Consider the following 57,671-nt stretch of genomic DNA (forward strand, 5'->3'; position numbering starts at 1 on the left):
CGGCGAACACCGGCGACGATTCCAGCAACTCCCGCCCCATGCCCAGCCACTGCGAACCCTGACCGGGAAACACCAGCACCGTCCGCCCGGGCGAAGCCACCGCACCACTCACCACAGCGGCAGCCGACTCCCCGCGAGCCAGCGCGCCCAGCCCGGTCACCGCCTCGTCACGGGAACCGGCGACGACCACGGCCCGCTCGGACAGCAGCGCCCGCCGGGAGGCGAGCGCGCCCGCGACCTCCACCAGCGACGCATCCGTGTCACCGACGAACACCGCAAGCCGCTCCGCCTGCCCCGCCAGAGCACCCCCCGAGGCCGCCGACACCACCAGCGGCAGCACACCGTCGTACGTCTCGGTGGGGGTGACGGGCTCGTCGGGCACCTGTTCCAGGATCACGTGCGCGTTGGTGCCGCTCACGCCGAACGAGGACACGCCGGCCCGGCGGGGACGGTCGGCCTCGGGCCAGTCCCGGGCCTCGGTGAGGAGTTCCACCGCGCCCACCGACCAGTCGACCTGGGAGGAGGGGGCGTCGACGTGCAGCGTGGCCGGCAGGATGCCGTGCCGCAGCGCCTGCACCATCTTGATGACCCCGGCGACTCCGGCGGCGGCCTGCGTGTGCCCGATGTTGGACTTCAACGAGCCGAGCCAGAGCGGTCGTTCGCGGTCCTGACCGTAGGTGGCGAGCAGAGCCTGCGCCTCGATCGGGTCGCCGAGAGTCGTACCCGTGCCGTGGCCCTCGACCGCGTCGACGTCGGCCGGGGTCAGGCCCGCGTCGGCCAGTGCCCTGCGGATCACCCGCTGCTGGGACGGGCCGCTCGGAGCGGTGAGACCGTTGGAGGCGCCGTCCTGGTTGACCGCGCTGCCCCGGACCACCGCGAGCACCCGGTGCCCGTTGCGGCGGGCCTCCGACAGCCGTTCCAGGACGAGGACGCCGGCGCCCTCGGCCCAGCCGGTGCCGTCGGCGGCCTCCGCGTACGACTTGCAGCGACCGTCGGCGGCCAGGGCGCGCTGCCGGGAGAACTCCACGAAGGTGCCTGGCGTCGCCATGACGGTGGCGCCGCCGGCCAGGGCCACGGAGCATTCCCCGCGGCGCAGGGCCTGGGCGGCCAGGTGCAGGGCGACCAGGGAGGAGGAGCAGGCGGTGTCCACGGTGACGGCGGGGCCTTCGAGGCCGAACACGTAGGCGACCCGGCCGGAGGCCACGCTGGTCGCGGTGCCGGTGGTGACGAAGCCTTCGAGTTCCGCGGGTACTTCGCCGCCGGTGCCGTACTGCTGGCCCATCACCCCGGCGAACACGCCGACATCGGTGCCTTTGAGGGAGGTCGGGTCGACGCCGGCCCGTTCCAGTGCCTCCCAGGAGGTCTCCAGCAGGAGCCGCTGCTGCGGGTCCATGGCCAGCGCCTCGCGCGGCGAGATGCCGAAGAAGCCGGCGTCGAACCGGCCGGCGTCCGGCAGGAATCCGCCCCGGTCGACGTAGGAGGTGCCCGTTCTGTGCGGGTCCTGGTCGAAGAGGCCGTCCAGGTCCCAGCCCCGGTCGGTCGGGAATCCGGAGACGGCGTCCCGGCCCTCCGTGAGCAACTGCCACAGCTGGTCAGGGGTGTCGACGCCGCCGGGCAGCCGGCAGGCCATGCCGACGATGGCGATGGGCTCCTGGGGGTCGGTGGCGCCGGCGGGCCGCTCCCGTCGTGCCCGGGTGTCGTCCAGGCCGAGGACCGCGCCGTGGAGGTGGGCCGCCAGGTCGCGCGGGGTCGGGTGGTCGAAGGTCACGGTGGTGGGCAGCCGTAGCCCGGTGTGCTCGGTGAGCCGGTCGCGCAGGGCGACGACGGTCACCGAGGTCAGGCCGAGGTCGCGGAAGGCGCGGTCGGCGGGGAGCGGGGCCGTGCCCGGTCCGTTCATGACCGCGGCGGCCTGTTCCCGGACCAGTTGTTCGAGGTGGGACAGCTGGGCGCGGTCGTCCAGGCCGGCCAGGCGGGTGCGCAGGGCCGCGGTGACCGCCGGGTCGGGCCGTACCTGCCGGGCCGGCGGTCGGGTCAGTGCGCGGAGGATCGCGGGCGCGGGCCGGGGCGGGTCGGGCAGGGCGGGGCGGGGCGCGAGGAGGGCGGGGGCCCGTCCGGCCAGCAGTACGTCGAACGCGGCCAGCAGGTCGACGGGTCGGCCCGTTCCGTCCTCGGTGTCCCGGGAGCCGGTCCAGGCCAGGGTGGAGGCGGTGGCGCCCCGCGCCCGGCGGGCGTGTGCGACCGCCTCGGTACGGGCGTGGCGGACGGCCCGGTCCAGGTCGCCGGGCGCGCCCAGGGTGGCGGAGCCGTCGGTTACGGTGACGAACTCGGCTCCGTCGTCGGCGAGTTCGTCGAGGGCGTGGGCGAGGTGGGGATCGCCGGTGGTGTGCACCACCGCGGTGATCGGGTGCCGGATGTCGGCCAGGGCGTGGTGCGGGCCGGGGCCGTCGGCGGTGACGCTGGTGGTGTGGGTGCCGGCGGGCCAGGCGTTCGGGTCGGTGCCGTCGGTGGTGCCGGGTGCGTGGACGAGCAGCAGGTGGCCGGCCCCGTGGACGTCGGCGAGGTGGTGGGCCAGCGCGGCGCCGAGGGGGGTGTCCGTGCCGGTGACGACGACGGTGCCGGGGCGGGTGAGCGCCGGGGCGGGCCGCGGCCGGTCGTCCAGGGGGGCGGGCAGCAGCCGGGGTACCAGTAACTGGTCTCGCCGAAGCGCGAGTTGGGTTTCGCCGGTGGCGAGGGCGGTGAGCAGCGTGTCCGCGTCCGGGCCGTCGGTGCCGAGGTCGATGACGGTCACCTGCGGGTGTCCGTCCGCCTGGAGGGACCGTACGGCGGCCCACAGCGCGGCGCCCGCGGGGTCGGGCGCGGTGTCGCCTGCGGGCGTGGCTCCCCGGGTGAGGACCACGAGCGGTGCGGGGGCGGCACCGCTGGTGACGTGTTCGGTGAGGACGCGCGCCGAAGTTTCCGGGTCGGCGGTGGCGGCCGGCGGCAGCAGGACGGTCAGCGGCGAATCGCTGCGCGCCGCCGACGCCAGGTCGGGGTGGAGGTCGGCGTGGACGCCCGCCGTGCGCAGGGCGGCGGCGAGTTTGGTGGTGTCCTCGCCGGCCAGGGCGCACGCGGCCGGGCGGGCGGCGGCGGGCCCGGTGGGCGCGGGGATCCAGGCGGAGGTCACCAGGGCGTCGTGGTGGCCGTCGGCGGTGTGCCGCGGCCAGTACGGCTGTGCGGCGAGCAGCCTGCGGACGATCTTCCCGGAGGCGGTGCGCGGGATGGCGGTGGTCTCCTGGATCCGCTCGGGGATCTTGTGGGCGGAAAGCCGGGTGCGGCAGTGTTCGAGGAGGGCGGCCGTGTCCAGACCGGCCGGACCGGGGACCACCCAGGCGACGGGGACCTCGCCCAGGGTGTCGTGGGCGGCGCCGGCGACTCCGGCGTCGGCGACTCCGGGGGCGCCGCGCAGGACCGATTCGACCTCGTCGGGGTGGATGTTCTCGCCGCCGCGGATGATCAGGTCCTTGAGCCGGCCGCAGACGGTGAAGTAACCGGCCGCGTCCCGGCGGGCCAGGTCGCCGGTGCGGAACCAGCCGTCGCGCAGGGCGGCACGGGTCGCCTCGGGGCTGTTGTGGTAGCCCACCATGACGTTGGGGCCGCTGACCCAGACCTCGCCCTCCTGTCCGGTGGGCACGTCCTGTCCGGTACGGGGGTCGACGACGCGGACGTCGACGCCCGGGACCGGCAGCCCGCACGAGCCTTCGACACGGGCGCCGTCCGGCGGGTTCATGGTGATCGCGCCGCAGGTCTCGGTGCTGCCGTAGGCGTCCACCAGCGGGACGCCGAAGGTCTCCTCGAAGGAGCGGCGCAGCTCGGAGCCGGTGACGGCGCCGCCGACGAGGCCGATGCGCAGGTCGGGCAGGGACAGGCCGGTGTGCCGGGCGGTGGCGACGAGGTGGTGGTAGGTGGTGGGGACCCCGGCGAGCAGGGTGGCCTTCTCCTCGCGGAGCAGGTCCAGTACGTCGTCGGCGGAACTGCCGTCCGTGATGCGGGCGGTGGCGCCGACGGCGGTCACGGACAGCACGCAGGCGATGTGGGACAGGCTGTGGAAGAGCGGCAGCGGCCACAGCACCCGGTCGTCCGGGGTGAGGCCCGGCAGGGGCACGTAGCTGGCGGCGACCGACCACAGGCAGTTGCGCTGGGTGGACAACACGCCCTTGGGGCGCCCGGTGGTGCCGGACGTGTAGAACATCCAGGCCACCTCGTCCAGACCGAGGTCGTCGGGGGCGGGCGTGCCCGGGTCGGTGACCGCCAGCTCGTCGTAGGCGTGGGTGCCGGGTGGCACGGACGCGGTCCCGGCCACCAGGACGGTGGTACGGGGGGCGGCGGACGCCACCGCCTGGAGAAACGTCACTGCACTGCCCGCCCCGGCGAGGGCGAACACCGCGCCGCTGTCGGCGAGGAGGTACTCCAGCTCGGCGGGCGCGGACCGGGGGTTCACGGGGACGCCGACGCCGCCGGCGCGCACGACCGCGAGATAGCCCTCCACCATGGCGACGGTGTTGCCGAGGCAGAGCGCCACCCGGTCACCGCGCCGCAGACCGAGGCGGACGAGATGTCCGGCGAGCCGCCGGGTACGCGCCTCCAGCTCGCCGTAGGTGACGGAGCGCCGGTCGTCTGCGAAGGCGACCTTCTCCGGAGTGCGGGAAGCGTGCTGTCGGAGCGTGACCGCAAGCGGTGTGACCAGGTCGGGACGCACGCCTCGGACTCCTTCCACAGGGCGGCAGCGGGTACCGGGAGCAGCAGGACGGGAGCGGTTGCCGGACACGGCGGAGGCGGCTGTGCGGCATCGGACAGCCGGCCGTCGTCCGGAACGACGGAAGCAGAACATCCCTGCGCCGCGCTGGTGCGCGCGGCGGTCAGGCGCCCGGAGGAGCGGGGGCGGCCGGCCCCGCGCGACACTGCGCGGGGCGCCGCCGCGCCGCCTGAGGTGGTCGGAGCGGTGGTGCTACCAGGGGGTGCGGGGTGCTACCAGGTGACGGGCAGGCTCTTCAGCCCGAAGACGGATCCGCGCAGGCTCAGCGGGATCTCCTCGGCCGGTGTGGCCGCCCGCAGGTCCGGGAAGGCCTCCAGCAGCGCGCGCAGGCCGGTGCGCAGTTCGAGGCGGGCCAGGTTCTGGCCGACGCACTGGTGGATGCCGTGGCCGAACGCCAGGTGTCCGGCGGTGTCGCGGTCGAGGTCGAGCTGTGCGGGGCAGCCGTACTTCGCCGGGTCGCGGTTGGCGGCCGGCAGGGACACCGTGACGGTCTCCCCCTTCTTCACGGTCCGGCCGTCCAGCTCGACGTCCTCCAGCGCGGTACGGAAGATCTCGTACTGGTTGACGGTCACATAGCGGAGGATCTCCTCCACCGCCGCGTCGACCCGGGTGAGGTCGGCGCGCAGGGCGGCGAGTTGCTCGGGGTGGTGCAGCAGCGCCAGCACGCCGACGCTGAGCGCGCTCTCCGTCGTCTCGTAGCCCGCGAAGAGCAACAGGGCGACCATGTTGCCCAGTTCCTCGTCGGACAGCTCGCCTGCGGCCAGGAGCCGGCTGATGATGTCGTCGCCGGGTTCCTTGCGCTTGCGCTCGACGGTCTCCCCGATGAGCGCGCCGACCTGCTGGTAGGCGGCCATCGCCTCCTCGGCGTCACCGTCCGGGTCGTGCGTGATGGCGGGCACGTCCTGGTACCGGTCCCGCTCCTCGTACGGCAGGCCGACCAGCTCGGACAGGACCCGCAGGACGAACGGCTTGGCGAAGGTGGCGAGCAGGTCGGCGGGGGCGCCGTGCTCGCGCACCGCCTCGATCTGCTCGGCGGCCACGGCCTCGACGCGGGGGGCGAGTTCGGCGATGCTCCGGACGGTGAACTCCCGCGCCAGCATGCGGCGGAAGCGGGTGTGGTCCGGCGGGTCCATGTGGATGAACATGCCGGGCAGCGCCGGGAACTGCGGTACGGGAGCACCGTACTTGGTGACCGGGAAGTGGCCGATCTCCAGGCTGTGGCTGAAGCGGGGGTCGCTGAGGACCTCCCGGACCAGCCGGTGGCTGGTGGCGATCCAGCCGATGTGACCGTCGGGGTAGGCCATCCGCGCGAGCGGGCGTTCCTCCCGGAGCGTGTCGAAGATCGCGGGCGGGTCGAAGTGATGGGTGCGTGACCAGACTTCTTCGTAGGAGAGCATCTCGCTCATGAAGCACCTTCCCCACAGTGTGTGCGAACGTACCTGCCCGCGGAGAACCGCGCCCCCCACGGGTGCGCCCGCCCGCGAAAACGGTGGTGCCGAAGGTCAGAGGGCCAGCTTGCGCAGGGTCTCGCGGGCGTCCGCCAGGGACTTCTCGCCCAGCGGCTTCAGCTGCGCCATGGCGGGCACGATCGCCGCGAAGGTGAGTTCGGCGTGCACGAACTTCAGGTGGTCGGCGAGGCCGATGGCGCTGAGCACGGCCCGCAGGTACGGCTCCTGGTAGTCCCAGCCCTCACGCGGGGTGCCGGGGGCGTAGGAGCCGCCGCGCGCGGTGACGGCGATGACGTTCTTGCCGCTCAGCGCGCCGGACTCGGCACCCGGGAGAATCATGTGGGCCGGGCTGACCAGCCGGTCGATCCAGGCCTTGATCGACGACGGGATCGTGTAGTTGTACATCGGGATGCCGAGCACGATCGTGGTCGCCTCGCGGACCTCGGAGACGAGCGCCTCGGTGAGCGCCTGCTCCTCGGGGCTGACGCCGTGCAGGTCGCCGGTCGGGTCGAAGAGCCACTCCCGCACCTCGTGCGTGATGTGCGGGACCGGCTCGGCGCCGAGGTCGCGGTAGGTGTAACCGGCGTCGGGGTGGTTCTGCCGCCACTGGGTGGCGAACTCGGCGGTGAGCTGCCGCGTCACGGACTCGCCGGAGCGGATGCTCGCGTCGATGTGCAGAAGATGGGTCATGACATGACTCCTGGCCACTCGTACGGCTGTTCCGGCAACCCGTCCGGTCCCTTCCGGCCGGCAATCGCCGGCGGACGGCACACCACGGTGAGGAGCGGTGCCTCCCTCGACGGGAGGCTACGGGCAGAGACCACCGCGGCGGCATCCCCCAGGTTGGTAGGGCGGGGGCGGTGGTCCCGGCGCGGGGCTGCCACCTGCGACGAGGGCCCCGCGCCGATGGGTGGCTACACGGCCTGCCGGGCCATGGGCGGCCGGATCTTGAAGCCGGGCTCGGACTCCCGCGGGGAGTCCGCGCGTTCCTCCACCAGGATCCGGTTCCAGGAGCGGGCCAGTTCGACGCGGGAGGTCACGTCGAGCTTGCGGAAGATCTTCTTCAGGTGGAACGCCACCGTGTGGGGAGAGATGTACAGCTGGCTGCCGACGCGCCCGTTGGTCAGGCCCTGGCTGACGAGTTCGGCCACCGCGAACTCGGTGTCCGTGAGCCGGCTGACCCGGGTCCGGCTGCGGGTCGGCCGGCCGCACTGGCCGTCGAGTTCCCGGATCCGGCTCTGCACGCGGGACAGGTCCCTGGACGCGCCGGCCCCCAGGTAGGCGTCGGCCGCGCGCCGGAGCAGGTCGACCGCCCGGTCGCGCTCCGAGACGCGCGCGGAACGTATGCGGCTCGCGTCCTCCAGCGCGGACGCCCGGGCCCACGGGTCCAGGTGCCGTTCCGAGGCCGCCTCCAGGGCGTCCGCGTTCCGCTCGTACAGCGCGGAGGCATGCTCGGCCGCCGCCTGTACGCTGCGGAAGCTCCGGTTGGCGCGGGCGAGTTGGCTCATGTGGCGCGCGGTCCCCTCGGCGAGGTCGTCGTCGCCGAGGCGCTGCCCGGCCCGGACCAGCCAGGAGGCCGCCGCCGGCTGGGACACCAGCAGATCGCCGGCGAGCACGTCGTCGTGGGCGATGCCCTTCAGCAGATGGGCCACGCTCTGGAGGCCGTTGCGGGCCTCCAGAGCCTGGGCGGCGGCCCACACGCACTGGCCCGGCATCAGGTTCTCCTGCCCGAGCAGCCCCGCGTCCCGCAGGTAGTTGGCGTACAGCAGACCCGTCGTCAGGTCCAGGGAGCGCACCGAGCACACGGCCATGACCACGTGCCCCCGCGGCGGGAGACCACGGCTCCCGGCCTGCCCGGCCAGCCGGAGTCCCGCCTCGGCCGCTGCCGCCGCCTCGGCGGGCCTGCCCGCGGCGAGGTGGATCTCCGCCTGGCACAGGTGCAGCGCCGCCTGCACCTCCGGCCGGTGCGGTGCGTGGGGGGCGGACGTGGCCGAGGCGACGAGACGGCCGGCCGGCCGCAGGCCGCGGACTCGTGTCAGCAGCGTGGCGTACCAGATGCGGGCCTCCAGCGCGGTGCCGCGACCGGCCCGTTCCCCCGGGGCCGGTTGCGACGCCGCGGCTGCTAACTCCATGCTTTTGCCAAGCCGTCCGTCAAGCCAGAACAGCGCGGATTGTGCAATAGAGCGGCCCGGTTCGGAAGATGATTCCAGAAGAATTTGTTCGGAGATGACTGAATATCGCGGGGGCACTACAAACCTCTGACTCGTGATCGGGTGGCGTTCTGATCTCGTGGGGGTGTCGCTCTGACCCGTTGGCCGCTTCTTCGGGGCCGCTCGGAGGTGGTGCCCTGTCCCCCGCCGTGGCTCTCCGGGGACCTGCCCGGAAGAGCGGAAAGGTGTCCTGCGTCTGCTCGTGTCCGCCGTCCAGCACGATTTCGCACCTCACAGCTGCCTTGTCCGCCGACGGCCCGCACGCACGATCCGTGCGGCGCGCCCTTCTCCGACTCGACCGGGGCGCCTCAGCGCCCCGTCCGCCGTGCTGCGCGAAGGGACGGTCTGCGCGCTCCGCCCTGCCGGAGCGGCTGCTGCGTGACACGGCCCGGTTTGATGAAGAACATCAAGTAACCCCCCTGGCCTGTGCGTCAGCCGCCCGTGTTGCCTACACACATGGTGAACCGCAGTTCGCGCCCGAACCTCACATGACCGGCGAGAAATACCGCCCTCGCCATCCGTTCATGGATCTCTTCGCACAACCATACGTATTTATGCGGTGAAGCACCACGAATCGCTGTGACGCTGCCGTTAACGCTCGCCGACGACCCGCCGGGCGCAGACGTGATCACGACCACCGTTCACCATTCCCCCACACAAGCCCCACCCCCGTCCCTGCGGCAAGGCGGCTCGCCGCCCGCGCCCCCGAGGAGAAGCCCTGCCCCTGTCGGCGTCCGCGTGAACGTGACCAATGCCACGGAGAGGGGGGCCGTCGATCCGGAGGCACGACCGTCGGGGTTCGGCCACCGTGGCCGGACGGTGGTGTCAGGGCGGGGGTGCCTGGACGCCCGGCCGGAACTTCGGCACCCGGACCGTGATCTTCGTACCGGCTCCCACACCCGTCTCGATGACGAGTCCGTGGTCGTCGCCGTACACCTGGCGCAGCCTGCGGTCCACGTTGCTCAGGCCGATGCCGGTGGACGCCCCGCCCGTGCCGCGCAGGATCCCGCGCAGCCGATCCGGTTCCATGCCGACGCCGTTGTCCTCGACGACGACCCGGGCCTCGGTGCCCTCGTCCTCGGCGGTGATCGTCACCCTGCTGCGCTCCACGGAGTCCTCCAGGCCGTGCTTGAGGGCGTTCTCGACCAGGGGTTGCAGACACAGGAACGGGAGCGTCACGGGCAGCACCTCGGGAGCGATGCGCAGGGTGACCTGGAGGCGGTGGCCGAACCGGGCGCGGGCCAGCTCCAGGTACTGCTCGATGGAGCGCAGTTCCTCGGCGAGGGTGGTGAAGTCGCCGTCGCGACGGAACGAGTAGCGGGTGAACTCGGCGAACTCCTGCAGCAGTTCGCGGGCGCGGTCGGGGTCGGTGCGGACGAAGGAGGCGATGCTCGCGAGGGAGTTGTACACGAAGTGCGGGGAGATCTGTGCGCGCAGCGCCCGCACCTCGGCCTCGTGCGCACTGGAGCGGGCCCGGTCGAGGCCGGCGAGGTCGAGTTCCACGGAGAGCCGGCGGGCCGCCTCCTCCGCGGCCCGGACCAGCGTGGCGGACTCCGCGCCCGCGAACACGGCGAGCGTGCCGGCGGCCACCCCGCCGGCAGTGAGCGGTGCCAGGGCGGCCCAGCGCACGGGGCAGCCCTCGTCGGCGCAGGACAGGGCGAAGGCACGGGGGCGCGGGGCGGGAGCCAGCCGGGCCGCGAGCTGGTCGCGGTGGTGCTCGGCGGCGCCGTCCCAGACGAGGACCCGGGTGTCGTCGGCGAGGGCGAGGGCCGGGGCGCCGAGCAGGGGGCGCAGCCGGCGGGCCGTCCTGCGGGCCGTTTCCGGGGTCAGTCCGGCGCGCAGCGGTGCCGCGGCGAGCGCGGCGGAGTGCAGGGCGTGCGCGAGGGCCCGCGTCCCGTCGGTGCCGGCCGCGTGCTCCAGCTGCCGGCGCGCCGCGCCGTGCCCCAGGGCGGCCCCCAGCACGAACAGCGCGAGCCCGGCGAGAACGAGGACCGTGGTGACGAGCACGGTCATGAGCGGTACGGCTGGAGACGATCCGGCGGGCGGACGGACACGGGACTCCTCGGTCGGGGTGGGGGCGGTCAGGGGTGGGCGGGGGGGGGTTCGGGAAGGTGGAGGCGGGCCATCGTGGCGGTCGTGCCGGGTGGCACCCGGTCGCGGGTGGCCAGGGACGTCAGCACCATGGCCGCGAACCCCACGGGCACGGACCACACGGCGGGCCAGGCCAGCAGGGTGTGCAGCCAGCCCGAACGGGCGCCGCCCGCGATGGTCACCGAGACGGCGGTGAGCGCCGAGCCGCCGCCGAGCAGGAGCCCGGCGATCGCGCCCGGCGGGGTCAGGCCGCGCCACCAGATGCCGAGCACGAGCAGCGGGCAGAACGAGGAGGCGGACACGGCGAAGGCGAGCCCGACCGCGTCGGCCACCGGCAGGTCGCTGACCACGGCACCCGCGGCGGTGGGCACCGCGATCGCGGGCAGGGCGGCGAGCCGGAAGTGGCGTACGCCCAGGGCGGGCAGCACGTCCTGGGCGAGCACGCCGGCCACCGACATGGTGAGCCCGGAGGCGGTGGACAGGAAGGCCGCGCAGGCGCCGCCGGCGACGAGGGCTCCGAGCAGGTCACCGGCGACCCCGCCGATCAGCCGCTGCGGCAGCACGAGGACCGCGGCGTCCGTGTCGCCCGTGAGCAGCAGGTCGGGCGCGTACAGCCGGCCCAGCATGCCGTACAGGGGCACCAGCAGGTAGAAGGCGCCGAGCAGGCCGAGCACGATCACGGTGGTGCGGCGGGCGGCACGGCCGTCGGGGTTGGTGTAGAAGCGGACGACGACGTGCGGCAGCCCCATCGTGCCGAGAAAGGTGGCCAGAATCAGCCCGTAGGTGGCGTACAGGCTGTGCTGTTCGCGGTCCGAGGAGAGCGGTCTCGCCCAGCTGGACGGGGCGGTACGGCCGGACGCGCGGTCCGGCAGCGGGACCTGGGCGCCGGCCGGGAAGCGCAGGGTGGTGTCCGCGCCGATCCGGTGCCGGCCCTCGGCGAGGATGACCGAACCGCCGTGTACGGTACGGCCGTCGACGGACCCGTGGACGGTCACGTGGACCGGTGCGCGGGCGGTGAGGGTGACCGGCTGGTCCAGGCGCACCTCGGTCGAACGGTGGAGGACGGGCCGGTCGTCCCAGGAGGGAGCCGGGGCGTGGTCGGCGCGCCAGGCGAGCAGCAGGAAGGCCACGGGCACCAGCAGGGCGGTGAGTTTCAGCCAGTACTGGAAGGCCTGGACGAAGGTGATGCTGCGCATCCCGCCGGCGGCCACCGCCGCGGTCACCACGGCCGCGACGATCAGGCCGCCGAACCAGCCGGGCACGCCGGTGAGCAGCCGCAGGGTCAGCCCGGCCCCGCGCAGCTGGGGCAGCAGATACAGCCAGCCGATGCCGACGACCAGCCCGCCCGCGATCCGGCGGACCGCCCGGGACTCCAGCCGGGCCTCGGCGAAGTCCGGCAGGGTGTAGGCCCCGGAGCGGCGCAGCGGGGCGGCGACGAAGGCCAGCAGCACCAGGAACCCGGCGGTGTAGCCGATGGGGAACCACAGCATGTCGACGCCCTGGGCGAGGACGAGCCCGGCGACGCCGAGGAAGGAGGCGGCGGAAAGGTACTCGCCGCTGACCGCACAGGCGTTGAGCCGGGGGGCGACGGTGCGTGAGGCGACGTAGAAGTCGGAGGTGGTGCGGGAGACGCGCAGGCCCAGCGCGCCGACGAGGACCGTGGCCAGGACCACGGCCGTCACGCCCGCGATGCCGTACGTCCGGTTCACCGGCCGGCCCCGGTGTGTGGTCGGCGCATGGTCAGGGGCGCTCCGCGGGGGCGGCCGTGCCGGTCTCGTTGCGCTCGGCCCGGCGGACGTACCAGGCACCGATGCCCAGCAGCGCCGGGTACGGCGCCACGCCGAGCAGGAGCCAGAGGGCGGGCGGGACGCGGGGCGCGGTGCCGGTGAACGGCAGGACCCGCAGGAGGACGGGGAGCAGGCCGAGCGGGGCCGCGAGCAGGGCCGTCGCGGTGACGGCGGCCCGCATCTGACGCCGCATCAGGGCTTGGACGGCGGCGTCTCCGTCCGGGTGGGCGGGGCCGGGGGCGGGCACGGGGGCCGGGGGCGGTGCGGTGCGGCCGCCGCCGGGCGTGTGCGGCCGTCCGGTGACCACTTCTCTGCGAGGGACGGACTCCGTACCCATCACGCACTCCCCGACGCCACGGTGATCACTTTGTGTGTGCGGCGAGTGTACGCAGGGCGCCACCGTCGGGACACCCGGCGGACGGGATTCCCCACGGCCCGGCGCTCCGGGCGCGGCGCCCGGACCGCCGACGCCGTGGGCTCAGCGGGACCGGGCCGCCGCGCGCAGGGCCAGCAGGTCGCGCAGTTCGCGGGCGTTGCGGCGGCTCACCGCGAGGATACGGTCGCCGACCCGGACGCTCAGGTTGCCGCCGTCCAGACGGAGTTCCTCGATCCGGCCGAGCGCGACGAGACGACTGCGGTGGATCCGTACGAAGCCGCGTGCGCGCCACTGTTCCTCCAGCGTGGACAGCGGTATCCGTACCAGGTGGCTGCCGTCGCGGGTGTGCAGCCGGGCGTAGTCGCCCTGTGCCTCGGCGTAGGTGATGTCGGCGACGGACACGAACCGGGTCACCCCGCCCAGTTCCACCGGGATCTGGTCGCCGAGGGCGGGCGTGGGCGGCGGGAGGACGGCGGGCCGGGGCCCCTGCCCGGCCCGGACCAGTTCGGCGACCCGCCGCACGGCCTCGGCGAAGCGCTCCTTGCGCAGCGGCTTGAGCAGGTAGTCGACGGCCTTGAGGTCGAAGGCGCGGACCGCGAAGTCCTCGTGGGCGGTGACGAAGACGATCAGCGGCGGCGTGACGAATCCGCCGAGCAGACGCGCCAGATCGAGGCCGTTCAGGCCCGGCATGCTGACATCGAGGAACACGACGTCGAAGGTGTCCGCGCCGTCCGGCCCCTCCCCCATGGCCCGGCTGAGGCGGCGCAGCGCCTCGGTGGCCGCGGGCGCGGGCACGACCGTGCCGACCCGCGGGTCCTGCCCCAGCAGGTACAGCAGTTCCTCGAGCGCGGGTTGCTCGTCGTCCACCGCCAGGACGCGCAGGGGTACGTCGCTCACGTGCATGTCCGGCAGCTCCTGTCGCCCTCGACCGCTCCTTGCAGGGAATGGTGGTCCCGTCGGGCCCCGGCGTCGAGATCGCGTACGGCGGTGGGTGCGGACCGGAGGTGTTCCGGGGCCGACGCTGCCCGGGTCGGCGGGTGTGTCCGGTCCCTCCCCCGGCCATGATTGCCTTGGCGGCGGAACGGACCGGCACGCACGGAGGAGACCCGGTGGCACACCTGACACCCGAGGAGTGGGACGCCCACTACGCGAGCGGCGGCCGGTTCCGGCCGCTGGGCGACGCCGAGCGGCGGCTGCTCGCCGGACAGGTCCCGGCGCCCGCGGGCGGGCTGGCCCTGGACGTGGGCTGCGGGCTCGGCGAACTCGCCCGCCACCTGGCCGGGTCGGGGTACCGGGTGGACGCGGTCGACCTGTCCGCCACCGCGCTCGCCGAGGCCCGGCGCACGGACGGGCCGGAGGTGGCGTACCTACGGCTGGACGTCGAACGCGACGACCTGGACCAGCTCCCCCACCCTGCCTACGACCTGATCACCGTCCGGCTCGGCTGGGCGTTCGTCCGCGACCGTACCCGGGTGCTGAACCGGCTGCGGGAGCGGCTGCGTCCCGGCGGCGCGCTGTGCGTGATCACGCCGGTCGCGGACGCCGTACCGGAGGGCGAGCGGGCCGTCGCCCTGGACGAGGGGGAGATCGGACTGCTCCGCGCGGGCTGGGAGTCGGCCGGGCGTCACGACGCCGATGGCCTGGCCCTGCTCGTGCTGCGCGGCCCCGCCCCCGGCCCGCTGGTGTGCGCCGCCAAGGGGCGCCCCGTCCCGCACGCCCTGACCGGGGCCGGTGTCGTGGTCACCGATCCGGCGGGGCGGGTGCTGCTGGGCTGGTCGGTGCGGGGCGTCTGGGAGCTGCCCGGCGGCAAGAACGACCCGGGTGAGGACTTCGCCGCCGCCGGGGTGCGGGAGCTGGCGGAGGAGACGTCACTGCGGGCCGACCCGGCCGGCGCCCGGGTACGGGCCGTCCTGCTGGACTCCGTCGACGGCATACCCCGGCTGACGGCCGCCGTCCAGGTCACCGCGTTCTCCGGCGAACCGGTCGTCACCGAACCGCACCTGATCCACCGCTGGGAGTGGCACGAGGTCGCCGACCTGCCCGCCCTGTCCCGACCGCTGTTCACGCCGAGCGCCCACGTCCTGGACACCATGTGGCCGGACCTCCTGCCGGACCTGCCCCCCGTGCACCGCTACCCGGTCGCCGAGGGCTGACGGACCCGGCCGGGCCGGGTCAGGCCTCGGACAGCAGGCTGGTGAGGACGCGGTCCGGGGTGAGGGGGAGTTCGCGGAAGCGGATGCCGGTGGCGTGGTGGACGGCGTTGCCGAGGGCGGCGGCGGTGCCGACGATGCCGATCTCGCCGATGCCCTTGCTGCCCATCGGATTGAGGTGGGGATCGTCCTCGTCGATCCAGTCCGCCTCGACGGCGGGGACGTCGGCGTGGGCGGGCACGTGGTAGGAGGCGAGGTCGGTCTCGGGGAAGTCACCGAACGCGGGGTCCAGGGTGCTGCCCTCGGTGAGCGCCATGCCGAGGCCCATGACCATGGCGCCGGTGAACTGGGAGCGCGCGGTGCGGGCGTTGAGGATCCGGCCGGCGGCGAAGACGCCCAGCAGCCGGCGGACCCGGACCTCGCCGGTGACGGTGTCGACGGCGACCTCGGCGAAGTGGGCGCCGAACGCGTGCCGCGCGTAGGGACTGTCGGCGTCGGCGAGGCCGGTGGTGTCGGCGCGGACGGTCAGGCCGTCGGGGGGCAGCGGGCCGGGGTGCGCGGCGAGCCGGGTGCACGCCTCGTGCACGGCCCAGCCCCAGGAGGCGGTGCCGGAGGAGCCGCCGGCCAGCGGGGCCGGCGGCAGGTCGCTGCGGCCGACCTCGGTACGCACCCGCTCCAGGGGGACGCCGAGGGCGTCGGCGGCGATCTGGGCGAGGACGGTACGGGCGCCGGTGCCGATGTCGGCCGCGTTGATCCGGACGGTGAACGTGCCGTCGGGCAGGGCCTGGACGGAGGCCGCGGACGGGGACACCATCACGGGGTAGGTGGCGGCGGCCACGCCGGTACCCAGGAGCAGGGGGCCTTCACGGCGGACGCCGGGGCGTGGGTCGCGGCCGGCCCAGCCGAAGCGGCGGGCGCCCTCGCGCAGGCACTGCACGAGGCTCCGGCTGCTGAACGGCTTGCCGCTGCCGGGTTCGCGGTCGGGTTCGTTGCGGACGCGCAGCTCCACCGGGTCCACGCCGACCGCGTCGGCGAGTTCGTCCAGTGCGGATTCCAGGGCGTACATGCCGGGGGCCTCGCCGGGCGCCCGCATCCAGGACGGGCTGGGCACGTCCAGGGGGACGACGCGGTGGGCGCTGCGCAGGGCGGGGGTGGCGTACATGGTGCGGGAGACGACTCCGGCGTACTCCACGAACTCCTTCACGTGCGAGGTGTAGGTGGTCACCTCGTGCAGCAGTGCGGTGAGGCGGCCGTCCGCGTCCGCTCCCAGCCGGATCCGCTGCCGGGTGGGGGCGCGGTGGCCGGTGGTGGTGGGCAGGTGACGGCGGTGGCAGGCCAGGGTGACGGGCCGGCCGGTGTGCCGGGCGGCCATCGCGGCGAGGACGACGTCCGGGCGCGGGGTGCCCTTGGAGCCGAAGCCGCCGCCGACGTGCTCGGCGACGACGGTGATCCGCTCCTCGGACAGCTCGAACAGCTGGGCGAGCACGGAACGGACGGCCGTACCGCCCTGGCTGGAGGTGTACACGGTGAGCCGGTCGCCGTCCCAGTGGGCGGTGCTGGTGTGCGGTTCCATGGGGTGGTTGTGCAGCGGCGGCACCCGGTAGGTGACGTCGACGCGTACGTCGGCGGCGGCGAAGGCCCCCTCCGGGTCGCCGTGCTCCAGGCTGCCCGGCTGTCCGCCGGCCTCCTCGGGCGCGTACGCGTCCCGGTGGCCCTCGTTCAGGTCCACGTCGTGGGGCCGGGTGTCGTAGCTGACGCGGACCGCGCGGGCGGCGGCACGGGCCGTCTCCAGGGTCTCGGCGACGACCAGGGCCACGCACCAGCCCCGGTGCGGTACGGCGGCGTCCTGGAGGACGGCGAGGGTGGCGTCCTCGGGTTCGGCGAGGCGCGGGGCGTCGCCCGGGGTGAGGACGGCGAGGACGCCGGGCAGGGCGAGGGCGACGGAGGTGTCGACGCCGGTGACCCGGCCGCACGCCACCGCGGCCGGCACGGGCCAGGCGTGGGCGCGGCCGGGCAGGGCGTACTCGGCGGCGTAGCGGGCGGTGCCGGTGACCTTCTGGCGTCCTTCCCGGCGCTCGGCGGGGGCGCCCAGGGCGCTGCCGGTCATGGTTCCTCCTGTGGCGGCTCAGGCCGTTGCGGCTGCCGGGGCGAGACGGTGCAGGACGTCGAGGGCCAGGTTGCGGGCGAGGGGCACCTTGTAGGCGTTGTCCCGCAGCGGCTCGGCGTGCGCGAGTTCGAGTGCCACGGCCCCTTCGAACGCGGCCGGGGTGGCGGGGGCGCCCAGCAGGGCCAGTTCGGTGTGCCGGGCCCGCCAGGGCCGGTGGGCGAGCCCGCCGAAGGCGACGCCGGCCTGGTCCACGACCCCGTCCACGACCTTCAGGACGACGGCCACGGAGGCGAGGGCGAACGCGTACGACGCCCGGTCCCGGGCCTTGCGGTAGGCGGAGGGGACACCGGCCGTGGCGGACGGCAGGACCACCCCGGTGATCAGTTCGCCGGGACGGATCCAGGTATCCCGTTCGGGGTGCTCACCGGGCAGCCGGTAGAGGTCGGCCACGGCGAGACGCCGGGGGCCGTCGGCGCCGTACAGCTCGACCTGGGCGTCCAGCGCGGCCAGGGCGACGGCCATGTCGGAGGGGTGGGTGGCGATGCAGTGCTCGGAGTGGCCGAGGACCGCGTGGTCGCGGTGGACGCCGTCCCGGGCGCCGCAGCCGCTGCCCGGCTCCCGTTTGTTGCAGGGTTTGTCCAGGTCCTGGAAGTAGGGGCAGCGGGTGCGCTGGAGCAGGTTGCCGCCGGTGGTGGCGGCGTTGCGCAGCTGTGCGGAAGCGCCCGCCAGCAGTGCCTGGGACAGGACCGGGTAGCGGTCGCGGACGCGTGGGTCGGCGGCCAGGTCGCTGTTGCGTACGGTGGCGCCGACGCGCAGGGAGCCGTCGGGCAGCTCCTCCACGGCGTCCAGCGGCAGCCGGCCGATGTCGATGAGGAGGGCGGGCCGCTCGACGCCCAGTTTCAGCAGGTCGACCAGGTTGGTGCCGCCGGCGAGGTAGCGGGCGCCCGGGTGGGCGGCGTACGCCTCGACGGCCTCCTGGAGGCCGGCGGGCCTGAGGTATCCGAAGCCGGTCACTCGATCACGTCCTCGATCGCCTCGACGATGCGCGGGTAGGCGCCGCAGCGGCACAGGTTGCCGCTCATCCGCTCGCGGATCTCGGGCCGGTCCAGCGGTACGGGCCGCCCGGCGGGGGCCGCCGGGTCGGTGACGTGGGAGGGGTGGCCGGCCGCGGCCTCGGCGAGCATGCCCACGGCGGAGCAGAGCTGGCCGGGGGTGCAGTAGCCGCACTGGAAGGCGTCGCGGTCCAGGAAGGCCCGCTGGAGCGGGTGCGGCGTCTCGCCGTCACCGCCGAGGCCCTCGACGGTGGTGACCTCACGGCCGTCGAGGGCGACGGCGAGCAGCAGACAGCTGTTGAGGCGGCGCCCGTCCACCAGCACGGTGCAGGCACCGCACTGGCCCTGGTCGCAGCCCTTCTTGGACCCGGTGAGATCCAGGTCCTCGCGCAACACGTCCAGCAGGACGCGCCGGTGGTCGACGAGCACGGTGTGCGGTTTGCCGTTGACCCGGAGGGTCACCTCGGAGTGGTGGCCGGGCTCCTGTGCGCTGGTCATGAGGGGGCTGACCTTCCGGACGGGCGGTGGTGCCGTCCAGACCGCGTATCCAGGCCCGGGCGGCTCACACCTGTCAGCTGTCGGCCGCGCCGGATCCGGCCGCCTCGTCGGTGCCGTCCGCGGTGTCGCCGGGCGGGCGGCGCGCCGGCCCGCGCGTCGGTTCCGAAGTCCGAGAGGCGCGGCACGGTCGTGCTCGCCACCGCGGTGCTCCCCCGCCCGGCGTCCTGTGTTCGAGCGGGTGCGGTGAGGCGGACGCTCTCCTGGCGCAGCCGCCCCCGCACGTCCGGCCAGTCCGGTCCCGGCCTCGGAGAGGGTGGGGTCTGCCTCCGGTCCGGGCCTGTCGGCGGGTACTCGACCCGATCACGGCTTCCGCGTCCGGTTCCGCTCACGCCCCGGGGAGGGGCCGGGTACCCGTGGGCCGTGGCCGCTCAGACCGTCGGTACGGTCGCGTCCCGCCGGGCGAACTGGGTGCGGTGCAGTTCCGCGTACCGGCCGCCCGCCGCCAGCAGTTCCTCGTGCGTGCCGCGTTCGGCGATCCGGCCGGACTCCACGACCAGGATCTGGTCGGCGGCCCGCACGGTGGACAGGCGGTGCGCGATGACGACGGCGGTGCGGCCCTCCAGGGCCTCGGTGAGCGCCTCCTGGACGGCCGCCTCGGAGGTGTTGTCCAGGTGGGCGGTGGCCTCGTCCAGGATGACCACGCGCTGGCGGGCCAGCAGCAGCCGGGCGATGGTCATGCGCTGGCGTTCGCCACCGGAGAGCCGGTAGCCGCGCTCGCCGACGACCGTGTCCAGGCCGTCGGGCAGGGACCGTACGACGTCGGCGAGGCGGGCGCGGCCGAGGGCGTCCCACAGGTCGTCGTCCGTGGCGTCGGGCCGGGCCAGCAGCAGATTGGCGCGGACCGTGTCGTGGAAGAGGTGACCGTCCTGGGTGACCATGCCGAGGGTGGCCCGCAGCGACGCGGCGGTCACGTCACGGACGTCGGTCCCGCCGATGCGGACCGCGCCCGCGTCCACGTCGTACAGGCGCGGCAGGAGCTGCGCGATGGTCGACTTGCCGGCGCCGGAGGAGCCGACGAGGGCGACGGTCTGGCCGGGTTCGGCGCGGAAGGAGATGCCGTGCAGGACCTCGGCTCCGCCCCGGGTGTCTAGGGCGGCGACCTCCTCCAGGGAGGCGAGGGAGACCTGTTCGGCGGACGGGTAGGCGAAGCGGACGTCCTCGAACTCGACGGCGACCGGGCCGTCGGGGACCTCGCGGGCGTCGGGCTTCTCCTCGATGAGCGGCTTCAGGTCCAGCACCTCGAAGACCCGCTCGAAGCTGACCAGCGCGCTCATCACCTCGACCCGGGCCCCGGCGAGCGCGGTCAGCGGGGCGTACAGACGGGTCAGCAGCAGGGCGAGGGAGACCACCGCGCCGGGCTCCAGGGTGCCGCGCAGCGCGAACCAGCCGCCCAGGCCGTAGACGAGGGCCAGGGCGAGGGCCGAGACCAGGGTGAGGGAGGTGATGAAGACCGACTGGGCCGTGGCCGTGCGCACGCCGATGTCACGGACCTCGCGGGCGCGGGCCGCGAACTCGGCGGACTCCTCCTCCGGGCGGCCGAACAGCTTGACCAGGGTGGCGCCGGGGGCGGAGAACCGTTCGGTCATCCGGGTGCCCATGGCCGCGTTCAGCGTGGCCGCCTCCCGCTGCATGCGGGCCATCCGGCGGCCCATGCGGCGGGCGGGCAGCACGAACACCGGGAGCAGCACCAGCGCGAGCAGGGTGATCTGCCAGGACAGGGTGAGCATCACAGCGAGCGTGAGCAGCAGGGTGACCAGGTTGCTGACCACGCCGGAGAGGGTGTTGGCGAACGCCCGCTGGGCACCGATCACGTCGTTGTTGAGACGGCTGACCAGCGCGCCCGTACGGGTGCGTGTGAAGAACGCGACGGGCATGCGCTGCACATGATCGAACACGGCCGTGCGGAGGTCGAGGATGAGTCCCTCCCCGAGCGTCGCCGACAGGCGCCGGCCGAGGATGCCGAGCCCCGCCTCGGCGAGGGCGACGAGGCCGATGAGCAGGGAGAGCCGGACCACGGTGCGGGAGTCGTGCCCCGCCACGATCGCGTCGACGACGCGGCCGGCGAGCACCGGGGTCGCCACGGCGAGCAGGGCCGTCACCACCCCCAGGAGCACGAACCGGACGATGCCGGCGCGGTGGGGGCGGGCGAAGGCGGCGATGCGGCGCAGCGTGGCGCGCGCGAGGGGGCGACGCTCGGACTGCGCGTTCATCACGCTGTGCAGCTGCGTCCAGGCGGTGGTTTCCATGCTCATGGAAGAGAACGTAGAACCTCAAGCATCGTCGAGGTCAAGGGCCACGCTCTTCCACTCCCGCCGACGCCCCCTGTCCCGCACCCTCCCGGCGGGGCGCGCCGCCGCCGGCTGCGCGCCGCGGGCGTCGGCCACCCGCGTCCCGCGTCCTTGCCGCGGCTGTGCGTGGCGGCCGTCGCGACGTGCCTGACCTGGGCGGCAGCAGCGGTCACCCGGCAGGGGCGGCGGTGCCGGGGGCGTCGACGCCCGGGGCGCCGGTGCGCCTGAGGGACCATCGACGGCAAGCTACCGGGAGGTCACCGTCCCCGCCTGCGCAGGGGGCCCGAGAAGGAGGTTGCCGTATGCCGGTGCGGATCGAACGGCAGGAGTACGTCACCACGGTCGTCCTCTCCCGGCCGGAGGCCCGCAACGCGGTCGACGGGCCGACGGCCGCCGCACTCGCCGCCGCCTTCCGGTCGTTCGAGGCGGACGACGGCGCCCGGGTGGCGGTGCTGTGGGGGGAGGGCGGCACGTTCTGCGCGGGCGCGGACCTGAAGGCGATCGGCACGGAACGCGGCAACCGGGTGGCGGAGGACGGTGACGGGCCGATGGGGCCGACGCGGATGCGGCTGTCCAAGCCGGTGATCGCGGCGGTGGCCGGGCACGCCGTCGCGGGCGGCCTGGAACTCGCCCTGTGGTGCGATCTTCGGGTCGCGGAGGAGGACGCGGTGTTCGGGGTGTTCTGCCGGCGCTGGGGGGTGCCGCTGATCGACGGCGGCACGGTACGGCTGCCCCGGCTGATCGGGACCGGCCGGGCCATGGACATGATCCTCACGGGCCGCCCGGTCCCCGCCCGCGAGGCGCACGCGACGGGGCTCGCCGACCGCGTGGTGCCGGCCGGTACCGCCCGCGCCGAGGCCGAGGCGCTCGCCGCGCGGATCGCCCGCTTCCCCCAGGCCTGCCTTCGCGGCGACCGCGCGTCGGTCCTCGACCAGGAGGGCCGGGACGAGGAGACGGCACTGCGCGGCGAACTCCGCCACGGCATGGCCGTTCTGGCCCACGGCACGGAGGGCGCGGCCCGCTTCGCCTCCGGAGCGGGCCGGCACGGCGCGTTCCCGGACGTGTGAGCCGCCGTACCCGGGGCCGGGGGCAGGGAGCGTTCCCGGGCCCGGCAACCCGCCGCTCCCCCGCACCCGGGGCCGGGACCCGACGGTTCCTCCGGGGGTCGGTGCACCGTTCCTCCAGGACCGCCCCGCGGCCGGGACTGGACGCCGCGTGAGATCGCGGACCGCTGTGCCGGCGACCCGGTACGGGGGTGGGCGGCTGCGGTGCCGTTCACCCGGTGGCCGGGGACCCGGCGGTAGGGCGCGCCGGCGTTCGCGTCCGACGGTGCCTCGGGAGGCGGCGAGGCCGGTGGCGCGGCGTCGACGGCCGGAGGCTACTCGGTGCTCACCCGTACCGCTCCGCCCTCGGGGTCGACCAGGCCGTGCCAGTGGTCGGTGAGGGTCAGGGGGCGGTGGGGTGGGACGGTGCCGGGGCCGAGGCGCTCGCGGTGCAGCAGGCGGCCGTCCTGGTGGACGAGGAGGACCGGGCGGGCCAGCGGGGTGCCGGTGCGCAGCACGTGGGGGGCGGACCGGGCGCCCGGTGTGACGCGGTTGGGGGCGATCCAGCGCAGCGGCGCCTCGACGGTGACGGGGACGCCCGGGTCCGGCCAGGGCGCGCCCGCCAGGAGGTCCAGGACGGCGCCGGCCGCCCGGGCGCCCTCGCGGGCCGCGGTGCCGGCCGGCTCCACGGCGTGCAGGACGTTGCCGGCGGCGAGGACGCCGGGCCGCGAGGTGTGCAGGGAGCCGCCGACGGCGGGGCCGCGGGTGCCGGGGTCGAGGACGAGGCCGCCGCGCCGGGCGAGTTCGTGGTCGGGGACGAAGTCGCCGGTGAACACGACGGTGTCGCAGGGCAGGACGGCCGTACGGCCGTCCCGGTGGCGGACGCGGACACCGGACAGGCGTCCGTGGCCGAGGAGTTCGGCGACCGTGGCGCCGGTCAGCAGCGGGATGCCGCGGAACAGCCGGGCCGCCTGGGCGCGGGCGCGGCCGGTCCGGGCGCGCGGGTGTTCCGTGACCAGGGCGACGACCTCGGTGCCCGCCGCGCGCAGGGTGCCGACGGCCGCGTACGAGACGTCCTCGGCACCGACGACGACCGCGCGGCTGCCGATGTGCTGACCGAACAGGTGGACGGCCTGCTGGAGTTCGCCGGTGGTGTAGACGCCGGCGGGGCGGGTGCCGGGCACCAGCCGGGCGGGGCGCGGGCGTTCGCGGGCGCCGGTGGCCAGGACGACCGCCCGCGCCTCGATGGTCTCGGGCCCGCCGGGACCGACGACTTGGAGCGCCGGGCCCGGCGTCGCCCAGTCCAGCGCGGTCGTGCGGGTGCGGACGGTGGCGCCCGCCCGTACGGCGGCCTCGGTGAGCAGGCGGGCGTAGCGGGGGCCGGTCAGCGGGCGCGTCCAGGTGCCGAAGCCGCCGTGCGCGCAGTGCCGGGGGACGCCGCCGGGCGACGCCTCACGTTCCAGCACCTCCACGCGCCCGGCACCGGCCACGGCCAGCCGCGCGGCGGCGGCGAGCCCGGCGGGACCCGCTCCGACGACGAGGACGTCGACGCGGCGCACTGTCGTCATGGCCCGTTCCTTCCGTCGCCGGGCCCCCGCTCGAACAGCTCGCGCACCGCCGCCCCGCAGTAGAAGCCCTGGCAGCGGCCCGCCCGGGCCCGGGTGCGTCGGCGCAGGCCCTCCAGGCTGCGGGGCGGGACCGGGCCGGCGAGGGCGTCGCGGATCTCCCCGCGGGATACGCGCTCGCAGTGGCAGACGAGGATGCCGTACTCGGGATCCTCGGCGATGAGGTCGGGTCGCTCGTAGGGGCGGGGAAAGGCCTCGCCGAGCTGGGGCAGGGCGACCGCGGCCGGTTCGCGTACCGGGCCGGGATCGAGGCCGGTGTCCGTCAGCAGGCCGGTGACGTGGGCGGCGATGGCCATGGACGCGGTGAGGCCGGTGGAGCGGATGCCGCCGACGGTGACGTACGCCTGCTCGGGATGGGCGGTGATGCGGTAGTCCTCGTGCCCGGTGGCCGCGCGCAGTCCGGCGTAGACGGCGGTGACCTCCTCGTCGAGCAGGGCGGGCAGGATGCGCCGGCCCTGGTCGCGCAGCGAGGCGAGCCCGTCGGCGGTGGACCCGGTGGCCCGTTTGTCGGGCAGGTCCTCGGCGGTGGGGCCGAGGAGGACGTTGCCGTGGACGGTGGGGGCGACGAGGACGCCCTTGCCGAGGGCGGTGGGGACGGGCAGGAGGATGTGCCGGACGAGGGGGCGGGCGAACTTGTCGAACACCAGGAGCTGGCCGCGGCGCGGGGTGACGGTGAAGTCCCGGTGTCCGAGGCGGTGGTCCAGGGTGTCGGCGTGCAGTCCGGCCGCGTTGACCAGGTGGCGGGCGTGCAGGGTGCCCCTGGTGGTGGTCAGCCGGTGCCCGTCCGCCCACCGCACGTCCCGTACGGCGGTGTTGAGGTGGAGGTCGACTCCGCTTCGGACGGCCTGGGTGGCGTAGGCGAGGGTGGTCGTCCAGGGGCAGATGACGCTCTCGCCGGGAACGTGCAGGGCGCCGAGCGCGCCGGGGCCGAGGTGGGGTTCGCGGGCGTACAGCTCGCCCGGGCTCAGCAGCACGGTGCCGGCGCAGGCGTTGCGCTCGGCCTTCGCGGCGAGCCGGGGCAGCGCGGCCAGCTGCTCCTCGTCCCAGGCGACCAGCAGCGCGCCGACCCGTTCGACGGGGATGCCCGTTTCGGCGGCGTAGGCGCCGAGCCGCCCGTAGCCCTCGCGGACCAGGCGGGCCTCCAGGGTGCCGGGGGTCGCGTCGAAACCGGTGTGCAGGATCGCGGTGTTGGCCTTTGAGGTGCCCTGGCCGACGTCGTCCTGGGCCTCGACGAGGGCGATGCGCAGGCGGGGGTGGCGGGCGAGTTCACGGGCGACGGCGCAGCCGACGACACCGGCGCCGACGATCGCCACGTCGTACGCCGTCGACGGCAGCGGGCCGTCCGCGGTGACGGTCACGGGCCGAGGAGGGCGGCGACGGCGGTACGGAAGCGGGTGCGGCGTTCGGCGGCCCGGTCGGCCGGGATGCGGGGCTCGTACACGGTGGCGGGCTTCCAGTCGGGCAGGGCGTCCTCGACGCTCAGGGCGGGAGTCACGCCGAGGCGGGCGAGGGCGGCGGCGCCGAGCGCGGTGGCGTCGGGCAGCGCGGACACCTCGACGGGGCGTTGCAGCAGGTCGGCCTGGGTCTGCATGAGGAGCGCGGAGCGGGTCAGTCCGCCGTCGACGCGGAGGGTGTCCAGCGGGGTGCCGAGGTCGGTGGCGGCGGCCTCGGCGAGTTCGGCGACCTGGGCCGCGATGCCCTCGCACAGGGCGCGCACGAGGTGCCCGGGGGTGGTGTCGAGGCCGAGGCCGGTGAGGGAGCCGCGCGCGTCGCCGCGCCACCAGGGGGCGGCGAGTCCGGCGAGGGCCGGGACGAAGGTGACCCCGCCGCTGTCGGGGACGGTGCCGCCGACCGGATCGAGGTCGGCCGCGGAGGAGAGGACGCCGAGGTCGGTGAGCCAGCGGACGGCGGAGGCGGCCGTGTACACCTGGCCGTCCAGGCAGTAGCTGGTGTGTCCGGCGAGCCGCCAGGCCACGCAGCTGACCAGGCCGGAGCCGCCGCGCCGGGGGCGGTCGCCGGTGTGGGCGAGGAGGAACGCGCCGGTGCCGTAGGTGCACTTTGCGGCGCCGGGCCCGGTGACGCGCTGGGCGAGCAGGGCGGCCTGCTGGTCGACGGCGAGGCCGGTCAGCGGGATCTCGGGGCCGAACGCCCGTGTCGTGCCGACGTGTTCCGCGGCGTCGGTCACCTCGGGCAGGCGTTCGCCGGCCAGCCCGTACAGGTCGAGGGCGCGCGGGGACCAGGTGGCGCTGTCCAGGTCCAGCAGCTGGGTGCGGCCGGCGGTGGCGGCGTCGGTGACGTAGGCGCCGGTGAGGCGGTGGACCAGCCAGGCGTCGGAGGTGGTGACGACGCCCTCGCGGGTGAGGTGACGGCGGATCCAGGCCATTTTGGGGGCGGCGAAGTACGGGTCGAGGGGCAGGCCGGTCAGCTGCCGCAGCTCGTCGGCGTGCGCGGCCAGTCCGGCACAGACGGTCTCGGCGCGCCGGTCCTGCCACACCAGGGCGTCGGTGAGCGGGCGGCCGGTTGCGGGATCCCAGGCGAGGACGGTCTCGCCCTGGTTGGCGAGGCCTAGGGCGACGACGTCCTCACCGGCCTCGGCGAGCGCGCGGCGGCCGGCGTCGACCACCGAGTCGTACAGCCCGGCCGGGTCCACCTCGACCAGGCCGCCGGGCAGGTACCGGGGGCGGACCTCGGCGAACCCGGTGCCGAGCACGCCGCGTTCGGGGCAGACGACGAGCGCCTTGGTGCCGGATGTGCCCTGGTCGACCGCGAGCACCGGCCCCGTCATCGCCGGCTCTCCGGTGCGGCACTGAAGATCACCACGTCAGCCTGCCGTCGCACGGGGTCCGGCGTCAAGGGTTTCCCGGTCCGGTCAACTGATCTGTTGAATGGTTGAGTTGGCAATAATGGTCCGGCGGGAACCCACGCCTCTATAGTGACCGCCGACCACACGCGAGATCTTCATGACCGCCCAGGGGAGGGCTGTTGCTACGTCACCCCGCCACCACGCCCGTGCGCCAGTGGCAAGGGGCCGGCGACTGATGGCCAGAGACGGAGTCCGCCCCTCCTACGACCCCGCCGGCCCCGACCAGGCCCTCCGCGCAGCCCTCCAGGACCTGCGCACCGGCCGCTGGATGGCCATGCGCGCCCTGCTCGGGGACACCACGCAGTGGTGGCGGTGGACCCAGCGCACCCAGATCCTCGCGGCGGCCGCGGCCGGCACCGACGTGGTGCGGGCCTGGCTCGCCGAGGAGCCGGGGAACGTGCACGCCACGGTGATGCACGCCCGGGTCCTGGTGGAGCGGGCACTGCGGGCCCGGCGCGAACGGCACCGCCGTACCCACGAGTTGTGGATCGAGGCATGGGACGCCGCCCAGTCCGCCACGGCCACCGCCCCGCGGGACCCGGTGCCCTGGGTGTGCCTGCTGGCGCTGGCCCAGCTCGACCCGGAGCAACGCTGGGAGGAGCACCGGGCCGCCGCGCCGGAGCCGATGCTGCCGCCGGGACCCTGGGGGCTGCTGGCCGAGGCCCGCGGGCGCGACCCGGACAACCGCGAGGCCCACCACCGGATGCTCCAGTTCCTGTACGCGCGCGGCGGTTCGGGCCGGCTGGCGGAGGCCGCCGGGTACGCGCAGTGGGCCGCCGGGCAGGCTCCGCCCGGTGCCGCGGCGCACCTGCTGCCGCTGTACGTCCGGGTCGAGCGCTACCGCCGGGACAGCGGCCACGACGCGGCGCTGGACCTGCACTGGGTGGTGGACGAGGCGGCCCGTGAGGCGCAACGCGCCCTGCACTCCTGGTTCGAGAACACCCAGCGCGCCGAACGCTCGCTGTCCGACCTCAACCACCTGGCGCACGCGCTGTGGGGCTCGCTCCAGTTCCCGGACGCGGCGCGGGTGTTCGAGGCGATCGGGCCGTACTTCACGCCCCCGCCCTGGATGTACCGCACCCGGGACCGGGAGCGTGCCGTGGAGATCTTCGTCCAGGCCCGGGACCGCTGCCGGGCCGCCGTGGACGACTCACGCCCCTGACCGGCCCGGCAGCTCCGCGCAGCAGCCGGTACCTCCCCGCACCACCCCGGAACTCCCCGCACCAGGCAATCCCCGCTCGCCCCTGAACGTGCCCTGTTCGAGAACCTGTCGATCCCGGAGGTCCCCGCGTGTCCCCCATCCCCGATCCCTCGTCCGCCCCCGCCACGGGCCTGCCGCAGCAGGACGAGGAGCAGCGCCTGCGTGAACTCGGCTACCGGCCGGTGCTGGCCCGCCGCATGGGCGGTTTCGGCAACTTCGCGATCAGCTTCTCGGTGATCTCGATCCTGTCCGGCTGCATGACCCTGTACGGCTTCGGCCTGAACACCGGCGGCCCCGCCGTGATGCTGTGGGGCTGGGCCGGCGTCGGCGTGTTCGTGCTGTGTGTCGGGCTCGCGCTCGCCGAGGTCACCAGCGCCTACCCGACCTCCGGCGCCCTGTACTACATGGCCGACCGGCTCGGTGGCCGGCGCTGGGGCTGGTACACCGGCTGGCTGAACCTGCTGGGGCTGCTCGGCGCGATCGCCGGCATCGACTACGGCGCCGCCCTGTTCACCGGCGCGTTCGCCAACCTCCAGTGGGGCTTCGAGCCGACGCCCGGCAGGACCATGCTGATCTTCTGCGTGATCCTGCTGCTGCACGCGGTGCTGAACCTGTTCGGCGTCCGCCTGGTCAGCGTGCTCAACTCGGTCAGCGTGTGGTGGCACCTGGCGGGTGTCGCGCTGATCGTCGGCGCGCTGGCCGTCTTCCCCGACCACCACCGGTCGCCGTCCTTCGTGTTCACGAAGTTCGTCAACGAGACCGGCTGGCACAACCCGCTGTACGTGGCGGCGATCGGCCTGCTGCTCGCGCAGTACACCTTCTCCGGCTACGACGCCTCCGCCCACCTGTCGGAGGAGACCTCGCACGCCTCGGTGGCCGCGTCCCGCGGCATCGTCCGGGCCATCTGGGTCTCCTGGCTCGCCGGCTTCGTCCTGCTGGCCGGACTCACCTTCGCCATCCAGGACTACGACGCCACGCGCACCACGGACACCGGTGTGCCGCCCGCCCAGATCCTGCTCGACGGCCTGGGTACCGGCGGCGCCGGCGCGCTGCTGCTCGTCGTGATCGTCGCCCAGCTGTTCTGCGGGAACGCCGAGGTCGCCGCGGCCAGCCGGATGGTGTTCGCGTTCAGCCGGGACGGGGCGCTGCCCGGTTCCCACCTGTGGCGCAAGGTGAGCGACCGCACCCAGACCCCGGTCGCCGCCGTCTGGCTGTCCGTCACCGTGGCCGGCGTCCTGGCCCTGCCGTCGCTGTACTCGGCGACGGCGTACAACGCGGTGACCGCCATCAACGTCATCGGCATCACCCCGGCCTACGCCATCCCCGTCTACCTGCGGCTGCGGGCGGGCGACCGCTTCCAGCGGGGGCCGTGGCACCTGGGCCGCTGGAGCAGACCGGTCGGCTGGGTGGCGGTCGTGTGGGTGGCGTGCGTGACGGTCCTGTTCTGCCTGCCCCAGTCGTCACCGGTCAACGTCCACACGATGAACTACGCCTCGGTGGCGCTCGCCGTCGTCCTGGTACTCGCCAGCGTCTGGTGGTACGTCGCCCGCCGGTCGTACGGCACGCCCAGCACGGCCGCCTACGGCAGCGACCGCGACCAGGCCGACCTGGCCGAGGGCATCGTCTGAGCCGGCTGTCCGGTGAGCGCCGGTCCCGGTACGGACGCGCGTACCGGATACGGCAGGATGAACGAACGCGCCGGTCCCCGGAGTTCCGGGGCCGGCGCGGTCGCACATCCCGGACATCGAGCAGGTGACAACGTGACGAGACTTCCCCACCGGCCTTCCGTAGCGGTTCCGTGCCCCGGAGGTGGCCGGTGAACCGCACGCCGACCCTGGACGACCTCGTCCTCGCCGGCATCGCCCTGGGGGCGGGCCTGCTGCTCGCCTTCCTGTCGCGCACCCTGCTGCACTGGCTCGGGGGCCACGCCAAGCGGACCCGCTGGAGCGGTGACGACGTCATCGTGGACGCGCTGCGCTCGGTCGTCCCGTGGGCGGCGATCGCGGGCGGCGCGGCGGCGGCAGCGGCCGTGCTGCCGCTCACCGGAGTCGTCCAGCACCATGTCGACCAGGTGCTCCAGGTCTGGCTGATCGCCGTGGTGACGTCCTCCGCGGCCCGGGTCATCGCCGGCCTGGTCCGTACGGTCACCCAGTCCCGCTCGGGCGTGGCGGGCTCGGCGACGATCTTCGTCAACATCACCCGGGTGCTGGTCCTGGCGATCGGTTTCCTGATCGTCCTGCAGACCCTCGGCATCTCGATAGCGCCCCTGCTCACCGCCCTCGGCGTGGGCGGTCTGGCCGTGGCCCTGGCCTTGCAGGACACGCTCGCCAACCTCTTCGCGGGCGTCCACATCCTCGCCTCCAGGACGGTCCAGCCGGGCGACTACATCCGGCTGAGCAGCGGTGAGGAGGGCTACGTCGTCGACATCAACTGGCGTCAGACGACGGTCCGCCAGCTCTCCAACAACCTGGTGGTCATCCCCAACGGCCAGCTCGCCAAGGCCAACATGACCAACTACACGCGGCCCGAGCAGGAACTGACCGTACTGGTGCAGGCGGGCGTGAGCTACGACTCCGACCTGGAGCACGTCGAGCGGGTGACCGCGGAGGTGGTCACGGAGGTCATGACGGACGTCACCGGCGCGGTCCCCGACCACGAACCCGCCATCCGATTCCACACCTTCGGCGACTCCCGCATCGGCTTCACGGTGATCCTCGGCGTGGGCGAGTTCAGCGACCAGTACCGGATCAAGCACGAGTTCATCAAGCGCCTGCACCGCCGCTACCGCGAGGAGGGCATCCGCATCCCGGCTCCCACCCGCACGGTGGCCCTCCAGCAGGGCTCGGTGGTGATCCCGCAGCAGCGCAGCGGCGAGGAGGTGACCCCGGACTCCCTCCGGCCCGAGTAGGACTCGCTCGCGGCCGGACTCCGGCCCCGCCGGACGAAGAACCTCACGTGCGGTTCCCCGGTGCGGTGGCCGGGGTGCCGGGAGCCGGGGCCGGCGTCGGGGTCCGCGGGAGCAGGGCTCCCGCGGCGAGGCCGCCCAGACCGATCACCGCGAGCGTGATCATGGCGACGGCGTAGGCGCCCTTGGTGAGTCCGGCGACGAGGATGGTCCCGGCGATCGCCGTGCCGAAGGACGAGCCGAGGTTGGACACGCTGCGGGACAGGCCGGAGATCTCGCCCTGCCGCTCCTCCGGGAAGCTCGACTGGACGACGTTCACCGACGGCGTCAGCATCAGGCCCAGGCCGAGTCCGACGAGGAGCAGTCCGGGGACGAAGGCCCAGGCCGTGGTGAAGCTTCCGGCCAGGCCGACCAGCACCGCCACGCCCGCGACGGCGACCGTGAAACCGGTCGTGATCAGCGTCCGCTGGGACCGCCGGCGCGCCAGCGTCTCGGCGGACAGCGACGTCACGAGCAGCCCGAGCGTGGCCGCCGTGAAGATCACGCCGGTCTGGATGGCGTCGTAGCCGCGCACCACCTGGAGGTAGGCGGCCACCGTGAACGACGTGCCCATGAGCAGCAGCCACTGGACGTTCTGCGTGATCAGTCCGAGGTTGGAGGTGCGGACACGGAACATGCCGAGCGACAGCAGCGGTTCCTTGCCGGCCCGTTCCTTGGCACGCGACGAGCGGAGGAACCAGCCGAGGACGAGGACGCCGAGGACGATCAGGGCGGTCATCAGCCAGACGTTGTCGTCCGCCGCCAGGATGCCCATGACGACCAGGACCAGGCCGGCCGCGGACAGGACCGCCCCGGAGGTGTCGAAGGAACGTGTGGGGTCCGGGGGCAGGGGGTCCTCGATACGGCGGCTCAGCCAGACGATCACCGCGATGACGAGCGCCTGGAACACGAAGGCCGCGCGCCAGCTGATGCCGGTGGTGATGAGCCCGCCGATCAGCGGTCCCGCCGCGGCCCCGATGCCGCCCAGCGCCATGATGATCCCGAACGCGCGGGCGCGGGACGTCAGGTCCGGGTGGAGCAGCGTGGTGAGGATGTAGACGGGCGGGATGAGCAGGGCGGTGCCGACACCCTCCAGGACGGAGTTGCCGAGGATCAGGACACCGAGCCCCGGGGCCACCGCGCTGAGCAGCGCGCCGACGCCGTACACGACGAGTCCGACGACGAAGCAGCGCTTGCGGCCGTAGCGGTCGGTCAGTTTGCCGCCCGGGATCATCAGGGCGGCCATGACCAGCAGGAAGACGGTGATGGCCACCTGGACGCCCTGGACGCTGGTGTCGAGGTCCTCACTGATGTCGTTGATCATCACGTTCATGTTGGAACCGGCGAAGCTGCAGATGAACTGGGCGAGGGCCAGCGCGGCGAGGATCCACCGCTGCTGCGGCGGCTGCGTCGGCCCGGCCGTGTCAGTCACCCGCGGTCCCCTCCCCCGTGGTCTCGGTCGGCACCGTGAGGCCCTGGATGTCGGGATGCCGGGTGGCGCCGGCTGCCGTCGTCGCCCGGCCCAGTTCCTCGTCGAGGGCCATGGCCGCGGTGACCAGGGCGAGATGCGTGAACGCCTGCGGGAAGTTGCCGAGTTGCTCCCCCGACGGGCCGATCTCCTCGGCGAACAGGCCGACGTGGTTGGCGTAGGTGAGCATCTTGTCGAAGGCGTACCGGGCCTGGTGGAGCCGGCCACTGCGGGCGAGCGCCTCGACGTAGTAGAAGCTGCACAGGTTGAACGTGCCCTCGGAGCCGCGCAGCCCGTCGGGGGAGGCTCCCGGGTCGTACCGGTAGACCAGGCTGTCGCTGACCAGTTCCTCGTCCATGGCGTCGAGGGTGCTGATCCAGTCGGGGTCGCGCGGGGAGAGGAATCCGACCCGGGGCATCAGCAGCAGCGAGGCGTCCAGGACGTCGGTGTCGAAGTGCTGGACGAAGGCCTGCCGCTTGTCGTGCCAGCCCCGCTCGATCATCTGGTGGAAGACCCTGTCCCGGACGGCCGTCCAGCGGGCGGTGTCGGCGGGGCGGGAGAACCGGGTGGCGGCCCGTATGCCCCGGTCGAACGCGACCCAGGTCATCAGCCGGCTGTAGGTGAAGTCCTGCCGGCCGCCCCTGGTCTCCCAGATGCCCTCGTCCGGCCGGTCCCAGTTGTCGGCCAGCCAGTCCAGTACGCCGCTGAGCGCCTTCCAGCCGCGCACCGCGCCGATGTCCCCGCCGACCGTCAGGGCGTCCGCGGCCTCACCGTAGATGTCCAGCTGGAGCTGGTCGACGGCCGCGTTGCCCGCCCGTACCGGCCGTGAACCCCGGTAGCCCTCCAGATGGTCGAGGACCTCCTCGCCCAGGTGGGGATCACCGTCCACCCGGTACATGATCTGCAAGGGGTCGCCCGAGGCGGTGCCGCCGGCCTCGACGCGGTCACGCAGCCAGTGCCGGAAGGCGTAGGCCTCCGCCTCGAAACCCAGGTCGGTCAGGGCTCTCACCGACAGCGAGCCGTCCCGTACCCAGGTGTAGCGGTAGTCCCAGTTGCGCTCGCCGCCGACCTGCTCGGGCAGCCCCATGGTGGCGGCGGCGATGGGCGCTCCCGTCGGCGCGTAGGTGAGCAGCTTGAGGGTGATGGCAGAACGGTTCACCATGTCCTGCCAGCGCCCGTGGTAGGTGCAGGAGCGCAGCCACGACAGCCAGAATAGGCGGCACTTCTCGATGTCCTCGGCGATCTCGGGCAGCACGGGGGCGGGCGGAGCGGGGGCGTCGGCGGCCGCGCCGGTCAGCACGAAGGCGGCGGCCTGCCCGGTGCCGAGGGTGAAGTGCGCGGTGACGTCGGCGCCGTCGGCCCGCAGGACGACCCCCGCGGTGGACTGCACGTGCAGGTCCGTGCCCGGGCCGCGCATGACGGCACCGTGGTCGTCGGTGACGCCGAGCGTGTGTGGGACCCGCCCGTAGTCGAAGCGCGGCCTGCACGTGAACGTGAAGGGCAGGCTGCCCCGCACGACCCGGGCGACCCTGATCAGGCGGTGCCGGTCGGTGGGCGTCGGCGAGTCGACGGGGGGCATGAAGTCGGCGACCTCGCCGACTCCGCCGGGTCCCATGAACCGGGTGATCAGGATCGCCGTGTCGGACAGGTACAGCTGCCGGACCGACACACTGCCGTCGAGGCCGTCCGCGGCGAGCCGGCAGTGTCCGCCGCGCTCGCTGTCCAGCAGCGAGGCGAAGACGCTGGGCGAGTCGAAGCGGGGGGTGCACCACCAGTCGACGGTCCCCCCGGACGACACCAAGGCCGCCGTCTGGAGGTCACCCACCAGCCCGTGCTCCGCGATGGGCGGATACCGGTCCATCGTTTCTCCTCCCCGTCCCCGCTACGGACGCATGGCGGAGTCGTCGTCATCGACCACGCACAGGGCCCAGATGACGAACCCGGAGAGCGCGATCATCACGACCGACCACAGCGGGTAGTACGGCAGCGAGAGGAAGTTGGCGATGATGGCGAGTCCGGCGATGACCACTCCGGACGCGCGTGCCCACATCGCCCGCCCCAGCAGGCCGAAGCCCACGATCACCGCGATCACGCCCAGGATCAGGTGGATCCAGCCCCAGCTGGTGAGGTTGAACTTGAAGACGTAGTTGGGTGTCGAGATGAAGACGTTGTCGTGGGCGATCGCCATGATGCCCCGGAACACGCCGAGCAGGCCGACGATCGACAGCATGATCCCGGCGAAGGATGTCAGGCCGCCCGCCCACGCCGTCCTGGCGGAGCGCGTGTGGGCACCGGTGGGATGTGTCGCGGTCATACGGAGTCCTCGATTCGTTGCCGTGGGCGCCGCTCAGCGCCCGGAGACGGTGGGTACGGTGTCGGAGCCACGGGCCGGTCCGGCGCCGCTGAGGACCAGCTCCTTGGCCCTGCGGAACTCGTCGTCGGTGATGTCACCGCGGGAGCGCATCTCGGACAGCTTGGCGAGTTCGTCCGCGTTGCTGGGTTGTGTCGTGCCGGACTGCGCGGTCTGCCGTACGTAGGAGTCGAGTGCCTCCTGCCGGGCGCGCGCGTCCGCCATCTCGCGCGTGCCCATGCCCTTGCCGCGGGCGATCAGGTAGACGAAGACGCCCAGGAACGGCAGCACGACGACGAACAGGGTCCAGCCGGCCTTGGCCCAGCCGCTCAGGTCGTCGTCGCGGAAGATGTCGACGATGACCCGGAACAGCAGGACGAACCACAGGATCCACAGGAAGAACACCAGCATGGTCCAGAAGGCGTTCAGCAGTGGATAGTCGTACGCGAGGTAGGTCTGCGCACTCATGTCTCTCCTCCGTCCGGGGCGCCGGCACCTGCGGTTCGCCGGGCCGGCTTCTGCCGCTTTCAGCGTGCACACGACGAGAGGGGCGCGTCCTCACCCGGAGCGGGTGAGCGTGCCCGCGGGGGGTCAGGCCGTGGAGGCGGGTGCGCCCGGCGGCGTGCCGCCGCTCCTGCGCAGGGCGGCCCGCCAGGCGAAGGCGACGCCCAGCTCGACCAGCCCCAGCAGTACGAGCCACAGACCGAGCAGCCGGGTCAGCGCCCGTGCCGACTCGGCTGGCAGCGCCAGCACCACGATCCCGGCGACGATGCCGAGCAGCGCGGCACCCAGGACGACGCCCCGGTGCGGCAGGTCCCTGGCGGCGATGGCCGTGTAGAGCGTGAGGACGCCGGACGCCAGCCAGACGAGCCCGACGATCAACGACAACGCCGCGATGGTCTGCATCGGGTTGCGCAGGCAGAGCACGCCGGCCAGGACGTACAGCACCGCGGCCAGCAGTGCGGGAAGCCGTTCCCCGTGCTCCTCCCGCGAGAACGCCGTAACGAACCGGAACGCGCCGTTGAGCAGCAGGCAGAGGCCGAGGATGACGGCCAGGACGTGCAGCGTCTCGTCCGGCCAGACGAGGATCAGCACGCCCGGCACGAGGGTGACGAGCGCCGCCCCCAGGGTCCAGGTCCAGGAGCGGGCGATCACCGTCATGGTCTGCGTGGGGCCGGTGGCCGTCCCGCCGGACGGATACTGTCCGGTCCGCGGCGCCTGTCCACGCGACTCGGTCATGGCTCCTCCTCGCGTGTGCTGACCAGGCCGCCGGCGGATCCCCTGCAGGACGGCACACGGCCCCTCGGTTCAACAGCATGGCCGCGGCGCCGGTGCGGCGGATCACCCACCGCGGGTGATCCTCGCGGGCCGGGCCGGGCCGGGCCGGGCCGGGCCGGGCCGGGCGGCGGGCGGGCGGCCGTGGGCGGACCGCACGGAATGCCGTCACCGCTCGGACCACCGGGTGTCAAGGGGCGGCCTCGGACCGGCCCGGCGTGAGTGACGAGGAGCCGGGCGGGGCCACACGCCCGGGCGGGCCGTGGCGGGCGGACCGTGGGCGCCGTTCACTCCGGCAGCTGCCGCATCTCCACGACGCGCAGTCCGAGCGACTGGCAGCGGTTGAGCAGCCCGTAGAGGTGCGCCTCGTCGACGACCGGACCGAACAGGACCGTCTGCCCGGACATCAGCACCCGTTCCAGCTCCGGAAAGGCCTGGGCCAGGGTCTCCGACATGTGTCCATCGACACGGATCTCGTAGCGCATATGGCCTTCTCCCGCCGCGGGCCTGTTGCGGTCTTCTGGCGATCCTGCTCCGCCCGGCCGCGCGGGACCTCACCCGGCGCAGGTGACCCGCCCCGGGGGCCGGTACACCGGCTCAGTGCGTCACCGCGATCTTGAACGAGATGATCACCAGACCGAGCAGCAGATTGACCGCCGCGGTTCCCGCCACCAGACGCCAGGACGCTCCCGCGCGCCGCGCGCCGACCGCGGACCAGCCCACCTGACCGGTCACGGCCACCGCGACCGCCAGCCAGGCCGCGCCCTGCACGCCCAGGCCCAACAGCGGACTGACGGCCACCGCGACGGCCGGCGGGACGGCGGCCTCGACGATCGGCCACTCCTCACGGCCCACCCGCAGCACGGTCGGCCGGTCCAGTGAGCGTTGCGCGAGGCGGGCCCCGAACAGGTGGGCATGGACGTGCCCGACCCAGAAGACCAGGCCGGTGACCAGCAGCAGGAGCACCAGTTCCAGGCGGGGGAACTCGCCCGGGCCGGAGGCGCCGATCACCACGGACGCGGCGAGCATCGACCCGTACACGGCGCCCGTGTAGTCGGCGTGGGAGCGGCGCGCGGTCCGGCGTTCCCGGGCCGTGGCCTGGTCGGTCGAGGACATCGCCGTCGCCTTTCGTGCGCACTCCGCGGCGCCGCCGCGCCGGCCACGCGGTCCCGTCGGCGGCGGGTGGCCCTGCCCGGCCGCCCCCCTCATCGAAAACGCCGACGCCCGCGACGCGCCTCACCCGCGACGGGCGAGCCGCCCGGCGGAAGGTCAGATCAGCCCGTGCTCGCGGGCCCGGCGTACCGCCTCGGCGCGCCCGTTCACCCCGAGTTTGCGGTAGAGGCTCTTGAGGTGGGTCTTCACCGTGTTGGCGGAGACGTACAGGCGGGCGGCGATCTCCTCCGTGGACAGCATGTCGGCCAGCCCCCCCACGACCTCGCGTTCGCGCGCGCTCAGCTCCTCCACGACGAGTGGCGGGGCATACGCGGCCGGTCCGGGGCCGTCGTGCGGGCCGGAACGGTCCGGCGTGAGCCAGCCCGCGGCGAGCCCCTGGAGGGACGGCGAGTCCAGCAGGCGCCGGATACGGGGGCCGGCTTCCAGGAAGGGCCGCCGCAGCCGCTCGCGCCGCGCCTCCAGGAGGGCGTGGGCGAGCTGTTTGCGGGCGGTGGCGGTGTCTCCCGCCTCCTCGGCGTCCCGTGCGCGCACCAGCGCGGCCCGGACGGTCACCCTCGGGCCGGAACGGTCCCCGGTCCGCACGTGGTCGAGCAGGCCGATGGCCGCCTCGCGGTTCCCGGCGGCGAGCTGGGCCCAGGCGAGGTCGGCCGCGTACGCGGGCTCACCGGCGCGGGACACGTCGTCGAGGACCTTGACGGCGCTGTCCGGGCGGCCCTCGGCCAGATGGGCCGCGGAGGCGATCAGCGCCGTCCCGGCCTCCGCCCAGGGGGAGGCCACGAGGGCCGGCACGGTGGGGACGGCCGCCGCCGCGGCGGCCAGGGGCTCGTCCCGGGCCAGGAGCAGCCCCGCCGTCGCGAGGGACCGGCTGGTGACCGTCACCGGATCGCACGGGGATGCGCAGTCGGCCACCTCGTCCAGCAGGGCCTGGGCCCGCCCGAGTTCGCCTCGGTCCACGGCCACGGCCGCCAGCACCAGCCGGTCGAGGCCCGAACCGGCGGAGCGGGGGTGGTCCGCGCCGGACGTCTCCGTCTCGGCCAGGGCCGCCAGCGCGGTCCGCTCGGCCCGGCAGAGCCAGCCGTTCAGGTAGTCGATCAGCGCCAGCTGTCCCAGGGAGTCCCCCCGGGGCAGCGCGGTCGACGCCCCGCCCGGGCCTGCGGCGACCTCGGACAGGGCGGCACGCGCCTCGTCGAAGCGACCGGCCCACAGCCGGGCCGAGCCCAGGTGGGCCAACAGGAGGGCGGTGAGTTCGGGGTGCTTCTCCAGGAGCCGGGCGGGGACCTCGTCCCGCAGCTCCTCGGCGGCCGCCGCGGCCTGTTCCGCCGTGCCGGGTGAACCGGACAGCCGGGCCCCGAGGGTCCGCAGCAGCAGACAGCTCAGCCGGAGCGCGGCGTCCGGCGGTTGCGCGGCCAGGTGGTCCTCGGCCCGGCGCAGGTGGGCCAGGCCGCGGTCCACCTCGTGCTCGGACAGGTCGCGGGCTGCGCGCACCAGGTCCGCCGCCGCGCTCGTGGCCTCGGGTGCCATCGGTGAGAACAGCTCGGCGAGGCCGTCCGCGCGCAGACCGCCGAGCAGCTGGCCGATCGCCAGGTCGTCGACGAGGGCCCGGGCGGTGAAGTCCCAGTCGCCCGCGGCGGCGCCGTGCGCCAGTGCCTCGGGCAGGAAGCCGGAGGCCCGCAGCCACCGCGCGGCACGCCGGTGGAGTTCCGGTTCGAGACCGGGCGAGCGGGCCCGCAGATGGGCGCGGAGGATCTCCCCGAACAGCGGGTGCAGGCGGTACCAGGACTGTCCCAGGTCCTCCACGAACGCGTTCTGGGTGTGCAGTGCGGCGAGGACCGGCTCCGCAACGCCGTGGCCGGTCAGTTCCGCGACCAGACCGGGGCAGAAGCGGTCCGTGACGCTGACGCGCAGCAGGAGATCCTGTGTGCGGGCCGTCTGCCGCTTGAGCACCTCGGCGAGCAGGAAGTCGGCGATCGTGCTGCGGCCGGCCTCGAATTCCTTCAGGTACCTCTCGGGGTCCGGGCTCCGCTCGGCGGCCAGGGCGCTCAGGCGCAGCCCTGCGGCCCAGCCCCCGGTGCGCTCCACCAGGGCACGGGTGGCCTCCGCGGGGAGCCGTAGGCCATGCAGTTCCAGGAGTGCCGCGGCCTCCTCCTCCGTGAAGGCCAGCTCGGCGCCCCGGATCTCGGTGATGGCTCCGGCCGCCCGGTAGCGGTGCAGCGGCAGCAGCGGCTCGGTCCGGGTGACGAGGATCAGGCGCAGGCCGGGTCCGGCGTGGTGCAGGACGAACTCCAGCTGTTCGGCGATCGGGGCGGAGGTCATCCGGTCGGAGTCGTCGAGCACGAGGACGACGGGCCGCTCGCGTCCGCTGAGGTCGTCGGCGAGACGGATCAGCAGCCGGTGCTCCACGCGGCCGGCGTCCCCGGGGCAGCCGATGCCGGGCGAGAGCGGTACGCCCGCGGCGCGCAGGGCCTGGAGTACATAGGCCCAGAACATGCCGCAGCCCTGGTCCCCCGGTTCGCCCGTCAGCCAGGCGACCGGTTGGCCGAGCCCGGCGGCCCAGTCCGCGACCAGCAGGGTCTTGCCCGCGCCGGCCGAGCCGTCGACCATCGTCAGCGGGGTGTCGAAGGCCTGGTCGAGGTGTTCGTCGAGCCGTGGGCGGCGCAGGAAGGTGGCCGGCCTGGCCGGCACCGCGAACCGGGTCTGGAGGAACGGCTCGCCCAGCGGATCGACGTACGCGACGGCCGGCCCCGTCGACTGCTGCCTCTCGGACACTGGGTCACCACCTGTCCGTCGGCCCCGTGAAGAGGACTCCACCCGATCAGCATCCCAGTCCCGCGGACCCGGCGCAGTTCGCGTGGGACCGCCGGGCCGGGCACGGGTCCCCGCGGGCCGCGTGCCGGTCCCGCGCCGCGCGCGGGTACGGGTACGGGTACGGCGGGGTCGCTGTCAGCGCTCGTCGCCGGGTGGACGCGTCCGCCCGCGTGCCCCGGGGAGCTGGACGCGGGCGCCGGCCGCCAGCAGGGCGAGCAGCGCCAGGACGCCGAGGAGCACCAGGACCAGCAGCAGGACCGTGAGAACCGTCGGGTGGTTCCAGAGCGCGAAGACGAACGCGATGACCAGCAGGGCGGCCAGGGTGAGCCACCGGCGGTGGGCCAGGGTCCAGGAGCCGGCTCTCCCGGTACTGATGTGATGGGCCGCCGCCCACCGCGCCGCGGAGTCCGCCGTGTGGTCGGACGTGCCCCGGATCGCCACGGGCAGCCGGCCCGGTCCGACGAGATAGGCGCCGAGGGCGACGACGACGCCCAGGACGACGGCCGTCCGCAGGCTGACCCGCAGGAAGTGGAGCAGGGTGTCGAAGACGGCCGCGGCGGCGGCCTCGGACTGCACCTGGGACGGCAGGTGGCCGAGGTAGTAGCGGCGCGCCACGACCAGGGCGACGGCCACCACCAGACAGGCGAACGCGGCTCCCAGCGCGGTGCGTACCAGGGCTCGCCGGCGCCGGTGGGCCAGGAACACTCCGGCGGCACCGAGGACGACGACGAGCACCGGGAACCAGTTCCCGACGATGTCGAGGAGGTGCGCGGCCTGGCGGTACTTGGCGAGCTGGTCGGACTGGAAGAGCACGAATTCCTTGTTCACCTGCGGGATCTTGTCGGCGGGTTTCAGGCCCGCGTCGACCAGCTCCTTCTTGACCCGGTCGACTGCCGTGCCCACGTCCAGGGTGACCGTCCCCTCGCTGACCCCGACCGCGCCGCGCCCCTTGCCGGTCAGGGCGTGCACGACGGCGTTGTGGGCCGCGCGGTTGGCGGTGCGCCACACCGTGGCGAAGGCGTCGCTCCGGACGACGCGTGTGGCGATCTTGGTGACGGCCTGGTCGACGGCGGAGTCGATCTGTGGCCCCAGCCCCCGGATGGCGTCGGCGGCGCGCGGCGGCAGGCCCTGGGACCGCAGCCAGGAGGCCATGTCCGCGGCGGCCTGCGCGCCGTTCACGTGGGCGTCCACGGCCTCGCTGACGCGGTGGACCGCGGCGTCCTGGACGGCCGGGTCGGTGGCGAGGGGCGCGACGGTGGAGACGTAGCGGTCGGTGTCGAGCGCGATGTCGTGCACCCAGATGGCCATGAGGGCGACCGGGACGAGAACGCAGGTGAGCACGATGAGCAGGGCAGAGGCCGCGCTGCGCGCCGTGCCGCCGACAGAACCGGAGGCCTTCGCGCCGGGTGGCCGCGCCGCACCGCCGGGAGCGGTGGGAGTACGGCCCGGGGGGGTCCGGTCGCGGTCCGGCGGGTGCGAATCGGTCGGCTCGGTCACGGGGCTCTCCGGCGCGGTAGGTGCCTGGACACGCCCCATTGCCTCAGCTCCGTACCCCGGGCGCACGCCGGGTGGACCGGACGGACGACGCCGGGCGGGCCGCGGCGTCAGGAGGCGGGCGTCAGGCGGTCACGCAGGGCCGGCGGGCTCCCCAGGCGGCCGGCCAGGAAGGGCTCCTGTGCCAGGACGGCGCCCGCGCTGATGCTGACGGCGACCGCGACGCAGACCACGATCAGCCAGGAGAGCAGCACGAACACGGATCCCACGGGACCGTACTCGGTCATGGCGCGGTCGAGCGCCCGCGGCATGTAGAGGCCCGCGGTGAACGTCAGCGTGGTGGCGACGGCCGCCGTGATCACGGCCCCCGGCAGCAGGGGTTTCCAGCCGATGCGTCCGCCCAGCAGCAGATGCTGGGTCCACCACCACAGGCCCGTCTGGACGACGAGGGTGAGGGGGGTGCCCAGCCAGGCGCCGGCCCCGAAGCCGTGCCGTACGGGTCCCTGGAGGAGCAGGACACCGAGCCACAGGAGGAGCCAGGCCGGCCACCGCCAGGGGGCGACCCTGGTACCCGCCCGGGGGATCTCCCACGCGCGTTTGCACAGACGTTGCAGCGCCCGGCTGACCGCGGTGGCCGACAGCAGCACCATCAGCCCGCCCACGACGCCGGTGGCCTGCTGGAGGTCGTGCGTCGTGGGCTGGAGCACGTGCTTCAGCTCGGCGCTCGCCGCCCCGGACAGTCCGAATACCGCCTGCACGGAGTCGATCAGCTGACGGCGCACCGCCGGCGGGGCGTAGGCCGCGACGACGAAGAGCAGCGGGACCGCGGTCAGGAAGCACTGCGCGGCCAGGCGGGTGGCGGAGTCGAAGATGTTCACGGACACCATGCGGTCCGCGAGGTGCGTGAGAACCGGCAGGCGGCTCTCCGCCCGCCGGTGCGCCGACTTCGCCCGGGCCATCAGCCTCTGGGCGCGCCCGTCCGCTGCCATCAGGGTTCCGGGGACGGCATGACGTTGTTCCCTTCGCTGCCACTGTCTTCGCTGCACTGTCTTCGCTGCGTCCAGAGTGGGGTGTGAGGCGGAAGGCGGCACCCCGGCGCCGGGCCGGCAGGCCAGGGACGGTGCCGGCCACGAGATGTCGTTCCCGCGCCCGCTGGCTACTGTCGTGGTGTCCCGACACGATGGGGTCGCCATGGTGCCCGACCTGCTTCTCATCGCACTGGCCATCGCGCTCGATCCGCTGCCCGTCATGTCCTTCGTCCTGGTGGTGGGGTCGGCGAGGGGAGTGTGGAAAGGCCTGGTCTTCATCCTGAGCTGGCTGGCGTGTCTCGTCGTGGTGATCGCACTCGTCCTGACCGTGACCGGTGGGCAGCCGCCGGCTCCCCGGTCGCCGCCCTCGACGGCCGTCCTCGCCGCCAAGCTGCTCATCGGGGTGCTGCTCGTCGTCTACGGCGGCCACCGGCGCCGGCGGGCCACCGGCGCCCGGGGCCGCGGGAACGGGCCGGGGCCCGGGACGGGCGGGTCCCCGGCCGCCGGGGTGAGCTGCGCGGACGGGCAGGCCTCCTCCGCGCAGCTCACGGAGAGGATGGACCACACCACGGCCTGGGCCGCCGCCGGACTCGCCGTGCTCCTGCAGCCCTGGGGTCTGGTGGCGGCGGGGGCGACCACCGTTCTGGAGGCGGACACCTCGCACCTTTCCACCTGGTTCGTGCTGGTCTGCTTCTGTCTGCTCGCCACCGCCGAGTTGCTCGCCGTCGAGCTGTACGTGCTGTTCAGTCCCGCCCGGGCGAAGGCGCGGCTGCTGCGCCTGCGGGCGTGGATGTCCGGTCACCAGGAGCAGGCGCTGGTCACCATCTGCCTGGTGCTCGGCTGCTGGCTGATGGCGAAGAGCGTCTACCAGCTCACCGCATGATCCCGGCGGGCACGGAAGTGCGGGGCCCCGCAGCGCGTGCTGCAATGGCAGGCGGGGGCCGCCGGCCGTCGGCCTCGAAGGCGCTGCCAGGGCAACGGTACGGCCGGGCGGCCCGACGGTCCCGGCTCCCAGCCGGCTTCGATGAGGAGTGGCCATGGACAGTGTCGAAGAGATGGGCCCCGTCGACTACCTGGTCATCGAGTTCCCCGGGAACCGCATGACGGGCGAGGCGTTCCCCCTGCTGGTCGATCTCGCCGAGCGCGGCATCGTCCGCATCATCGACCTGGCCTTCGTACGCAAGGAGACGGACGGCTCGGTCGTCGCGCTGGAGTTGCGGGACATCGACGGCGAGGTGGACCTGTCCGTCTTCGAGGGAGCCTCGTCCGGCGTGCTGGACCAGAGCGACCTGGAGGAGGCCGCCAACGCCCTGGAACCCGGCAACGCCTCCGCGGTGCTGGTGTACGAGAACCTGTGGGCGGCTCCGCTGGCCCGTGCGCTGCGGCGCAGCGGGGCCCAGCTCGTCGCGAGCGGCCGCATTCCCGTGCAGGCCCTGCTCAGCTCGCTGGACGCCATGGAGGACACGGTACCGCCCGGCGGTTCCGCGGCCGCCTGAGCCGGTGCCGCACCTGCCCGACGCATCGATCGACTTGGGAGATGACCGACATGCCCGGACTGCTTCGGGGCGTCGCACGCACAGCCGTCGTCGCCGGAACCGCGACCGCCGTGTCCAACCGCGTCTCACGGCGGCAGGCGGGCCGCTGGGCGCAGCAGGACTACGAGCAGCAGCAGGCGTACGACCAGCAGCAGTACGCGCAGCAGCAGGCGCCGCCGCCCCCGCCCGCCGCACCTCAGGCCCCCGCTCCCGCTCCCGCTTCCGCTCCCGACGACGAGATGAGCCACCGGATCGACCAGCTCAAGCAGCTGGCCGACCTCAAGGCCCAGGGAGTCCTGACGCCCGAGGAGTTCGAGAGCCAGAAGCGCCGGCTGCTGGCCTGAGTCGGCAGGGCCGGTGACGGACGAGGACCGGGCCCGCGCGCTCCGCTCCCTGGACCGGAGGCTGGACGCGCTCGCCCGGCAGCCGTTCCGGGCGGGGTTCCGGCTGCGCGGACGGGACCGGGCGACCGCCGCGCTGAAGGGGCCGGTGACCGTTCGCCGGCACGCCCACGACCTGGTCGCCAAGCGGCTGGCGCCGGCCGAGCCGTACAAGGACGGCAGGCAGACGCCGTACCGCGGGCACCCCGTGTTCGTGGCCCAGCACGCCACCGCCACCTGTTGCCGGGGCTGCCTCGCGCGCTGGCACGGCATCCCCGCGGGACGGGAGCTGACCCGTGCCGAACACCTGTACGTGGTGGACGTGATATGCCGCTGGATCGAGCGCGAGATGGACGGCGGCGCGGATTCCGGCCAGGACCCCTGTCCAACCGACCCCGGTCACGAGATATCTTGATGTCGAGCAATGTTGCAGACGTGGAGCGGAGCACCCGGTGACTGACTCGACCATCATCTACACCTACACAGACGAGGCCCCGGCCCTGGCGACGCATTCGTTCCTGCCGGTGATCCGGGCGTACGCCGCGCAGGCCGGTGTGCCCGTGGAGACCCGTGACATCTCGCTGGCCGGGCGCATCATCGCCGTCTTCCCGGAGTACCTGAACGAGGACCAGCGCATCCCCGACGCGCTGACCGAGCTGGGCGAGCTGGCCAAGACCCCGGCCGCCAACATCATCAAGCTGCCGAACATCTCGGCGTCGATCCCGCAGCTCAAGGCCGCCGTCGCCGAGCTCCAGGGCAAGGGTTACGCGCTGCCGGACTACCCGGACGACCCCAAGACCGACGAGGAGCGCGACATCCGCGCCCGCTACGACAAGGTCAAGGGCTCCGCCGTCAACCCGGTGCTGCGTGAGGGCAACTCCGACCGCCGCGCCCCGGCCTCGGTGAAGAACTACGCCAAGGCCCACCCGCACCGCATGGGTGCCTGGAGCGCCGAGTCCCGCACCGACGTGGCGACCATGGGCGAGAACGACTTCCGCTCCACCGAGAAGTCCGTGGTGATCGCCGAGGACGGCGCGCTGCGGATCGAGCTGGTCGGCGAGGACGGCACCACCACCGTGCTGCGCGAGTCCGTACCGGTGCTGAAGGACGAGGTCGTCGACGCCTCCGTGCTGCGCGTCGCCGAGCTGAACACGTTCCTCGCCGCGCAGGTCGCCCGCGCCAAGGAGGAGGGTGTCCTGTTCTCCGTGCACCTGAAGGCCACGATGATGAAGGTCTCCGACCCGATCATCTTCGGCCACGTGGTGCGCACCTTCTTCCCGAAGACGTTCGCGAAGTACGGCGAGACCCTCAAGGGGGCCGGCCTCACTCCCAACGACGGCCTCGGCGGCATCCTGAAGGGCCTGGAGAAGCTGCCCGAGGGCGCCGAGATCAAGGCCTCCTTCGACGCCGAGATCGCCGAGGGCCCGGCCCTCGCCATGGTCGACTCCGACAAGGGCATCACGAACCTGCACGTGCCCTCGGACGTCATCATCGACGCCTCCATGCCGGCGATGATCCGCACCTCCGGCCACATGTGGGGCCCGGACGGCCAGGAGCACGACGCTCTCGCCGTCATCCCGGACTCCTCCTACGCCGGCGTCTACCAGGCCGTCATCGACGACTGCCGGGCCAACGGCGCCTACGACCCGTCGACCATGGGCACCGTCCCGAACGTCGGCCTCATGGCGCAGAAGGCCGAGGAGTACGGCTCCCACGACAAGACCTTCGAGATCCCGGCCGCCGGCACCGTCCGCCTGACCGACCGGGCCGGCAACGTGCTGATCGAGCAGCCGGTCTCCGCGGGCGACATCTTCCGCGCCTGCCAGACCAAGGACGACCCGATCCGCGACTGGGTCAAGCTGGCCGTCACCCGTGCCCGCGCCACCGGCGACCCGGCCGTGTTCTGGCTGGACGAGACGCGCGCCCACGACGCGCAGCTGATCGCCAAGGTCCGGCAGTACCTCCCGGAGCACGACACCGAGGGCCTCGACATCCGGATCCTCAACCCGGTCGAGGCCACCAAGCTGTCGGTGGAGCGCATCCGCCGCGGTGAGAACACCATTTCGGTCACCGGCAACGTGCTGCGTGACTACCTGACCGACCTGTTCCCGATCATGGAGCTGGGCACCAGCGCCAAGATGCTGTCGGTCGTCCCGCTGATGGCGGGCGGCGGCCTGTTCGAGACGGGCGCCGGCGGCTCCGCGCCGAAGCACGTCCAGCAGCTGGTCAAGGAGAACTACCTGCGCTGGGACTCGCTCGGCGAGTTCTTCGCGCTCGTCCCCTCCTTCGAGCAGTTCGCCGAGACCACCGGCAACACCCGCGCCAAGGTCCTCGCCGACACCCTGGACCGTGCCACGGCGACCTTCCTCGAGGAGGACAAGTCCCCGACCCGGCGCGTCGGCGGCATCGACAACCGCGGCAGCCACTTCTACCTGTCCCTGTACTGGGCGCAGGAGCTGGCCCGGCAGACCGACGACGCCGACCTGGCCAAGGCGTTCGCGCCGCTGGCCGAGACCCTCGCCGCGAACGAGCAGCGGATCGTGGACGAGCTGAACGCCGTCCAGGGCTCCTCGGTCGACATCGGCGGCTACTACCAGGTCGACCAGGCCAAGGCGGACGCGGTCATGCGCCCGTCGGCCACCTGGAACGAGGTTCTGGCGTCGCTGAGCTGACGCTCGCGGCCCGACCGTCCCCGTAGTCTCCGCCCCGGCCGGCATCACCCGGCCGGGGCGGAGCCGTCCCCCCGTCCACCACACCCCCGGGAGCCGCCCGTGTCCTCTTTCGACCTCCTGCCCGGTGCCGCCGGCTCGCCCGTCCTGCTGCACGTGCCGCACTCCGCGCGGGCGATACCGGACGACGTGCGGAAAGGCATCCTGCTGGACGACGCGGAACTGGAGCGGGAGCTGGACCACATCACGGACGCGTACACCGCCGAGATCGCCGAGCGAGCCGCCGCGCTCGCCGGAATCCGGCCCTGGCGGTTCGTGAACCGGCTGTCACGGCTGGTCGTGGACCCGGAGCGGTTCCCCGACGAGCGGGAGGAGATGCTCGCCGCCGGGATGGGCGCCGTGTACACGCGGACCACGCACCGCGGCGAGCTGCGGGCCGCGGACACCGACCCGGAGCCACTGCTCGCCCGCTACTTCCGGCCGTACGCCGAGGCCATGACGGAGGCGGTCGCCGGACGGCTGGCCGCCACCGGGCGGGCCGTGATCATCGACGTGCACTCGTATCCGGCCGTGCCACTCCCCTACGAGCTGCACGGGGCCGGGCCGCGCCCGCCGGTGTGCCTGGGGACGGATGCCTTCCACACCCCGCCGGCGCTGACCGGGGCCGCGCACGAGGCGTTCGCCGGGTGCGGGGAGACCGGCCTGGACAGCCCGTTCGCGGGGACGTACGTACCGCTTGAGTTCTACGGCACCGACGCCCGGGTCGGCGCGCTGATGGTGGAGATCCGGCGGGACGTCTACATGACCGAGCCGGGCGGCCCCGCCGGGCCGGGTCTGGACCGGCTCGCCTCGGCGCTGGCCACGCTCGTCGACGCCCTGTAGCCCACCCGGGGTGAAGGGCATCACCGGGACGAAGCACCGCTCCTCCCGCCGGGTCCGGTGCGCCGGCGGCACCGGACGCGGCTCCGCCGGCCCGCCCGGTGCCCGAACAGTGGCCTCAGGCCCGTAGCCACTCGGTGACGATCACCTCCGCGCCGGTGCGCAGCCGCAGGGCGAACGGGCCGGCCGGTGGCGTGTCGCTGGCGAACCGGCCCAGGGTGTCGGCCGTGACCGGGCGCGGGGCCCGTGGGTCGCCGAGCACTTCGATCCGGGCCGGCTGCGGCGGCAGCACCTGGCCGATCAGCCCGTCGGCGGTGACCTCGACGTCCACGGTCACCTCACCCGCCCGGAACGTCAGCATGCGCGGCGCGTCCATGACTCCACGGACCGGCAGCGCGTCCACGAGCGAGTCGAAGGTGAGCTCGGCGAGCCGGGCGTCCAGGTCGTGCAGGGTGTAGGCGTCCAGGGCGCTCTGGAGCAGCTCGGCCGGGACGGGGTCCAGGACGGCGGCGGCCTGGCGCAGTTCCTCCTCCAGCAACAGGTCCGCGTACACGTCCTGGTCCGGGACCGCGTCCCGGGGCATCTCGTCGTCGCCGTTCACACCGCACCCCGCGTGTCCATCCGGGCCCGCAGCCGGCGCAGACAGCGCTGGCGGAGCGGGCCGATGCTGCCGACCGCGATGCCGAGGGCGGCGGAGATCTCCCCGTAGCTGGGCGGTGGCGAGGCCATCAGCACGCGCAGCAGCTGCCGGCAGCGCTCGCCCAGTGAGTCCAGCTCCTGCCAGAGCCGGCGGATCCGTTCGGCCCGGTCCGCCGCCTCCTCGTTGTCGATCAGCGACTCCTCCGGTGTCCGGTCCTGGCTGGCCCGGTCGAGCAGCTGCGGATCGTCGGTCAGAGTGAGTCGCGTCAGTTGCCTGAGCACCTTCAGGCATTCGTGGCGGGCGGTACTGGCCAGCCAGGCGGCGGTCTTGTCGGGTTCCCGGATCCGGCCCAGATGCTGGGCGAAGCGGAACCACACGGTCTGGAAGACCTCGTGCCCGTCGGCGTCCGAGAGCCGGTGCGCGCGCACGACCGACCACACCAGCGGACTCATCCCTTCCACCAGCGCCTTCCAGGCCGCGGCGTCCCCGTCGACGGCGGACTGGACCAGCGCGCCGACCTCTGCTCGGTCCACGGCTCCACCCCTTGTGTACGGCACGTCATCGTACGCCGCGGAGCGGAGGGTTCCGGCCGTCATGCGGGCAACGCCGGGATCACGGTCCTGACGGGGCGCCAGGTGGGCGGGCGGAGCGCGGGGACGTGCGCCCCGCGCACCTCCGCCCGGCCGGTGCCGGCCGCCAGCAACCGGGCGGCGGCCACCCGCGGGTCGCGCTCCGCGTACGCCGTCATCCGGGCGGCGACGAGTCCCGCCGCCACCGGTGCGGCGAAGGAGGTGCCGCTCCACTGCGCGAGGCCGTCGAACATCACCTGGTCCGGCTTGCCGCCGGTGTTCTCCCGGCCCTCGCTCAGCACGCCGGTGTGACGCGGGTACTGGCAGGTGCAGGCGTAGTCGGAGCCGAACCGGCAGTCGTCGTAGGTGGAGTGCTGGTAGACGTAGGGCACGGGGGTGACGAAGCCGGTGAGGGCGCTGGTGAGGCGCTCGCCGGGGGCGTGGACGCGCACCCAGGGGCCGTAGTTGGTGAAGCAGGCCCCCGACTCGCCGTCCGCGCGCAGGGCGCCGACCGAGAGCACGCAGTCGGCGTACTCGGGCAGGGCGGCGTAGGCGGCGGGCCAGAAACGGGTGTCGCTGCCGTTGTTGCCGGCGGCGGCGATCAGGAGGGTGCGCCGGTCGCGCAGTTCCCGCATGAACGTGTCGAGGCCGATCAGGCCGTCGGTGTCCGCGCCGGGGGTGCCGGCGGAGAGGCTGATGATGTCGGGCCAGCCGTTCCGGTCGACGGCCTCGAAGAGCCGGCCGGCGAACTCGGACTCCAGGACGGCGCCGGCGTCGTTGAGGGTGCCCCGGACGGTGATGTCGGTGTTGGGCGCGAGGGCCGCGACGATCCCGGCGATGAACGTGCCGTGGCCGACGTACTGGTGGAGCACCCCGTCACCGTCGGTCTCGGTCAGCTGGGCGTCGCCGGTGGTGTGGGCGAGCGGCGGGTACGCCAGGTGGTCGTGCACCAGACCGGTGTCGATGACGAGGACGCCGACCGCGGTGGCCGGGTCGTGACCGCTCCCGGAGACGGCCGGGTTGGCGGCCTCGGTACGCGGGGCGGGCACGGGCTCGTCACCGGGGCAGGCGTTGACCGCGATGTGCAGCACGTGGTTGCGGCCGGCCAGCCGGCGGCCCTGGCGCCGCTCGGCCGCCCGTACGGCGGCGAGGGCGTGCGGCACGGTGTCCTCGCCCCCGTCCGGGTCGCCGACCCGGACGCGGGTGACGCCGGTGCGGTCCGCCCGCGGGCCCACACGGCCCACGTGGTCGGGGACGAGGCCCGGGGTCTCGGTGAAGTGGGCGCGCACGGCGTCCTCGACGAACCCGGCCTCCTCGCCGCCCCGGACGAGGACGACACCCTTCTCGTAGAGGAGGCCGGGGGTGTCGTCGGGCCCCATGGTGAGGGGGACGTCCGGCAGGGAGCGCCGGATGTGCTCGAACTGCTCGTGGAATCGCTGTGGTGCCATGTCGTGATCTCCCCCTCGGGACGGTGTCCGACAGTGAGAGCCGCGGGACCGCCGTCTGATACAGCAGGCCACTACCATGCGAGACGTGACAGCGGGAAGCGAGTCGGTGCTCGAACTGCTGCCCTTGGTGTTCGCCGACCCGGGCGAGGCCCGGGCACGCGCCGAACACGTCCTGCGCACCGCCGCACCACCGTTGCACGCCAGCGTGGCCCACCAGGTGCTCGGCATCTGGCAGCGGGACTTCGGGGATCTGCGCATCGCGCTCCGGCATCTGCGGCGGGCCCGGGACCTGGCCGCGCGTGCCGAGTCGGCCGACCGGGAGGCCGATGTGCTCGCGACGCTGGGGGTCGCACTGGTGCACGCGGGGCGCACGCGGCAGGGACTCGCGTCGTTCGAGCGGGGTGTCGCCCGGGGCAGCGGGCACACGCGGGCGCGGGTGCTGTTCCGGCGGGCGTACGTGTGGTGGGTGCTGGGGCGTCACCGGGAGGCGCTGGAGGACGTACGGCGGGCACTGCCGGTGCTGCGGCAGACCGGCGACGACATCTGGACCGCGCGGGCGCTGACCCTGCGGGCGACCGTGCACCTGGCCCTCGGAACGGTGGACCGGGCGGTCGCGGACTTCACGGCGGCGGAACGGCTGTGGGACACCACCGGCCAGGAGCACGACAAGGCGGACGCGGTGGAGAGCCGGGGGCTGGCCGCGTTCCGGTCCGGGGACATCCCGGCGGCGCTGCGGCTGCTCGACGAGGCCGAGGAGCGGTACGCCAAGCTGGGCACGCCCACCTACAACCTGTCGATCCGGCGGTGCGAGGTGCTGATGGCGGCGGGGCTCGCCCCGGAGGCGCTCGCCGAGGCGGACGCGGCCGGCGCGGTGCTGGACCGGATCGGCGGGCAGTCCACCCGCAGGGCCGAGCTGCTCCTCGCGGCGGCGTGGGCCGCCCGCTCGGCCGGGGACCCGCACACCGCCATAGCCCGCGCCGCCGTCGCCGTACGGCTGTTCGCCGCGCAGCGCCGCACGTGGTGGGAGACGCACGCCCGGCTGGTGCTGATCGAGGCGCGGGTGGCGGCCGGCCGCCGGTCGGGCCGGCTGGTCGGGGACGCGGCGGCGGTCGCCGAGCGGCTGGCCTCCTTCGGGTCGCCCGCCGCCGCCGAGGCCTCGCTGCTCGCGGGCCGGATCGCGCTGGAGCTGGGCTGGACGGCCGACGCCGAACGGCATCTGGCGGTGGCCGCCCGCAGCCGGAACTGCGGGCGGCCACCGGCCCGGATGACCGGCTGGGCCGCGCAGGCACTGCGGGCACGGGCCGCGGGTTCCCGGCGGGGCGTGCTGGAGGCGTGCCGGCGCGGCCTGGACGTGCTGGACGACCACCGGATGACGCTGGGCGCCTCGGAGCTGCGCGCCCACGCCACCGCGCAGGGTGCCGAACTGGCCGCGCTGGCACAGGAGGTGAGTCTCGCCCAGGGCAGTCCGCGGCGGCTGCTGGTGTGGAGCGAGCGGTGGCGGGCGACCGTGCTGTCCGCGCCGCCGGCCCGGCCACCGCACGACCCGGCGCTGCTGAGCGGTCTGACCGCCTACCGGGAGATCGCGGCGCGCGCGGAGACCGCCCGGATGGAGGGCCGCCCGGTACCGGCGCTGGAGCGCGAACAGCGGCGCCTGGAGCGGGAGATCCGCTCCCGGACCCGTCATATGGGCGGCGCCGCCACCGGCGCGGGTGACCGCTTGGACGTGGCCCGGCTGCTGGACCGGCTCGGTGACGGGTGGCTGGTGGAACTGGCCGTCGTGGACGGCCGGGTGCACGTGCTGCTGTGCGGGCAGGGCAGGGTACGGCGGTTCGCCGGCGGGTCGCTGGCGGAGGCGGTGGCCGAGGCCGGGCATGTGCAGGCCGGGCTGCGGCGGCTCGCGCACCCGGGTGCCGAGGCACGGCTGCCGCTGGTGGAGGCGGCGGGCCGCCGGTTGCAGGAGCTGCTGCTCGCCGGGGCGGCGAAGTGCCTCGGCCCGGGCCCCGTGGTGATCGTGCCGCCGGGGGCGCTGCACCGGGTGCCGTGGGCGCTGTTGCCCGCGCTGCGGGAACGGGTGCTCAGCGTGTCGCCGTCGGCCGGCAGCTGGCTGCGGGCCAGGGAGACGGAACCGCCGCCGGAGGGCCGGCCGGTGCTCGTGCGCGGTCCCGGCCTGGCGACGGGCGGTGCGGAGGTGCCCGAACTGGCCGGCCGGTACGGCACGGCGACGGTCCTGGAGGGCGACGACGCACAGGTGCCCCGGGTACTGGCGGAACTCGACGGGGCGGCCCTCGCCCATCTCGCGGCGCACGGCACGTTCCGCGCGGACAGCCCGCTGTTCTCCGCCCTGCGGATGGCCGACGGTCCACTGATCGTCCACGACTTCGAGCGGCTGTCGCGCAGCCCCTACCGGATCATCCTCTCCAGCTGCGACACCGCCCGCCTCGCCTCGGTCGGCGCCGACGAACTCCTGGGCCTGGTGACCGCGTTGCTGCCGCTGGGCACGGCCGGGGTGGTGGCCAGCAGCGCGCCGGTCAACGACGCGGCGGTGGTGCCGCTGATGCTGGCCCTGCACAAGGGCCTCGGCGCGGGTCTGTCCCTGGCCGAGGCCCTCCGCGACGCCCGTACGGCGCTGCCGGGTGACGCGGTGCACCAGGCGACGGGCTGGGCGTTCGCGGCGTTCGGGGCGGCGTGAGGGGCGGCGTCGGGGACGGCGCCCGGGCGCCCCGCTACGCCGTCTCCCGCTCGGGCACGTCCACCAGCCAGGTCAGGGCGCCCCGGTCCGCCGTGCCCAGCCGGGTGTAGGCGCCGTACAGATGGTTGCCCACCGTCCGCACGGACAGGGTCAGCTTCTCGGCGATGTCCCGGTTGCTCAGCCCGGCCGCCGCCAGTGCGACGATCTGCCGCTGCCGCGCGGTGAGTTCGCCGAGGAGGAGCCCGGTCAGGGCCGGCGTACGGGCCCCCTGGCAGCGGCGGGCCAGGGCGACGGCCCGGGTACGGGACGACCGTGCGGCACGCGGATCGCGGTGGGCCCGTGCGGCCTGGGCGTGGGCCTCCGCCGCGTACAGGAGGAAGCCCCGCCCCGCGAGCGCCTGTGCGGCCCGGTCCAGCGCGGTCCCGTCGCCGCGGGCCAGCGCCTCGGCGTGCCGGGCGAACACGCTGCCGGCCGGCAGCCGTCCGGCCGCGCCCCGCGGAGCACCGAGGCGTACCGCGCCGTAGAGCGCGTGGACGTCGTCGGGGTCGGCCGTCCCGCCCGGTTCCCCTTCCGCCAGCGCCAGTTCCGTCCGGCACCCGGTGTCCCCGGGCGCCCCCCGCAACCCTTCCCTGGCCCAGGCCGCCGCCTCCCGCAGCTCGCCCCGCAGCCGCGCGAACCGGGCGCGGACCGCGGCGTACCCGGCCGGCAGCGGGCCGCCCTCCGCCACCAGCCACTCGCCCACGGGCGTGGGCACCGTCCGTACGTCGAACTGCTCCAACCTCCTTTCCAGTAGGCGCTGTTCGGCGGCAAGCGCCGGTCCGTACGCGAAGGGTGCGCGCCCCAGCCGGCGGGTCCGCAGCCGGCCGGCCGTGGCGCGCAGCGCGGCGCCGTGCAGGGGATGGGCGAGGGTGACGGCACCCTGGTCGTCCACGTCGACGAGGCCGTCCGCCTCCAGGCGTTCGAGGGCGTCCAGATCGAGTTCGTCCACCGGAAGCGGCCGGGGCTCGGCGAACGCCAAGCGTTCCAGGGTGTCGCGCTCACCCGGACCGGACCGCTCCAGGGCCGGTGCGAGCCGCTCGCGGACGGCCGGGGTGACCGGCAGTGCGCCCCGCCACGCCCGCTCACCGGTGCCCGGGACGGGCGCCAGCCGCCCGGACGCGGCGAGCGCGGTCACCAGATCGCGCAGCAGCCGCAGATCGCCCCGGCACGCCTGGTGCAGCCGGCGCACGGTCAGCGGTTCCAGTCCGGCGCCGGCGAGCAGTCGAGCGGTGTCCTCCCGGGGCAGCGGGGCGAGGGCCAGCCGGGGCAGCAGCTCCCCGGTCCACAGCCGGGACACCGCGCCCGGCGCGGGCACCTCGTCCGCGGCGGCCACGAGCAGGCGGGTGCGCCCGTGCACGGCGAGCTGGTGGACCAGGGCGGCGGAGGCCTCGTCCAGCAACTGGGCGTCGTCCACGACGAGCAGCCGTGTCCCGGACAGGGCGCGGATCGCGTGGTGCAGCGAGACGGTGCCGGGGAGCAGTGGGGCGAAGGCGCCGAAGGGCAGGTCGCGTGCCTCGGGCGTGCCGGTCACCCGGGCGTGGTCCGTGCCCCGCACCGCCTCCGTGATCAGCCGGGTCTTGCCGCGGCCGGCCGGTCCGGTCACCACGATGCCGGGCCGGCCCGCGGCCGACGCGCCGCGCACCAGCTCCAGTTCGTCCGTCCGGCCCGTGAACGGCCAGGGCGGTGCGGGCGTACTCGCGTCGTGTTCGTCAGTTCTCACGTCATCCTGAGCGCACGTACTCAGGTTTGATACAGGGCGACTTGAGTAGCCCCCGACTCAGGCGGGCGGCCGGGCGGCGAGGCAAGCTGGCCGCATGACCCGACGCCTCTGCTCGCTCCCGCGGCAGCCGGCCCCGTCCTTCGCACCGGGGCTGACCGCCGGGCGGCTGGGCGCGCTGCTCGCCGGGCGGCGGATGTGGGTCAACGGCACGGTCCTGCACTACTGCTTCATGGACTCCCGCTCCGACGCCTCGGTGATCCCGGTCCCCGGGACGGGTGAGCTGCGCCGGGTGCCCTGGGCGGGCGGCTCGGAGCAGCGGGACGTGGTCCGCGGGTGTTTCCGCGAGTGGCAGGACCTCGGCATCGGCGTCACCTTCGCCGAGGTCGGCGACCGTCACGAGGCGGAGCTGCGGATCGGGTTCCAGGCCGGTGCCGGTTCCTGGTCGGCGGTCGGCCGGGACGCGCTGTCGGCCGGGCGCGGCGAGCGCACCGTCAACCTCGGCTGGGACGTGACCGCCCCCGGGGAGCGCGGGACGGTCCTGCACCAGATCGGCCACACGCTCGGCATGGTGCACGAGCACCAGAGCCCGGTCGCCGGGCTCCACTGGGACGACGAGGCCGTCTACGCCGAGCTGGCGGGCCCGCCGAACTTCTGGAGCCGGGAGACGACGTACACGAACGTGCTGCGCCGGCTGGACGCCTGCGCGGCGGGCGGCTCGGTGTGGGACCCGCAGTCGGTCATGACGCTGCCGATCGGGCCGGGGCTGGTGCTGGAGCCGGAGCAGTACCGCGGAGGGCTGCGCCCGCCCGGCGCACCGTCGCCGGCCGACAAGGAGTTCGTGCTGCGCTGGTACCCGCCCACCCGGCTGTCCGAGCCGGCCCCGCTGGTGCCGTTCCGGTCGGCGCCGCTCGGTCTCGGGCCGGGCGAGCAGGCCGAGTTCACCGTCGAGCCGCCGGAGACCCGCGAGTACACCGTGGGGACCTTCGGCGACGCGGACGCCGTGCTGGTGGTCTTCGAGGAGCGTGACGGGGAACCGCGCTTCTTCGCGGGGCACGACGACGGCGGCACACCGGACAACGCCGCCGTCCGGGTCCGGCTCGTCAGGGGCCGCCGCTACATCGTCCGGGTCCGCCTGTACTCCTCGTGGGGTTCGGGAGAGACGGCCGTCATGTGCTGGTGACGGCACACGACCACAGTCCGGCGCCGGGGGAACGGCCGCGGACGTCACCCACGGGGGAGGTGACGTCCGCGGCCACGTCGACGAGCCGGGGCGGCCGGACCGGTCACGGTTGTCCGCGCTGCGGCCTCCGCACGCCCGTGTCCTGGTCCGGCCGGTGCACGATCAGGGTGATCGCGAGGAACCTCACGATGCCGCCCGCCCTGCCGGGGCGCCGACGGCGGCGTCGGGGTGGGCGAGTCCCAGGTGGTCGCGCAGGGTCGTGCCCTCGTAGTCGCTGCGGAACACGCCCTGTTCCTGGAGCAGCGGGACCACCTTGTCGGCGAACGGGTCGAGTCCGCCGGGCGTGATGTGCGGGACGAGGATGAAGCCGTCGGAGGCGTCCGCCTGCACGAAGTCGTCGATGGTCCGGGCGACGGTGGCGGGGGTGCCGACGAAGGTCTGCCGGTTGCCGGTGTTGATCACCAGGTCGCGGATGGACCACTTGTTGGCCTCGGCGAGCTGCCGCCACTCGCGGGCGATGGCGATCGGGTCGCGGTACATCCGCACCTGGGCGCGGCCCCGGGATATGTGTTCCTCGTCGACCACGGGGTCGACGTCGGGCAGGGGGCCCTCCGGGTCGTACGCCGACAGGTCACGGTTCCAGACGAACTCCAGGTGCTTGATGGCGGTGGCGCCGCTGACCTGCTGCCGGCGCACCTCGCGCGCGAGGTCGGCGGCCTCCTGGTCGGTGTCGCCGAGGACGAAGGTCGCGGCGGGCAGGATGAGCAGCTCGTCGGGGCGGCGGCCGTACGCGGCGAGGCGGGACTTGACGTCGGTGTAGAAGGCCTGGCCCTCCTTCAGCGTGGCGTAGCGGCTGAAGATCGCGTCGGCGGTGGAGGCGGCGAACTCGCGGCCCTCCTCGGAGTCACCCGCCTGGAAGATGACCGGGCGGCCCTGCGGGGAGCGCGGCACGTTGAACCGGCCGTGGATGTCGAAGTGCCGGCCGTGGTGGACGAATGCGCCGGCCGCGGCGTCCTTCAGGAAGGTGCCGGTGGCCTGGTCGGCGAGGATCTCGTCGCCGTGCCAGGAGTCGAAGAGTTCCCGGGTGGTGGCGAGGAACTCCTTGGCGCGGGAGTAGCGCTCCTCCTGCGGCAGGAAGCCGCCGCGGCGGAAGTTCTCGCCGGTGAAGGCGTCCCAGGAGGTGACGACGTTCCACGCGGAGCGGCCGTCGGAGAGGTGGTCGAGGCTCGCGAACTGGCGGGCCACCTCGTAGGGCTCGTTGAAGGTGGAGTTGATGGTGCCGGTCAGGCCGAGCCGGTCGGTGACGGCGGCGAGCGCGGCCAGCACGGTGAAGGTGTCGGGGCGGCCGACCACGTCCAGGTCGTAGATTTTGCCGCCCTGCTCGCGCAGCCTGAGCCCCTCGGCGAGGAACAGGAAGTCGAACTTGGCGCGTTCGGCGGTCCGCGCGAAGTGCACGAAGGAGTCGAACTCGATGTGGCTGCCGGCGGCCGGGTCGCTCCACACGGTGGTGTTGTTGACCCCGGGGAAGTGGGCGGCCAGGTGGATCTGCTTCAGCGGCTTGCTCATGGGGGCGGTCCTCCTGGCTCAGGCGGTGGCTGCGGCGTAGCGGCTGGCGGGGCGGGCGAGGCCGAGGTGGCCGCGCAGGGTGCCGGCCTCGTAGGCGTTCCGGAAGCGGTGGCGGCGCTGGAGTTCGGGCACCAGCTCGCGGGTGATGCGGGGCAGGTCGTGGCCGGCGACCGCGGGGCGCAGCCGGAACCCGGTCAGCCCGCCGGCCGCCAGCTCCTCCAGCAGGTCG

Annotated in this window: 44 protein-coding genes (1 of these 44 running past the window's edge); 13 read left to right on the top strand and 31 right to left on the bottom strand. The window is 74.2% G+C overall.

Going from position 1 to position 57,671, the window contains the following annotated elements:
• From ACF1BE_RS14750 to ACF1BE_RS14785, 8 genes are all read right to left on the bottom strand, one after another.
• Positions 1-4,735, bottom strand: a 4,735-nt coding sequence (locus tag ACF1BE_RS14750) for a beta-ketoacyl synthase N-terminal-like domain-containing protein (protein WP_392199399.1), incomplete at its 3' end; no start/stop codon positions are given.
• 269 nt (positions 4,736-5,004) lie between these two features.
• Complete coding sequence (locus ACF1BE_RS14755; RefSeq protein ID WP_392199400.1) at positions 5,005-6,198, bottom strand: cytochrome P450; 1,194 nt, start codon at positions 6,196-6,198, stop codon at positions 5,005-5,007.
• Positions 6,199-6,294: 96 nt separating this feature from the next.
• Positions 6,295-6,930: an FMN-dependent NADH-azoreductase gene (locus ACF1BE_RS14760; RefSeq protein WP_392199401.1), complete on the bottom strand. Its 636-nt coding sequence runs from the start codon at positions 6,928-6,930 to the stop codon at positions 6,295-6,297.
• A gap of 224 nt (positions 6,931-7,154) precedes the next feature.
• Entirely contained in the window at positions 7,155-8,372 is a 1,218-nt protein-coding gene (locus ACF1BE_RS14765; RefSeq protein WP_392199402.1) for a LuxR C-terminal-related transcriptional regulator, read from the bottom strand.
• Positions 8,373-9,275: 903 nt separating this feature from the next.
• On the bottom strand, positions 9,276-10,463 hold the full coding sequence (locus ACF1BE_RS14770; RefSeq protein ID WP_392199403.1) for a sensor histidine kinase: 1,188 nt from the start codon (positions 10,461-10,463) through the stop codon (positions 9,276-9,278).
• A gap of 68 nt (positions 10,464-10,531) precedes the next feature.
• Entirely contained in the window at positions 10,532-12,250 is a 1,719-nt protein-coding gene (locus ACF1BE_RS14775; protein WP_392199404.1) for a cation acetate symporter, read from the bottom strand.
• A 31-nt stretch (positions 12,251-12,281) separates the two neighbouring features.
• Complete coding sequence (locus tag ACF1BE_RS14780) at positions 12,282-12,665, bottom strand: hypothetical protein (protein WP_392199405.1); 384 nt, start codon at positions 12,663-12,665, stop codon at positions 12,282-12,284.
• Between the two features lie 141 nt (positions 12,666-12,806).
• Positions 12,807-13,607, bottom strand: a complete 801-nt coding sequence (locus ACF1BE_RS14785; protein WP_392199406.1) for a LytR/AlgR family response regulator transcription factor — start codon at positions 13,605-13,607, stop codon at positions 12,807-12,809.
• Between the two features lie 206 nt (positions 13,608-13,813).
• On the opposite strand from ACF1BE_RS14785, the gene ACF1BE_RS14790 reads away from it, so the two are divergent.
• Complete coding sequence (locus tag ACF1BE_RS14790) at positions 13,814-14,857, top strand: NUDIX domain-containing protein (RefSeq protein ID WP_392199407.1); 1,044 nt, start codon at positions 13,814-13,816, stop codon at positions 14,855-14,857.
• A gap of 19 nt (positions 14,858-14,876) precedes the next feature.
• Here the strand turns inward: ACF1BE_RS14790 and ACF1BE_RS14795 are convergent, their stop codons facing one another.
• From ACF1BE_RS14795 to ACF1BE_RS14810, 4 genes are all read right to left on the bottom strand, one after another.
• Complete coding sequence (locus ACF1BE_RS14795) at positions 14,877-16,961, bottom strand: xanthine dehydrogenase family protein molybdopterin-binding subunit (RefSeq protein ID WP_392199408.1); 2,085 nt, start codon at positions 16,959-16,961, stop codon at positions 14,877-14,879.
• A gap of 18 nt (positions 16,962-16,979) precedes the next feature.
• Entirely contained in the window at positions 16,980-17,975 is a 996-nt protein-coding gene (locus ACF1BE_RS14800; RefSeq protein WP_392199409.1) for an FAD binding domain-containing protein, read from the bottom strand.
• A complete protein-coding gene (locus ACF1BE_RS14805) occupies positions 17,972-18,511 on the bottom strand; it encodes a (2Fe-2S)-binding protein (protein WP_392199410.1) in 540 nt (179 codons plus the stop codon). The genes ACF1BE_RS14800 and ACF1BE_RS14805 overlap by 4 nt, the downstream gene beginning before the upstream one ends.
• Positions 18,512-18,939: 428 nt before the next feature.
• Positions 18,940-20,817, bottom strand: coding sequence for an ABC transporter ATP-binding protein (locus ACF1BE_RS14810; protein ID WP_392199639.1), 1,878 nt, complete (start codon positions 20,815-20,817; stop codon positions 18,940-18,942).
• 344 nt (positions 20,818-21,161) lie between these two features.
• Here ACF1BE_RS14810 and ACF1BE_RS14815 point away from each other — a divergent pair, with 344 nt between their 5' ends.
• Positions 21,162-21,926, top strand: coding sequence for a crotonase/enoyl-CoA hydratase family protein (locus tag ACF1BE_RS14815; protein ID WP_392199411.1), 765 nt, complete (start codon positions 21,162-21,164; stop codon positions 21,924-21,926).
• A gap of 311 nt (positions 21,927-22,237) precedes the next feature.
• On the opposite strand, the gene ACF1BE_RS14820 is transcribed toward ACF1BE_RS14815, so the two are convergent.
• Genes ACF1BE_RS14820 through ACF1BE_RS14830 form a run of 3 tightly spaced genes read right to left on the bottom strand, consistent with a single transcriptional unit; the run spans position 22,238 to position 26,312 of the window.
• The gene (locus ACF1BE_RS14820) at positions 22,238-23,470 is read right to left on the bottom strand and encodes an NAD(P)/FAD-dependent oxidoreductase (RefSeq protein ID WP_392199412.1); all 1,233 of its coding nucleotides are present in this window, start codon (positions 23,468-23,470) and stop codon (positions 22,238-22,240) included.
• Complete coding sequence (locus ACF1BE_RS14825; RefSeq protein ID WP_392199413.1) at positions 23,467-24,885, bottom strand: FAD-dependent oxidoreductase; 1,419 nt, start codon at positions 24,883-24,885, stop codon at positions 23,467-23,469. Before ACF1BE_RS14825 ends, ACF1BE_RS14820 begins: the two co-directional genes overlap by 4 nt.
• Complete coding sequence (locus ACF1BE_RS14830) at positions 24,882-26,312, bottom strand: FGGY family carbohydrate kinase (RefSeq protein WP_392199414.1); 1,431 nt, start codon at positions 26,310-26,312, stop codon at positions 24,882-24,884. Before ACF1BE_RS14830 ends, ACF1BE_RS14825 begins: the two co-directional genes overlap by 4 nt.
• 253 nt (positions 26,313-26,565) lie before the next feature.
• Between ACF1BE_RS14830 and ACF1BE_RS14835 the strand changes: the two genes are divergently transcribed.
• From ACF1BE_RS14835 to ACF1BE_RS14845, 3 genes are all read left to right on the top strand, one after another.
• Positions 26,566-27,552 (top strand): hypothetical protein, encoded by a 987-nt coding sequence (locus ACF1BE_RS14835; protein ID WP_392199415.1) that lies wholly within the window; start codon positions 26,566-26,568, stop codon positions 27,550-27,552.
• Positions 27,553-27,680: 128 nt separating this feature from the next.
• Positions 27,681-29,219, top strand: a complete 1,539-nt coding sequence (locus tag ACF1BE_RS14840) for an amino acid permease (protein ID WP_392199416.1) — start codon at positions 27,681-27,683, stop codon at positions 29,217-29,219.
• 188 nt (positions 29,220-29,407) lie between these two features.
• Entirely contained in the window at positions 29,408-30,499 is a 1,092-nt protein-coding gene (locus tag ACF1BE_RS14845; protein WP_392199417.1) for a mechanosensitive ion channel family protein, read from the top strand.
• 43 nt (positions 30,500-30,542) lie between these two features.
• Here ACF1BE_RS14845 and ACF1BE_RS14850 read toward each other — a convergent pair whose 3' ends face one another.
• The 10 genes from ACF1BE_RS14850 to ACF1BE_RS14895 form a co-directional block, all read right to left on the bottom strand.
• On the bottom strand, positions 30,543-31,967 hold the full coding sequence (locus ACF1BE_RS14850) for an MFS transporter (protein ID WP_392199418.1): 1,425 nt from the start codon (positions 31,965-31,967) through the stop codon (positions 30,543-30,545).
• Positions 31,960-33,864, bottom strand: coding sequence for a glycoside hydrolase family 15 protein (locus ACF1BE_RS14855; protein ID WP_392199419.1), 1,905 nt, complete (start codon positions 33,862-33,864; stop codon positions 31,960-31,962). The genes ACF1BE_RS14850 and ACF1BE_RS14855 overlap by 8 nt, the downstream gene beginning before the upstream one ends.
• A 21-nt stretch (positions 33,865-33,885) precedes the next feature.
• Positions 33,886-34,317 (bottom strand): hypothetical protein, encoded by a 432-nt coding sequence (locus ACF1BE_RS14860; RefSeq protein WP_392199420.1) that lies wholly within the window; start codon positions 34,315-34,317, stop codon positions 33,886-33,888.
• A 33-nt stretch (positions 34,318-34,350) separates the two neighbouring features.
• Positions 34,351-34,821 carry an SHOCT domain-containing protein gene (locus ACF1BE_RS14865; RefSeq protein ID WP_392199421.1) on the bottom strand — a complete coding sequence of 157 codons (471 nt, stop codon included), beginning with the start codon at positions 34,819-34,821 and terminating at the stop codon, positions 34,351-34,353.
• Between the two features lie 123 nt (positions 34,822-34,944).
• The gene (locus tag ACF1BE_RS14870; protein ID WP_392199422.1) at positions 34,945-35,592 is read right to left on the bottom strand and encodes an HdeD family acid-resistance protein; all 648 of its coding nucleotides are present in this window, start codon (positions 35,590-35,592) and stop codon (positions 34,945-34,947) included.
• Positions 35,593-35,915: 323 nt separating this feature from the next.
• Positions 35,916-36,113 (bottom strand): hypothetical protein, encoded by a 198-nt coding sequence (locus ACF1BE_RS14875; protein ID WP_392199423.1) that lies wholly within the window; start codon positions 36,111-36,113, stop codon positions 35,916-35,918.
• Positions 36,114-36,225: 112 nt separating this feature from the next.
• The gene (locus tag ACF1BE_RS14880) at positions 36,226-36,744 is read right to left on the bottom strand and encodes a hypothetical protein (protein ID WP_392199424.1); all 519 of its coding nucleotides are present in this window, start codon (positions 36,742-36,744) and stop codon (positions 36,226-36,228) included.
• Between the two features lie 153 nt (positions 36,745-36,897).
• Positions 36,898-39,567, bottom strand: coding sequence for a LuxR C-terminal-related transcriptional regulator (locus ACF1BE_RS14885; RefSeq protein WP_392199425.1), 2,670 nt, complete (start codon positions 39,565-39,567; stop codon positions 36,898-36,900).
• A gap of 174 nt (positions 39,568-39,741) precedes the next feature.
• A complete protein-coding gene (locus ACF1BE_RS14890) occupies positions 39,742-41,103 on the bottom strand; it encodes a hypothetical protein (protein ID WP_392199426.1) in 1,362 nt (453 codons plus the stop codon).
• Positions 41,104-41,210: 107 nt separating this feature from the next.
• Positions 41,211-42,089 carry a YhjD/YihY/BrkB family envelope integrity protein gene (locus ACF1BE_RS14895; RefSeq protein ID WP_392199427.1) on the bottom strand — a complete coding sequence of 293 codons (879 nt, stop codon included), beginning with the start codon at positions 42,087-42,089 and terminating at the stop codon, positions 41,211-41,213.
• A 178-nt stretch (positions 42,090-42,267) separates the two neighbouring features.
• Between ACF1BE_RS14895 and ACF1BE_RS14900 the strand changes: the two genes are divergently transcribed.
• From ACF1BE_RS14900 to ACF1BE_RS14925, 6 genes are all read left to right on the top strand, one after another.
• Positions 42,268-43,011 (top strand): GAP family protein, encoded by a 744-nt coding sequence (locus ACF1BE_RS14900; protein ID WP_392199428.1) that lies wholly within the window; start codon positions 42,268-42,270, stop codon positions 43,009-43,011.
• Positions 43,012-43,165: 154 nt separating this feature from the next.
• On the top strand, positions 43,166-43,624 hold the full coding sequence (locus tag ACF1BE_RS14905; RefSeq protein ID WP_392199429.1) for a DUF6325 family protein: 459 nt from the start codon (positions 43,166-43,168) through the stop codon (positions 43,622-43,624).
• 50 nt (positions 43,625-43,674) lie between these two features.
• The gene (locus tag ACF1BE_RS14910; protein ID WP_392199640.1) at positions 43,675-44,007 is read left to right on the top strand and encodes an SHOCT domain-containing protein; all 333 of its coding nucleotides are present in this window, start codon (positions 43,675-43,677) and stop codon (positions 44,005-44,007) included.
• A 13-nt stretch (positions 44,008-44,020) separates the two neighbouring features.
• Positions 44,021-44,458: a DUF4186 domain-containing protein gene (locus ACF1BE_RS14915; RefSeq protein WP_392199430.1), complete on the top strand. Its 438-nt coding sequence runs from the start codon at positions 44,021-44,023 to the stop codon at positions 44,456-44,458.
• Between the two features lie 37 nt (positions 44,459-44,495).
• Positions 44,496-46,715: an NADP-dependent isocitrate dehydrogenase gene (locus ACF1BE_RS14920; protein ID WP_392199431.1), complete on the top strand. Its 2,220-nt coding sequence runs from the start codon at positions 44,496-44,498 to the stop codon at positions 46,713-46,715.
• 99 nt (positions 46,716-46,814) lie between these two features.
• Positions 46,815-47,594 carry an N-formylglutamate amidohydrolase gene (locus ACF1BE_RS14925; RefSeq protein ID WP_392199432.1) on the top strand — a complete coding sequence of 260 codons (780 nt, stop codon included), beginning with the start codon at positions 46,815-46,817 and terminating at the stop codon, positions 47,592-47,594.
• Between the two features lie 115 nt (positions 47,595-47,709).
• On the opposite strand, the gene ACF1BE_RS14930 is transcribed toward ACF1BE_RS14925, so the two are convergent.
• Genes ACF1BE_RS14930 through ACF1BE_RS14940 form a run of 3 tightly spaced genes read right to left on the bottom strand, consistent with a single transcriptional unit; the run spans position 47,710 to position 50,248 of the window.
• Positions 47,710-48,174, bottom strand: a complete 465-nt coding sequence (locus ACF1BE_RS14930) for a hypothetical protein (protein ID WP_392199641.1) — start codon at positions 48,172-48,174, stop codon at positions 47,710-47,712.
• A 14-nt stretch (positions 48,175-48,188) separates the two neighbouring features.
• Complete coding sequence (locus ACF1BE_RS14935; protein ID WP_392199433.1) at positions 48,189-48,827, bottom strand: RNA polymerase sigma factor; 639 nt, start codon at positions 48,825-48,827, stop codon at positions 48,189-48,191.
• Positions 48,824-50,248: a S8/S53 family peptidase gene (locus ACF1BE_RS14940; RefSeq protein ID WP_392199434.1), complete on the bottom strand. Its 1,425-nt coding sequence runs from the start codon at positions 50,246-50,248 to the stop codon at positions 48,824-48,826. The genes ACF1BE_RS14935 and ACF1BE_RS14940 overlap by 4 nt, the downstream gene beginning before the upstream one ends.
• 76 nt (positions 50,249-50,324) lie before the next feature.
• Here ACF1BE_RS14940 and ACF1BE_RS14945 point away from each other — a divergent pair, with 76 nt between their 5' ends.
• On the top strand, positions 50,325-52,937 hold the full coding sequence (locus tag ACF1BE_RS14945) for a CHAT domain-containing protein (protein WP_392199435.1): 2,613 nt from the start codon (positions 50,325-50,327) through the stop codon (positions 52,935-52,937).
• A 34-nt stretch (positions 52,938-52,971) separates the two neighbouring features.
• On the opposite strand, the gene ACF1BE_RS14950 is transcribed toward ACF1BE_RS14945, so the two are convergent.
• Positions 52,972-54,696, bottom strand: a complete 1,725-nt coding sequence (locus tag ACF1BE_RS14950; protein ID WP_392199436.1) for a LuxR C-terminal-related transcriptional regulator — start codon at positions 54,694-54,696, stop codon at positions 52,972-52,974.
• Positions 54,697-54,790: 94 nt separating this feature from the next.
• Between ACF1BE_RS14950 and ACF1BE_RS14955 the strand changes: the two genes are divergently transcribed.
• A complete protein-coding gene (locus ACF1BE_RS14955) occupies positions 54,791-55,876 on the top strand; it encodes a M12 family metallopeptidase (protein ID WP_392199437.1) in 1,086 nt (361 codons plus the stop codon).
• 183 nt (positions 55,877-56,059) lie between these two features.
• On the opposite strand, the gene ACF1BE_RS14960 is transcribed toward ACF1BE_RS14955, so the two are convergent.
• Positions 56,060-57,442, bottom strand: a complete 1,383-nt coding sequence (locus ACF1BE_RS14960) for an NtaA/DmoA family FMN-dependent monooxygenase (protein WP_392199438.1) — start codon at positions 57,440-57,442, stop codon at positions 56,060-56,062.
• An 18-nt stretch (positions 57,443-57,460) separates the two neighbouring features.
• On the bottom strand, positions 57,461-57,671 hold the 3' end of the coding sequence (locus ACF1BE_RS14965) for an LLM class flavin-dependent oxidoreductase (protein WP_392199439.1). Its footprint extends 998 nt past the window's final position; the window shows 211 of its 1,209 coding nt (coding positions 999-1,209); the start codon falls outside the window, past its right edge — the gene reads right to left on this strand; it ends in the stop codon at positions 57,461-57,463.

Source organism: Streptomyces sp. NPDC014991, from assembly GCF_043080665.1.
Taxonomy (GTDB): Bacteria; Actinomycetota; Actinomycetes; order Streptomycetales; family Streptomycetaceae; genus Streptomyces.

What these genes read in the sequence shown, in the direction of transcription:
- ACF1BE_RS14805 (WP_392199410.1), bottom strand. Translation starts at nt 18,511, where the DNA reads ATGACCAGCGCACAGGAGCCCGGCCACCACTCCGAGGTGACCCTCCGG.
- ACF1BE_RS14765 (WP_392199402.1), bottom strand. Translation starts at nt 8,372, where the DNA reads ATGGAGTTAGCAGCCGCGGCGTCGCAACCGGCCCCGGGGGAACGGGCC.
- ACF1BE_RS14755 (WP_392199400.1), bottom strand. Translation starts at nt 6,198, where the DNA reads ATGAGCGAGATGCTCTCCTACGAAGAAGTCTGGTCACGCACCCATCAC.
- ACF1BE_RS14760 (WP_392199401.1), bottom strand. Translation starts at nt 6,930, where the DNA reads ATGACCCATCTTCTGCACATCGACGCGAGCATCCGCTCCGGCGAGTCC.
- ACF1BE_RS14785 (WP_392199406.1), bottom strand. Translation starts at nt 13,607, where the DNA reads ATGCACGTGAGCGACGTACCCCTGCGCGTCCTGGCGGTGGACGACGAG.
- ACF1BE_RS14865 (WP_392199421.1), bottom strand. Translation starts at nt 34,821, where the DNA reads ATGAGTGCGCAGACCTACCTCGCGTACGACTATCCACTGCTGAACGCC.
- ACF1BE_RS14875 (WP_392199423.1), bottom strand. Translation starts at nt 36,113, where the DNA reads ATGCGCTACGAGATCCGTGTCGATGGACACATGTCGGAGACCCTGGCC.
- ACF1BE_RS14960 (WP_392199438.1), bottom strand. Translation starts at nt 57,442, where the DNA reads ATGAGCAAGCCGCTGAAGCAGATCCACCTGGCCGCCCACTTCCCCGGG.
- ACF1BE_RS14905 (WP_392199429.1), top strand. Translation starts at nt 43,166, where the DNA reads ATGGACAGTGTCGAAGAGATGGGCCCCGTCGACTACCTGGTCATCGAG.
- ACF1BE_RS14815 (WP_392199411.1), top strand. Translation starts at nt 21,162, where the DNA reads ATGCCGGTGCGGATCGAACGGCAGGAGTACGTCACCACGGTCGTCCTC.
- ACF1BE_RS14835 (WP_392199415.1), top strand. Translation starts at nt 26,566, where the DNA reads ATGGCCAGAGACGGAGTCCGCCCCTCCTACGACCCCGCCGGCCCCGAC.
- ACF1BE_RS14860 (WP_392199420.1), bottom strand. Translation starts at nt 34,317, where the DNA reads ATGACCGCGACACATCCCACCGGTGCCCACACGCGCTCCGCCAGGACG.
- ACF1BE_RS14895 (WP_392199427.1), bottom strand. Translation starts at nt 42,089, where the DNA reads ATGGCAGCGGACGGGCGCGCCCAGAGGCTGATGGCCCGGGCGAAGTCG.
- ACF1BE_RS14935 (WP_392199433.1), bottom strand. Translation starts at nt 48,827, where the DNA reads ATGACGGCCGGAACCCTCCGCTCCGCGGCGTACGATGACGTGCCGTAC.
- ACF1BE_RS14810 (WP_392199639.1), bottom strand. Translation starts at nt 20,817, where the DNA reads ATGGAAACCACCGCCTGGACGCAGCTGCACAGCGTGATGAACGCGCAG.
- ACF1BE_RS14930 (WP_392199641.1), bottom strand. Translation starts at nt 48,174, where the DNA reads ATGCCCCGGGACGCGGTCCCGGACCAGGACGTGTACGCGGACCTGTTG.
- ACF1BE_RS14940 (WP_392199434.1), bottom strand. Translation starts at nt 50,248, where the DNA reads ATGGCACCACAGCGATTCCACGAGCAGTTCGAGCACATCCGGCGCTCC.
- ACF1BE_RS14910 (WP_392199640.1), top strand. Translation starts at nt 43,675, where the DNA reads ATGCCCGGACTGCTTCGGGGCGTCGCACGCACAGCCGTCGTCGCCGGA.
- ACF1BE_RS14880 (WP_392199424.1), bottom strand. Translation starts at nt 36,744, where the DNA reads ATGTCCTCGACCGACCAGGCCACGGCCCGGGAACGCCGGACCGCGCGC.
- ACF1BE_RS14820 (WP_392199412.1), bottom strand. Translation starts at nt 23,470, where the DNA reads ATGACGACAGTGCGCCGCGTCGACGTCCTCGTCGTCGGAGCGGGTCCC.
- ACF1BE_RS14770 (WP_392199403.1), bottom strand. Translation starts at nt 10,463, where the DNA reads ATGACCGTGCTCGTCACCACGGTCCTCGTTCTCGCCGGGCTCGCGCTG.
- ACF1BE_RS14795 (WP_392199408.1), bottom strand. Translation starts at nt 16,961, where the DNA reads ATGACCGGCAGCGCCCTGGGCGCCCCCGCCGAGCGCCGGGAAGGACGC.
- ACF1BE_RS14855 (WP_392199419.1), bottom strand. Translation starts at nt 33,864, where the DNA reads ATGGACCGGTATCCGCCCATCGCGGAGCACGGGCTGGTGGGTGACCTC.
- ACF1BE_RS14780 (WP_392199405.1), bottom strand. Translation starts at nt 12,665, where the DNA reads ATGGGTACGGAGTCCGTCCCTCGCAGAGAAGTGGTCACCGGACGGCCG.
- ACF1BE_RS14955 (WP_392199437.1), top strand. Translation starts at nt 54,791, where the DNA reads ATGACCCGACGCCTCTGCTCGCTCCCGCGGCAGCCGGCCCCGTCCTTC.
- ACF1BE_RS14870 (WP_392199422.1), bottom strand. Translation starts at nt 35,592, where the DNA reads ATGACCGAGTCGCGTGGACAGGCGCCGCGGACCGGACAGTATCCGTCC.
- ACF1BE_RS14830 (WP_392199414.1), bottom strand. Translation starts at nt 26,312, where the DNA reads ATGACGGGGCCGGTGCTCGCGGTCGACCAGGGCACATCCGGCACCAAG.
- ACF1BE_RS14945 (WP_392199435.1), top strand. Translation starts at nt 50,325, where the DNA reads ATGCGAGACGTGACAGCGGGAAGCGAGTCGGTGCTCGAACTGCTGCCC.